47 protein-coding genes and 1 riboswitch (2 of these 48 cut by a window edge) are annotated in these 57,205 nt (G+C 67.1%); of the genes, 25 read left to right on the top strand and 22 right to left on the bottom strand.

Translation table 11 applies throughout. From position 1 onward, the window contains the following. A protein-coding gene (locus tag ACZK2G_RS16625; RefSeq protein ID WP_478473886.1) for a glycosyltransferase family 2 protein crosses the window boundary here: on the top strand, positions 1 to 958 show its 3' portion. The gene continues 62 nt to the left of window position 1, outside the view; 958 of the gene's 1,020 nt are visible here — the last part of the coding sequence; the start codon falls outside the window, past its left edge; its stop codon occupies positions 956 to 958. Next, positions 918 to 1,349 (top strand): CBS domain-containing protein, encoded by a 432-nt coding sequence (locus tag ACZK2G_RS16620; RefSeq protein WP_046985058.1) that lies wholly within the window; start codon positions 918 to 920, stop codon positions 1,347 to 1,349. Before ACZK2G_RS16625 ends, ACZK2G_RS16620 begins: the two co-directional genes overlap by 41 nt. Positions 1,350 to 1,603: 254 nt before the next feature. Here ACZK2G_RS16620 and ACZK2G_RS16615 read toward each other — a convergent pair whose 3' ends face one another. The 4 genes from ACZK2G_RS16615 to ACZK2G_RS16600 form a co-directional block, all read right to left on the bottom strand. After that, positions 1,604 to 3,577 carry an AsmA family protein gene (locus ACZK2G_RS16615; protein WP_478473884.1) on the bottom strand — a complete coding sequence of 658 codons (1,974 nt, stop codon included), beginning with the start codon at positions 3,575 to 3,577 and terminating at the stop codon, positions 1,604 to 1,606. Positions 3,578 to 3,658: 81 nt separating this feature from the next. Next, a complete protein-coding gene (gene trhA, locus ACZK2G_RS16610) occupies positions 3,659 to 4,297 on the bottom strand; it encodes a PAQR family membrane homeostasis protein TrhA (protein ID WP_032972214.1) in 639 nt (212 codons plus the stop codon). 177 nt (positions 4,298 to 4,474) lie between these two features. Further along, positions 4,475 to 6,079: a peptide chain release factor 3 gene (locus ACZK2G_RS16605; RefSeq protein WP_006384729.1), complete on the bottom strand. Its 1,605-nt coding sequence runs from the start codon at positions 6,077 to 6,079 to the stop codon at positions 4,475 to 4,477. A 66-nt stretch (positions 6,080 to 6,145) separates the two neighbouring features. Continuing rightward, positions 6,146 to 7,039, bottom strand: coding sequence for a M23 family metallopeptidase (locus tag ACZK2G_RS16600; protein ID WP_295379730.1), 894 nt, complete (start codon positions 7,037 to 7,039; stop codon positions 6,146 to 6,148). Between the two features lie 149 nt (positions 7,040 to 7,188). Continuing rightward, positions 7,189 to 7,307, top strand: a riboswitch (SAM riboswitch). Between the two features lie 77 nt (positions 7,308 to 7,384). On the opposite strand from ACZK2G_RS16600, the gene metX reads away from it, so the two are divergent. From metX to ACZK2G_RS16585, 3 genes are read left to right on the top strand one after another with little or no spacing between them, the layout of a single operon-like run. Then, positions 7,385 to 8,416 carry a homoserine O-succinyltransferase MetX gene (gene metX / locus ACZK2G_RS16595; protein ID WP_478473881.1) on the top strand — a complete coding sequence of 344 codons (1,032 nt, stop codon included), beginning with the start codon at positions 7,385 to 7,387 and terminating at the stop codon, positions 8,414 to 8,416. Beyond that, entirely contained in the window at positions 8,413 to 9,648 is a 1,236-nt protein-coding gene (locus tag ACZK2G_RS16590; protein WP_136639086.1) for an O-succinylhomoserine (thiol)-lyase, read from the top strand. The genes metX and ACZK2G_RS16590 overlap by 4 nt, the downstream gene beginning before the upstream one ends. Continuing rightward, positions 9,645 to 10,712, top strand: coding sequence for a homoserine dehydrogenase family protein (locus ACZK2G_RS16585; RefSeq protein ID WP_478473879.1), 1,068 nt, complete (start codon positions 9,645 to 9,647; stop codon positions 10,710 to 10,712). The genes ACZK2G_RS16590 and ACZK2G_RS16585 overlap by 4 nt, the downstream gene beginning before the upstream one ends. A gap of 90 nt (positions 10,713 to 10,802) precedes the next feature. On the opposite strand, the gene ACZK2G_RS16580 is transcribed toward ACZK2G_RS16585, so the two are convergent. After that, complete coding sequence (locus ACZK2G_RS16580; protein ID WP_478473878.1) at positions 10,803 to 11,798, bottom strand: alpha/beta fold hydrolase; 996 nt, start codon at positions 11,796 to 11,798, stop codon at positions 10,803 to 10,805. 217 nt (positions 11,799 to 12,015) lie between these two features. Continuing rightward, positions 12,016 to 13,398, bottom strand: coding sequence for an L-serine ammonia-lyase (locus ACZK2G_RS16575; RefSeq protein WP_046985065.1), 1,383 nt, complete (start codon positions 13,396 to 13,398; stop codon positions 12,016 to 12,018). A gap of 100 nt (positions 13,399 to 13,498) precedes the next feature. On the opposite strand from ACZK2G_RS16575, the gene ACZK2G_RS16570 reads away from it, so the two are divergent. Next, the gene (locus tag ACZK2G_RS16570) at positions 13,499 to 13,729 is read left to right on the top strand and encodes a glutaredoxin family protein (RefSeq protein WP_136639085.1); all 231 of its coding nucleotides are present in this window, start codon (positions 13,499 to 13,501) and stop codon (positions 13,727 to 13,729) included. A gap of 59 nt (positions 13,730 to 13,788) precedes the next feature. Here the strand turns inward: ACZK2G_RS16570 and ACZK2G_RS16565 are convergent, their stop codons facing one another. The 3 genes from ACZK2G_RS16565 to ACZK2G_RS16555 are packed head-to-tail and all read right to left on the bottom strand — an operon-like array spanning position 13,789 to position 15,580. After that, positions 13,789 to 14,361, bottom strand: coding sequence for a YceI family protein (locus tag ACZK2G_RS16565; protein WP_046985067.1), 573 nt, complete (start codon positions 14,359 to 14,361; stop codon positions 13,789 to 13,791). A gap of 3 nt (positions 14,362 to 14,364) precedes the next feature. Further along, a complete protein-coding gene (locus ACZK2G_RS16560) occupies positions 14,365 to 14,937 on the bottom strand; it encodes a cytochrome b (RefSeq protein ID WP_006384699.1) in 573 nt (190 codons plus the stop codon). A gap of 10 nt (positions 14,938 to 14,947) precedes the next feature. Then, positions 14,948 to 15,580: a YceI family protein gene (locus tag ACZK2G_RS16555; protein WP_478473876.1), complete on the bottom strand. Its 633-nt coding sequence runs from the start codon at positions 15,578 to 15,580 to the stop codon at positions 14,948 to 14,950. A gap of 166 nt (positions 15,581 to 15,746) precedes the next feature. On the opposite strand from ACZK2G_RS16555, the gene ACZK2G_RS16550 reads away from it, so the two are divergent. Together ACZK2G_RS16550 and ACZK2G_RS16545 are read left to right on the top strand one after the other, a co-directional pair. Continuing rightward, positions 15,747 to 19,292: a hybrid sensor histidine kinase/response regulator gene (locus ACZK2G_RS16550; protein ID WP_478473874.1), complete on the top strand. Its 3,546-nt coding sequence runs from the start codon at positions 15,747 to 15,749 to the stop codon at positions 19,290 to 19,292. 97 nt (positions 19,293 to 19,389) lie between these two features. Beyond that, the gene (locus tag ACZK2G_RS16545; protein ID WP_478473872.1) at positions 19,390 to 22,917 is read left to right on the top strand and encodes a hybrid sensor histidine kinase/response regulator; all 3,528 of its coding nucleotides are present in this window, start codon (positions 19,390 to 19,392) and stop codon (positions 22,915 to 22,917) included. Positions 22,918 to 23,320: 403 nt separating this feature from the next. On the opposite strand, the gene mdtD is transcribed toward ACZK2G_RS16545, so the two are convergent. The 5 genes from mdtD to ACZK2G_RS16520 all read right to left on the bottom strand — a co-directional run bounded on the left by mdtD (position 23,321) and on the right by ACZK2G_RS16520 (position 27,944). Next, the gene (gene mdtD, locus ACZK2G_RS16540; RefSeq protein WP_478473871.1) at positions 23,321 to 24,730 is read right to left on the bottom strand and encodes a multidrug transporter subunit MdtD; all 1,410 of its coding nucleotides are present in this window, start codon (positions 24,728 to 24,730) and stop codon (positions 23,321 to 23,323) included. Between the two features lie 92 nt (positions 24,731 to 24,822). Further along, on the bottom strand, positions 24,823 to 25,905 hold the full coding sequence (gene hemE / locus ACZK2G_RS16535; protein ID WP_478473869.1) for a uroporphyrinogen decarboxylase: 1,083 nt from the start codon (positions 25,903 to 25,905) through the stop codon (positions 24,823 to 24,825). Between the two features lie 26 nt (positions 25,906 to 25,931). Beyond that, complete coding sequence (locus tag ACZK2G_RS16530) at positions 25,932 to 26,171, bottom strand: WGR domain-containing protein (protein WP_046985073.1); 240 nt, start codon at positions 26,169 to 26,171, stop codon at positions 25,932 to 25,934. A gap of 121 nt (positions 26,172 to 26,292) precedes the next feature. Further along, positions 26,293 to 27,405 carry a 3-dehydroquinate synthase gene (gene aroB, locus ACZK2G_RS16525; protein WP_136639080.1) on the bottom strand — a complete coding sequence of 371 codons (1,113 nt, stop codon included), beginning with the start codon at positions 27,403 to 27,405 and terminating at the stop codon, positions 26,293 to 26,295. Further along, entirely contained in the window at positions 27,402 to 27,944 is a 543-nt protein-coding gene (locus ACZK2G_RS16520) for a shikimate kinase (protein WP_046985075.1), read from the bottom strand. The genes aroB and ACZK2G_RS16520 overlap by 4 nt, the downstream gene beginning before the upstream one ends. Before the next feature lie 99 nt (positions 27,945 to 28,043). Here ACZK2G_RS16520 and ACZK2G_RS16515 point away from each other — a divergent pair, with 99 nt between their 5' ends. Further along, positions 28,044 to 28,247 carry a dodecin family protein gene (locus ACZK2G_RS16515; protein WP_012511846.1) on the top strand — a complete coding sequence of 68 codons (204 nt, stop codon included), beginning with the start codon at positions 28,044 to 28,046 and terminating at the stop codon, positions 28,245 to 28,247. Positions 28,248 to 28,253: 6 nt separating this feature from the next. Here ACZK2G_RS16515 and ACZK2G_RS16510 read toward each other — a convergent pair whose 3' ends face one another. Then, positions 28,254 to 29,081 carry a kinase gene (locus tag ACZK2G_RS16510; RefSeq protein ID WP_046985076.1) on the bottom strand — a complete coding sequence of 276 codons (828 nt, stop codon included), beginning with the start codon at positions 29,079 to 29,081 and terminating at the stop codon, positions 28,254 to 28,256. Between the two features lie 40 nt (positions 29,082 to 29,121). On the opposite strand from ACZK2G_RS16510, the gene pdxH reads away from it, so the two are divergent. The 3 genes from pdxH (at position 29,122) to ACZK2G_RS16495 (ending at position 30,713) form a co-directional block, all read left to right on the top strand. Continuing rightward, entirely contained in the window at positions 29,122 to 29,721 is a 600-nt protein-coding gene (gene pdxH / locus ACZK2G_RS16505; RefSeq protein WP_046985077.1) for a pyridoxamine 5'-phosphate oxidase, read from the top strand. 9 nt (positions 29,722 to 29,730) lie between these two features. Next, positions 29,731 to 30,090 carry a YqfO family protein gene (locus tag ACZK2G_RS16500; protein WP_478473867.1) on the top strand — a complete coding sequence of 120 codons (360 nt, stop codon included), beginning with the start codon at positions 29,731 to 29,733 and terminating at the stop codon, positions 30,088 to 30,090. A gap of 161 nt (positions 30,091 to 30,251) precedes the next feature. Continuing rightward, entirely contained in the window at positions 30,252 to 30,713 is a 462-nt protein-coding gene (locus ACZK2G_RS16495; protein WP_478473865.1) for a DoxX family protein, read from the top strand. A gap of 74 nt (positions 30,714 to 30,787) precedes the next feature. Here ACZK2G_RS16495 and prpR read toward each other — a convergent pair whose 3' ends face one another. Beyond that, complete coding sequence (gene prpR, locus ACZK2G_RS16490; RefSeq protein ID WP_478473863.1) at positions 30,788 to 32,371, bottom strand: propionate catabolism operon regulatory protein PrpR; 1,584 nt, start codon at positions 32,369 to 32,371, stop codon at positions 30,788 to 30,790. A 153-nt stretch (positions 32,372 to 32,524) separates the two neighbouring features. Here prpR and prpB point away from each other — a divergent pair, with 153 nt between their 5' ends. The 7 genes from prpB to pbpC all read left to right on the top strand — a co-directional run bounded on the left by prpB (position 32,525) and on the right by pbpC (position 47,688). Next, complete coding sequence (gene prpB, locus ACZK2G_RS16485; RefSeq protein ID WP_012511842.1) at positions 32,525 to 33,418, top strand: methylisocitrate lyase; 894 nt, start codon at positions 32,525 to 32,527, stop codon at positions 33,416 to 33,418. Between the two features lie 36 nt (positions 33,419 to 33,454). Then, positions 33,455 to 34,612: a bifunctional 2-methylcitrate synthase/citrate synthase gene (gene prpC, locus ACZK2G_RS16480; protein ID WP_478473862.1), complete on the top strand. Its 1,158-nt coding sequence runs from the start codon at positions 33,455 to 33,457 to the stop codon at positions 34,610 to 34,612. Positions 34,613 to 34,709: 97 nt separating this feature from the next. Continuing rightward, complete coding sequence (acnD, locus tag ACZK2G_RS16475; protein WP_478473861.1) at positions 34,710 to 37,328, top strand: Fe/S-dependent 2-methylisocitrate dehydratase AcnD; 2,619 nt, start codon at positions 34,710 to 34,712, stop codon at positions 37,326 to 37,328. Positions 37,329 to 37,379: 51 nt separating this feature from the next. After that, positions 37,380 to 38,558, top strand: coding sequence for a 2-methylaconitate cis-trans isomerase PrpF (gene prpF, locus ACZK2G_RS16470; RefSeq protein ID WP_046985083.1), 1,179 nt, complete (start codon positions 37,380 to 37,382; stop codon positions 38,556 to 38,558). A gap of 152 nt (positions 38,559 to 38,710) precedes the next feature. Continuing rightward, positions 38,711 to 40,171, top strand: a complete 1,461-nt coding sequence (locus ACZK2G_RS16465; protein WP_046985084.1) for a bifunctional 2-methylcitrate dehydratase/aconitate hydratase — start codon at positions 38,711 to 38,713, stop codon at positions 40,169 to 40,171. Positions 40,172 to 40,349: 178 nt separating this feature from the next. Next, the gene (locus ACZK2G_RS16460; RefSeq protein ID WP_478473860.1) at positions 40,350 to 45,257 is read left to right on the top strand and encodes an alpha-2-macroglobulin family protein; all 4,908 of its coding nucleotides are present in this window, start codon (positions 40,350 to 40,352) and stop codon (positions 45,255 to 45,257) included. A gap of 49 nt (positions 45,258 to 45,306) precedes the next feature. Further along, positions 45,307 to 47,688, top strand: coding sequence for a penicillin-binding protein 1C (pbpC, locus tag ACZK2G_RS16455; protein WP_478473859.1), 2,382 nt, complete (start codon positions 45,307 to 45,309; stop codon positions 47,686 to 47,688). A 112-nt stretch (positions 47,689 to 47,800) separates the two neighbouring features. On the opposite strand, the gene ACZK2G_RS16450 is transcribed toward pbpC, so the two are convergent. Together ACZK2G_RS16450 and ACZK2G_RS16445 are read right to left on the bottom strand one after the other, a co-directional pair. Continuing rightward, positions 47,801 to 48,376, bottom strand: a complete 576-nt coding sequence (locus tag ACZK2G_RS16450; protein ID WP_046985087.1) for a ferritin-like domain-containing protein — start codon at positions 48,374 to 48,376, stop codon at positions 47,801 to 47,803. Positions 48,377 to 48,405: 29 nt separating this feature from the next. Beyond that, positions 48,406 to 48,888 (bottom strand): peroxiredoxin, encoded by a 483-nt coding sequence (locus ACZK2G_RS16445; RefSeq protein WP_046985088.1) that lies wholly within the window; start codon positions 48,886 to 48,888, stop codon positions 48,406 to 48,408. A gap of 261 nt (positions 48,889 to 49,149) precedes the next feature. Between ACZK2G_RS16445 and ACZK2G_RS16440 the strand changes: the two genes are divergently transcribed. Further along, positions 49,150 to 50,037, top strand: a complete 888-nt coding sequence (locus tag ACZK2G_RS16440; protein ID WP_046985089.1) for a DnaJ C-terminal domain-containing protein — start codon at positions 49,150 to 49,152, stop codon at positions 50,035 to 50,037. A gap of 187 nt (positions 50,038 to 50,224) precedes the next feature. Here ACZK2G_RS16440 and pilH read toward each other — a convergent pair whose 3' ends face one another. Then, a complete protein-coding gene (pilH, locus tag ACZK2G_RS16435; protein WP_005410644.1) occupies positions 50,225 to 50,596 on the bottom strand; it encodes a twitching motility response regulator PilH in 372 nt (123 codons plus the stop codon). Between the two features lie 88 nt (positions 50,597 to 50,684). Beyond that, positions 50,685 to 51,680, bottom strand: a complete 996-nt coding sequence (locus ACZK2G_RS16430; RefSeq protein WP_337303086.1) for a YhdH/YhfP family quinone oxidoreductase — start codon at positions 51,678 to 51,680, stop codon at positions 50,685 to 50,687. Between the two features lie 153 nt (positions 51,681 to 51,833). On the opposite strand from ACZK2G_RS16430, the gene hflK reads away from it, so the two are divergent. The 5 genes from hflK (at position 51,834) to ACZK2G_RS16405 (ending at position 56,497) form a co-directional block, all read left to right on the top strand. Continuing rightward, the gene (hflK, locus tag ACZK2G_RS16425; protein WP_426355438.1) at positions 51,834 to 52,967 is read left to right on the top strand and encodes an FtsH protease activity modulator HflK; all 1,134 of its coding nucleotides are present in this window, start codon (positions 51,834 to 51,836) and stop codon (positions 52,965 to 52,967) included. Beyond that, on the top strand, positions 52,964 to 53,827 hold the full coding sequence (hflC, locus tag ACZK2G_RS16420) for a protease modulator HflC (RefSeq protein WP_010482785.1): 864 nt from the start codon (positions 52,964 to 52,966) through the stop codon (positions 53,825 to 53,827). Before hflK ends, hflC begins: the two co-directional genes overlap by 4 nt. A gap of 67 nt (positions 53,828 to 53,894) precedes the next feature. Next, positions 53,895 to 54,080, top strand: a complete 186-nt coding sequence (locus tag ACZK2G_RS16415; protein WP_005410640.1) for a DUF2065 domain-containing protein — start codon at positions 53,895 to 53,897, stop codon at positions 54,078 to 54,080. Positions 54,081 to 54,404: 324 nt separating this feature from the next. Beyond that, positions 54,405 to 55,697, top strand: a complete 1,293-nt coding sequence (locus ACZK2G_RS16410; protein ID WP_025877044.1) for an adenylosuccinate synthase — start codon at positions 54,405 to 54,407, stop codon at positions 55,695 to 55,697. A 161-nt stretch (positions 55,698 to 55,858) separates the two neighbouring features. After that, positions 55,859 to 56,497 (top strand): hypothetical protein, encoded by a 639-nt coding sequence (locus ACZK2G_RS16405; protein ID WP_478473857.1) that lies wholly within the window; start codon positions 55,859 to 55,861, stop codon positions 56,495 to 56,497. Positions 56,498 to 56,527: 30 nt separating this feature from the next. Here ACZK2G_RS16405 and ACZK2G_RS16400 read toward each other — a convergent pair whose 3' ends face one another. Next, a complete protein-coding gene (locus tag ACZK2G_RS16400; RefSeq protein ID WP_478473856.1) occupies positions 56,528 to 57,184 on the bottom strand; it encodes a M23 family metallopeptidase in 657 nt (218 codons plus the stop codon). A 4-nt stretch (positions 57,185 to 57,188) separates the two neighbouring features. Further along, positions 57,189 to 57,205 carry the 3' portion of a L,D-transpeptidase family protein gene (locus tag ACZK2G_RS16395; protein WP_478473855.1) on the bottom strand. The gene runs 949 nt beyond the window's last position, so the window shows 17 of its 966 coding nt (coding positions 950-966); the start codon falls outside the window, past its right edge — the gene reads right to left on this strand; it ends in the stop codon at positions 57,189 to 57,191.

The following is a 57,205-nucleotide window of genomic DNA, read 5'->3' as shown; positions in this document are numbered from 1 at the left end:
CCTGCATCCACGCTTGTGTGCGGTGCTGGACGCAATGCCCGACATCGACGGCCACATCCTGTACGTGGACGATGGCAGCCACGATGGCACCTGGGAGGTGATCGCGGGCTTGGCACAGGCCGATGGGCGCGTGTCGGCGTTGAAGCTGTCGCGCAACTTCGGCAAGGAAGCGGCACTGACTGCGGGCCTGGACCTGGTGCGCGAAGGTGCGGCGATGATTCTCGATGCTGATGGACAGGATCCGCCGGAACTGGTGCCGCAGTTTGTTGAGCGCTGGCGCGAAGGCTACGACAACATCTATGGCACACGCTTGGTGCGTGATGGCGAGAACTGGATCAAACGCGCCACAGCTGCGATGTTCTACCGGGTGATCGGCCGCCTCTCGCGCACACCGATCCCCGCCGATACCGGTGATTTTCGCCTGCTCTCGGCGCGCGCGCTGAGTGCACTACGCGAAATGCGTGAGCGCCATCGCTTCATGAAAGGCCTTTTCAGCTGGGTCGGATTCAAGCGGATCGCCGTGCCCTATCACCGCCATGCGCGCGTGGCCGGATCCAGCAAGTTCAGCCTGTGGCGGCTGTGGAATTTCGCGCTGGAGGGCATCACCGGGTTCTCGACCGTTCCGCTGCGGGCGGCAACCTATATGGGCCTGGTGACGGCGGCGGTGGCCTTCGTGTTCGGCGTCTGGGTGATTGCCAAGGCGGCCCTGTACGGCGACCGGGTTGCCGGCTGGCCGACGATGATGGCGGTGATCCTGTTCCTGGGCGGCGTGCAGCTGATCGCACTCGGACTGATCGGGGAGTACCTGGGGCGGCTGTACGAGGAGTCCAAGCAGCGGCCGTTGTACCTGGTTGACGCCTGGCTAGCATCCGCCGTGGCAGACTCGACCCTGCAACCCACCCTCGGAGGGCAGGCGGATGACGACGGTACGGCAACTGTTGGACGGCAAGTCTCCTGAAGTACATGCGGTCACGCCCGATGCGGCGGTGATCGATGCGATCCGGTTGATGGCGGAGAAGGGCATCGGTGCGGTGCTGGTGATGGACGGGCCGCGGCTGGTCGGCATCCTGTCCGAGCGCGATTACGCGCGCAAGATCGTGCTGCGCGATCGTTCGTCGCGCGATACAGCGGTGGCTGAGATCATGACGGCCAAGGTGGTGACGGTGTCACCGGGCGAGCAGGTGGAGCACTGCCTGCAACTGGTGACCGATTACCGCATCCGCCACCTGCCGGTGGTGGAGGGTGCGCAGGTACTGGGGGTGATCTCCATCGGCGACCTGGTGAAGTCGGTGATCGATGCGCAGCGGCGGGAGCTGGATCAGCTGCAGCAGTACATCGTGGCGGGATGAGTTGTTTGCTGGCGGGCCTGCGGCCCGCCGGCCCGCTTTTTGAGGCCAAAGCCAGAGCTGAGAGCAGCGCCTTCCTGATACATCTGAAGGCGGAGGGTGCGGCTGGGCAGGACACGCCGTAAACCCATTCATGGGGGCTCGATCGGCGCATGGATGCGCCGACCGAGCCTACAGGGACGTATTTACGGCTTGTCCTGCCTGTCGCCTTGCTCCAGCTCTACGCGCGGAAAAACGAGGCGCCGCGAACAACGCTTCTACTTCGCATACTGCCCCCCGCAGTCGGCGTCCTTCCCCGGCCCCAGTTCGATGGTCGCCAGCAACGCCGCTGGCGGCGCGATGCTGCCCAGCGCCAGGGCCACCGCGCCACGAATCCCCAACGCCTTGAAGTCCGGGCGGAATGACGGGTCCTTGAACGTGCCACTGATGTGCAGCGGCGAGCGCAGCACCAGGATGCTCTTGTCCTTCGGGCGCGGCTTCAACAGCAGGTCCAGGCTCTCGTCGCGCAGGCTGACTGTGCCTTCGCCGATGAGAATGGTGTCGGTGGTGTCCACCGCCAGCGCCTGGCTGGTCATCAGTCCGTTGCGTACGCCGAAGTCGGCGAAGGCGCAGCGCAGCGGGATCTGCTTGTCGCCGGTCACCAGGAACTTCAGCGACTCGGTGATGTCCAGGCCGGCCAGTTCCATCACCAGGTTGCCGACATGGCCGCGCCCCATCGCCAGCCCGACCTTGCCGCTGCTGCTACCCAGCATTGCAGCGATCGAATTGCCGTGGCCGCTCAGGTCCACGTTACCGCCGATGCCGCCCTTGGCCTGCTCGGCCAGCTTGGCATCAGGGAACAGCTGGCCCAGCTGTACGCCGCGCACGCTGGCCTTCAGCGCGGTGGCGATCTGCGGCTGGCGTGCGTCCATGCGGATGGTGCTGCGGATATCGCCGCCGGCCACGCCAAAGTTCAGCGGGTCCAGCCGCAGCACGCCATCATCCAGCAACAGGTGCGCATCCATGTCATCCAGCGGCAGTGACGGTGCATTGATGCGGTGGGCCTTCCAGCGGACGTCGGCATCCATCGCGCGCAGCTTGCCCAGGTTGTACGGAGTATCCGGCAGCACCCGCGCGCTGGCCGCAACGCGTGCGGCCTCGGCCTTCTGCTGCGCGTTCGCGGTTTCACCGCCGCCGGTCTTCGGTGGCGCACCGACGAAACCGGCCAGGTCGTCGAAGTCCAGGCGCTTGGATTCCAGTGTGGCAGTCAGCCGCGGCCGTGCGCCGCCCACCTCGAACTGCAGGTTGCCGCCGAGGTCGCTGTCGCCGACCTTGCCGGTGAACTGCTCATAGCGCCAGACGTTGTGATCGCGCTTGAGGCGACCGTCCAGTGCATACGGTGGCGACGGTGGAATGGCGATACCCAGCAGTGGATAGAGATCAGCCAGATCCTCGCCGCTGAGCGCAAACTGCAGGTCGAATACACGCAGCTGGAAGGGATTGGTCAGCGTACCGGTGGCCACCGCATGGGTGGCGCCGGCGCGGCCATCGAGGTGGATGCGGAACGGATGATCGCTGTCGGTCAGCTGCAGTGGCGACTCGGTACCGCCACGCAGGGTGAATGGATTGCCCCGCCAGCGACCCTTGCCCTGCACCAGCAGCGGTGGTGCGGCGTCGGCCTGCTTCGGCTGGCCGCTGCGCACATCCACACGGATGTCGGTGCGGCCCAGAGCGTCGAGGAACTGCAGGCGCCCGTCATCGATGCGCAGGCGCTTGAGCTGCGGGCTGGTCCCGCCGGAGCGGTCCCCGAGGAAATCCCAGTTGCCTGGTTCATCCTTGCGCGGGGCGGTTTCCAGCAGTACATCCGGCCGGGTCAGGCGCACCTCGGGCAGTTGCACGCTGCCGCGCAGCAGGGGCCACACCTGCACATCGATCTCGATGCGGTCGGCCGTGGCCATCTCCGGCTGCTTCGACCAGCTTGCATTGGCGAAGGTGATCGCATCGGCGCGGATCGTGCTGGTGCGGCCGAGGTCGACATCCAGGTGGCCGATGTGCAGCACACGGCCGGTGCGCGCCTGCACGGCGCGCTCGACCGGGCCCTTGAACCAGTTCCAGTCCCACAGCGCGATCAGCAGCAGGATCGCGGCCAGCACGAAGACCAGCACGGCCAACCAGCGCTGGCCGCGCGGGCCTGGGCGGCGGAAACGCCAGCGGGATGCGCGTGGCGCGGCAGGGGAGGGGGCAGCATTCACGCTGCCATGGTTGCCCCCTGATCGTGGAGGGGGCGCGAAGCGTCCATGTGCGTGGTGTGCACAAGCCGCGCGCGTGTGCGCTTACAGCACCTGCATGGTGACTGCGACGAAGTGGCAGACGCTGCCGCCGATCACGAACAGGTGCCAGATCGCGTGCGAATAGGGGATCGACTCGCGGTGGTAGAAATACGTGCCCAGCGTGTACGACAGGCCGCCACCGAACAGCCAGGCCAGGGTGCCGCCATCGATGGAGGCCCACATCGGCTTGATCGCCACCACCACCAACCAGCCCATGGCGATGTAGATCACGGTCGAAAGCACCTTGAAACGGCCGGTGTAGAACAGTTTGAAAACCACGCCGCCCAGCGCCAGCGCCCAGATCGCGGTGAACAGGCCCCAGCCCCAGGGGCCGCGCAGGCCGATCAGGGTGAATGGTGTATAGGTGCCGGCGATCAGCACGTAGATCGCGCAATGGTCGAAGACCTTCAGGCGGCCCTTGGCGACCGGATGCTGGATGGCGTGGTACAGCGTGGAGGCGGTATACAGCAGCAACAGGGCGATACCGAACACGATCGCACTGGCCAGCTGCCAGCCGTCACCGTAGATCGCGGCCAGGGTGATCAACACCGCACTGGCAGCCAGGGCGAATACCGCGCCCAACCCGTGGGTCAAGGCGCTGGCGATTTCTTCACGGATCGAAGCAATGGACGTCGTGGACATGGGCATGGGCATCGGTCGCGGGGAGGGGGACCCGCGTCCCCCTATCATCGCCGCGATGGCCGGCGCGTGCACGCCCGTCACCGTATGGTCGGTGAATCCCTGTGTTGCGTGGATGAACCGCCCGCGACTGCCGGGGTCAGAGCCCTTTCCTGGCGGAAAGGGATCCGACCCCACGGCTCAGCCTACCGAAACGGTATGCGCCGCTTCACGGGTGGCCGAGAAGCGCACGTCGGGCGAGCGCTCCTGGGCCAGCTGCAGGTTGACCCGGGTTGGTGCCAGGTAGACCAGATGGCCGGCTGCATCCAGTGCCAGGTTCAACGCGTTCTTCTCGCGGAACTCTTCCAGCTTCTTTTCGTTGCTGCAGTGGACCCAGCGTGCGGTGCTGACGCTGACCTGCTCGAAGGTGGCTTCCACGCCATATTCGTCCTTCAGGCGGTAGGCGGCAACGTCGAACTGCAGCACACCCACCGCACCCAGGATCAGGTCGTTGCTGGTCAACGGGCGGAAGAACTGGGTCGCGCCTTCCTCGGACAGCTGGGCCAGGCCCTTCTGCAGCTGCTTGAGCTTGAGCGGATCACGCAGGCGGGCGCGGCGGAACAGTTCCGGGGCGAAGTTGGGGATGCCGGTGAAGGTGACCGCTTCGCCTTCGGTGAAGGTGTCGCCGATCGAGATGGTGCCGTGGTTGTGGATGCCGATCACATCGCCCGGCCACGCCTCGGCGGCGATCTCGCGGTCGCTGGCCATGAAGGTCAGCGCGTTGGCCAGCTTCATGTCCTTGCCGGTGCGCACGTGGAAGGTCTTCATGCCGGCGCTGAAACGGCCCGAGCAGATGCGCATGAACGCCACGCGGTCACGGTGCTGCGGGTCCATGTTGGCCTGGATCTTGAACACGAAGCCGGTCAGCTTGTTCTCTTCCGGGGCGATCACCCGGCCGGTGGTGGTGCGCGCCTGCGGCGGTGGTGCATGCTCGACGAAGAAGTCCAGCAGCGGCTGCACGCCGAAGTTGTTCACGCCCGAGCCGAAAAACACCGGGGTCTGCTTGCCGGCACGGTAAGCGTCGAGGTCGAACGGATGGCTGGCGCCCTGCACCAGGTCAAGCTCGTCGCGCAGCTCGGCCAGCATCTGTGCACCGATCTTCTCGGCCAGGCCGGGCGCATCGATGGACGGGAAGATGGTGGAGTCCTGGCGGGTGAAGTTGCGGCCCGGTTCGTACAGATGCACCTCGCCGGTCAGCAGGTGCACCACGCCCTTCAGGCGCTGGCCCATGCCGATCGGCCAGGTCACCGGTGCGCACTGGATGCCGAGTACGGTCTCCACTTCATCCAGCAGCTCGATCGGGTCCTTGCCCTCGCGGTCGAGCTTGTTGATGAAGGTCATGATCGGGGTGTCGCGCAGGCGGCACACTTCCATCAGCTTGATGGTGCGCTCTTCCACGCCCTTGGCCACGTCGATCACCATCAGCGCCGAGTCCACCGCAGTCAGCACGCGGTAGGTATCCTCGCCGAAGTCGGCGTGGCCGGGGGTGTCAAGCAGATTGACGATCTTGCCTTCGTACGGGAACTGCATCACCGAGGAGGTGACGGAGATGCCGCGCTCCTTTTCCAGTGCCATCCAGTCGGAGGTGGCATGGCGGGCGGCCTTGCGGCCCTTGACCGAACCGGCCATCTGGATCGCGCCTCCGAACAGCAGCAGCTTTTCGGTCAGCGTGGTCTTGCCGGCGTCAGGGTGGGAAATGATGGCGAAGGTGCGGCGACGCGACGCTTCGTTGGCGACTTCGGACATGGCAGTGGCGCCCGCCCGGGGCGCTTTTCAAAGAGATAAGCGCCCGATTATACCGGCCGGGGCCGGTCAGCGCCCGGTGCCGCCGTCGGCCTCGCCCTCGCGGGCGAACTGCAGCTGGCCCTGCTCGGCGAAGATCCGCGCCGGCACCGAGCGCAGGCCCATGCCGCGGTTGACCTGCACCACGAAGTGCAGGTGCGGGGCGCTGCTGTAGCCGCTGTTGCCCGACAGGCCGATCGGTTGCCCGGCCTGCACCGCCTGGCCGCGACGCACACGCATGCCACCGGCCTGCAGGTGGCCGTAAAGGGCCATGCTGCCGTCGCTGTGCAGCACGCGGATGAAGTTTGCGCGCGCACCATCGCGTTCGCGGTCCTGGCCGTTGCCCTGGAAGCCGTCCTGGATCTGCATCACCGTGCCCTCGCGCGCGGCCAGCACCAATGTTGCCTCGGGCAGTGCGAAGTCGACCGCGTCGCGGTTTTCCTCGTCATCGTGGCTGAAACGGCCCTGTGGTGCCTGGTCCACGCGCGGGCGGGCGTCATCGAAGGGCAGGCGATAGGCCACGTCCTCGGCCTGTGCGGCCGGGTTTCCCGGCACCGACTGCAGGCGCAGGTCCAGTATGCGGCCGTTGACCGGCGCGGGCAGGTGGCCGACCACCAGGCTGCTGTCGCCCTGGATAAGCGACTGTACCGGCAGGCCCTCGACAGGGTGTCCGGGCGCGGCGCGCAGCTCGACCTGTAGTGGCCCGGCCAGGGCGTTGTCGATCCGGGCTTGCCACTGCTGGCCGATCGGCTGCAGGCGCAGCTGGGCCATCGGCGCGCCGCTCTGGGCGGTCTCGCCACGGGGGGGCGGAGCGACCGGGGCGGGCTTGGGCACCAGTCCCCAACCCTGGCGCCAGTCGCCGGCGCTTACCGTCGCGCTCGCCAGCAGGGACAACAACAGGCAGGTCAGGGGCAGGCGCGGCATCAGCGGTTCCAGCGGGTAGGGACCGCCGGGACTGTAGCCGATCCTGAACGGGACGACCGCGACCGCCTTCGCACAGCTGGGCTGAAAACATTTATCGCTCTATCCGCATGAAGGGATTGACAGCCCCGAAAGAGGCTGGCATCGTAGCTCCACCATCGAGACCGGCAGAGGGACAGGCCCTTTGAAGCCGGGGCAGCCCGCAGGCGCGCAAGCGACTGCGTAGGTGCCAAATCCTGCGGGGACCGTGGCGTCCACCGGAAGATGGTTCGAACCATGCACCGCACGTGCATCTCGAACGCGGGCCCCGCGAAGGCTCGATGGCCGATTCCCCAACCGGATCCCGCCATGAGCTTCGCCGCCAGTACCGCCATTCGCCCCGAACCCTTTGTCCCCGTCAGCGTGCCGGTCCAAGACCGTGTGCATGCCGAGCGCGGTGAGTTCGCCGCGGTGCTGTCGATGCGTCACGCCGGCCCCAGCCCGGTGCGCCTGCGCTACGAGTGGGTCGGCCCGGCCAACGCGCCGGTGGTGGTGCTGGCAGGCGGCATTTCCGCCCATCGCCACGTGGCGTCCAATGCACAGTTCAGCGAGAAGGGCTGGGCCGAAGATCTGGTCGGCAGCGGGCGCGCGCTGGATCCGCAGCAGCTGCGTGTACTGGCCTTCGATTTCATCGGTGCCGACGGCGCGCTGGACGTGCCGATCGATACCGCCGACCAGGCTGATGCACTGGCGCTGCTGCTGGACCATCTCGGCATCCGTGCGCTGAAGGCGTTCGTCGGCTATTCCTATGGCGCGCTGGTCGGCCAGCAGTTCGCGATCCGTCATCGTGCCCGTGTGCGCCAACTGGTGCTGGCCAGCGGCGCACATCGCCCGCATCCCTATGCCGCCGCCTGGCGCGCACTGCAGCGTCGTGCGGTTGCCCTTGGCCAGCTGCAGTGCGGTGAAGACCACGGCCTGGCCCTGGCGCGGCAGTTCGCCATGCTCAGCTACCGCACGCCGGAAGAATTCGGCGAGCGCTTCGACGCAGCACCGGAAGTGATCAATGGCCGCGTGCGTGTTGCCGCCGAGGACTATCTCGATGCCGCTGGTGCGCAGTACGTCGCGCGCACGCCGGTGACCGCCTACCTGCGCCTGTCCGAATCGATCGACCTGCATCGCGTCGACCCCACCGCGATTCTGCCGCCGACCGTGGTGGTGGCCGTGGAGGGCGACCGCCTGGTGCCGCTTGCCGACCTGGTCGGCCTGGTCGAAGGACTGGGCCCACGCGGCAGCCTGCGCGTATTGCGCTCGCCCTATGGCCACGACGCCTTCCTCAAAGAAACCGATCGCATCGACGCGATCCTCGCCACCGCCTTCCGCACTTCTGGAGAGTCCGCATGAGCCTGCACGCAAACGAGCCGTCCTGTAGTCGCACCACTGCCGCCGTCCGTGCGGGCATCGATCGGGATACTGCGCATGGCGCGGTCACGCCGCCGATCGTGCTGTCATCGAATTTCAGCTTTGAAGGTTTCGGCAACAAGCGCCAGTACGACTACACGCGCAGTGGCAACCCGACCCGCGACCTGCTGGGTGAAGCGCTTGCGGAACTGGAGGGCGGCGCCGGTGGCGTCATCACTGCCACCGGCATGGGCGCGATCAACCTGGTGTTGAACGCGCTGCTGCAGCCGGGCGATACCCTGGTGGTGCCGCACGATGCGTACGGTGGCAGCTGGCGCCTGTTCAATGCGCTGGCGAAGAAGGGCCACTTCGAACTGGTCACCGCTGACCTGACCGATCCGCGCGCGCTGGCGCAGGCGTTGGCCACCCAGCCGAAGCTGGTGCTGGTGGAAACGCCGTCCAACCCGCTGCTGCGCATCACCGACCTGCGCTTCGTCATCGAGGCGGCACACAAGGCTGGTGCGCTGGTAGTGGTCGACAACACCTTCCTGTCGCCGGCGCTGCAACAACCGCTGTCGTTCGGCGCGGACCTGGTGCTGCATTCGACCACCAAGTACATCAACGGCCACAGTGACGTGGTCGGCGGTGCGGTGATCGCGCGTGATCCGGCACTGCATGAGCAGCTGGTGTGGTGGGGCAATGCGCTGGGCCTGACCGGTTCGCCGTTCGACGCCTTCCTGACCTTGCGCGGCCTGCGCACGCTGGATGCGCGCCTGCGCGTGCACCAGGAGAACACCGCCTCGATCGTGGCCCTGCTGGATCAGCATCCGGCGGTCGGCGCGGTCTACTACCCGGGCCTGGCAGATCATCCGGGCCATGCCATTGCCGCGCGCCAGCAGAGTGGTTTCGGCGCGATGCTGTCGTTCGAACTGGCAGACTGTGCCGGTGACGATCCGCATGCCGCTGTGCGCGCGTTCGTCGATGGCCTGCGTTGCTTCACCCTGGCCGAATCGCTGGGTGGCGTCGAAAGCCTGATCGCGCATCCGGCGACGATGACCCATGCAGCGATGACCGCCGAAGCGCGCGCGGCCGCCGGCATCAGCGAAGGCCTGCTGCGCCTGTCGGTCGGCATCGAGGCCGAGCGTGATCTGCTGGCGGATCTCGGCGCAGCACTGCGGCGCGCCGAAGCGGTGATTGATGCGGCTGCACGCCGCAAACAGGTGGTGGATGCATGAGCGCACTCGCCGCTGACATTCCTGCGCTGGGCGCGGGGCGCCTGGCGCTGCTCGGCACTGGCACGGTTGGTTCGGCCTTCGTGCAGCGCTACCAGGCATTGCAGGCGCGCGGGCTTGAGCTGCCCAGCGTGCAGTGGCTGGCCAATTCGCGCACCGCGCTGGCGATCGACCGTGATCTGGCGCTGCCGCTGGAACTGGCGCGGCGTGCGCCGCGTGATGGCCAGAGCTCGCCGCCATGGGCCAGTGCCGAAGGGCTGGAGCGTGGCGACGTGGTGGTCGATGCCACCGCCAGTGAAGACGTCGCCGCGCGCCACGTGCAGTGGTTGGCGCGCGGTGTGCACGTGGTGACTGCCAACAAGCTGGGCCGTGGCGCGCAGCTGGCACGCGCACAGGCCATTGCCGATAGCTGTGCCGACAGCGGTGCGCGCTACGGCGACAGCGCCACGGTGGGCGCGGGCCTGCCGTTGCTCAGCAGCCTGCGCGCGCTGGTGGCCGGTGGTGACCACATCCATGCCATCGAGGGCGTGCTGTCCGGTTCGCTGGCTTGGCTGTTCCATCGCTATGACGGCCAAGCGCCGTTCTCGGCGGCGGTGCGCGAAGCGCTGGCGGCGGGCTACACCGAACCCGACCCACGCCTGGATCTGTCCGGCGAGGATGTGCGCCGCAAGCTGCTGATCCTGGCCCGCAGCAGCGGGCTGGCGCTGGATGCTTCGCAGGTGCAGGTGGATTCGCTGGTACCCGAAACACTGGCAGCGCTGCTGCTGGAGGATGCCGTGGCTGCGCTGGAACAGCTGGATGCGCCGCTGCAGGCGCGCTGGCAGCAGGCACGCGACAACGGACGCGTGCTGCGGTTTGTCGGCCGGGTTGACGGCAATGGTGCCCAGGTGGGCCTGCGCGAGCTGCCGGCCGATCATCCGCTGGCACAGGGCGCGGGCACCGACAACCGGGTAGCGATCCACAGCGATCGCTATCAGCGCCAGCCGTTGTTGATCCAGGGACCGGGCGCGGGCGCGGAAGTCACCGCGGCCGCGCTGCTGGATGACGTGCTGCGGATCGTGGGTTGACGTCCCTGCTGCTGCGCTCGCCGGGCATGGCCCGGCGCTACCAACCCCGCTCGCAGGTAGCGCCGGGCCATGCCCGGCGGACCCGCAATCTCAACGCGACTTCAACGCATTCAACAACGCCGCATTGAACTGCTTCGGGTCCTGCACCTGCGGTGAATGCCCAAGCTCGGAGAACTCGACCAGCGTCGCGCCCGGAATCGCCTCGGCCGCCCTCTTGCCCAGCACCGGATAGTTGCCCAGCGTCGCCTTCAGTTCCGGCGGCGCCAGGTCACGGCCGATCGCCGTGCGGTCCTTCTGGCCGATGAACAGCATGGTCGGCACCTGCAGGTTCTTCAGCTCGTAGACCACCGGCTGGTTGAACACCATGTCCGAGGCCAGGGCCTGGCTCCACGCGACGGCCTGCCTGCCCGGGCCTTCGTACATGCCCGACTGCATCCTCGCCCAGGTTTCATAGGCCGGCTTCCATTGGCCGTCGTAGTACACGTCCAGCTGGTAGCGGCGGATACTGTCGTAGCTGGTTTTCAGTTCGCCTGCGTACCACGTATCCAGGCTGCGCCATGGCACGCCCAGCGCCTTCCAGTCTTCCAGTCCGATCGGGTTGACCAGTGACAGACTGCGCAGGTCCTGCGGGTACATCAGCGCATAGCGCACCGCCAGCATGCCGCCCATCGAATGGCCGACCAGATGCACCGGCATGCCCTCCAGTTGCAACTGCTGCAGCAGCGCATGGGTGTTGGCCGCCAGCTGCGCGAACGAGTACTGGTAGCGCTCGGGCTTGCTGGATTTGCAGAAGCCCACCTGGTCGGGCGCGATGACCCGGTAACCGGCGTTCAGCAGCGGCGCGATGGTCTGCTGCCAGGTGGCTGCGCAGAAATTCTTGCCGTGCAGCAGTACCACCACGCCGATGGCGCGGCGCTTGGGCAGGACATCCAGATAGGCCATCTCCACGGGCTGCCGCTGTGATTCCAGTGCGAACGTCTTGACTGGATAGCCGTAGTCGAAGCCCTCCAGCCGCGGACCATAGGTCGGTGCGGCAGCGACGGATAGCGGCAGGCAGGCAAGCAGTGCGGCGGCGGTTACGCGCATGGGGCAATCCGGGGCGAGGGAGCCCCGAGCCTAACCGGAACGCGGTGACGGTGTCGTCCGGCGGGGCAGATTCGACCGGGTATAGGCGACCGGGTATAGGCGACCGGGTATAGGCGACCGGGTAGAGTCGACTGTTAGTCGACTGCCTTCCCGACAACCAGCGAAAAGCCCGCGCTGCGCGCGATAGTCGGCCAACGGTCGACTCTACCCCGGGCGTTCAGCACTCGATGACGTTCACCGCCAGGCCACCGCGGCTGGTTTCCTTGTACTTGTCCTGCATGTCGCGGCCGGTATCGCGCATGGTCTTGATCACCTTGTCCAGCGACACCTTGTGCTTGCCGTCGCCACGCATCGCCATGCGCGAGGCATTGATCGCCTTCACCGCACCCATCGCGTTGCGCTCGATGCAGGGGATCTGCACCAGTCCACCGATCGGGTCGCAGGTCAGGCCCAGGTTGTGTTCCATGCCGATTTCCGCGGCGTTCTCGATCTGGCTGGGGTTGCCACCCAGTGCGGCAACCAGACCGCCCGCTGCCATCGAACAGGCCACGCCCACTTCGCCCTGGCAGCCCACTTCGGCGCCGGAGATCGAGGCGTTTTCCTTGTACAGGATGCCGATCGCCGCCGAGGTAAGCAGGAAGTCGAACACGCGCTGCTCGTTCGCACCCGGGCAGAAACGGTCGAAGTAATGCAGCACGGCGGGCAGCACGCCGGCCGCACCGTTGGTCGGCGCGGTCACCACGCGGCCACCGGCGGCGTTCTCTTCGTTCACCGCCAGCGCGTACAGATTGACCCAGTCCAGCGTGGTCAGCGGATCGCGCATTGCCGCTTCCGGCTTCGACGACAGCTCGCGGTACAGCGCTGGTGCACGACGGCCCACCTTCAGGCCGCCCGGCAGCACGCCTTCTTCACGGATCCCGCGGCTCACGCACGACTGCATCGCGCTCCAGATCTCGCGCAGGTTGGCGCGGATCTCGTCTTCGCTGCGCCAGCACTTCTCGTTCTCGAACATCAGCTGGGCGATGCTCAGGCCACTGCGCGCGGTCTGCGCCAGCAGCTCGTCGCCGCTCTTGAACGGGTAGGGCAGCGGGGTTTCGTCGGGCACGATGCGGTCATCGGCCGCGTCGTCCTGGTTGACCACGAAGCCACCACCGACGGAGTAGTAATCGCGGGTGGCGATCACTTCGTCCTCGGCGTTGTACGCGGTGAAGCGCATGCCGTTGGTGTGGTACGGCAGCTTCTGGCGCTTGTTCATGCCGAGGTCGCGCTTCTCGTCGAAGGCGATCTCGTGCTGGCCCATCAGCTGGATGCGCTTGCTGCTGCGGATGCGCTCCAGGGTGGCCGGAATGATGTCCGGGTCGATCAGGTTCGGCCGCTGCCCTTCCAGGCCCAGCAGGATCGCCTTGTCGGTGCCATGGCCGCGGCCGGTCAGCGCCAGCGAGCCGTAGACATCGGCACGGATGCGCGCGACCTCGTGCAGGCGGCCCGGATCGAGCAGCCAACGGTGGATGAATCGCTCGGCGGCCTTCATCGGCCCGACGGTGTGCGAGGAGCTCGGGCCAATGCCGATCTTGAAAACGTCGAACGTGCTGACAGCCATGGTTGCCGTACTGCGGGTACCGGAAGAGACCGCTATTCTAGCGGTTCACGCCGCACTTCCATGGCTGCGGCGCAGCATTTCCGCCAAGGAGACCCATCCGGTGTTGACTCTGTTCCAGCGTGACGACTGCCACCTGTGCGACATGGCACTGGCCGAGCTGGCCAAGGCCAGGGCGCCGGAGTTCGAATCGGTGTTCCTGGATGACCAGCCGGCGCTGGAAGCGCGCTACGGCGCGCGGGTGCCTGTGCTGCGCGACGAGCGCGGCGGGCGCGAGCTGGACTGGCCGTTCGATGCGGCCACGGTTCAGGCCTGGCTGGCTGTCGATCGGTAGTGCCGGCCAGCGGCCGGCACTACCGGAGATGATGGCCGGGGCGGTGCCCCGGCCGTTACTCATTTCGCGTCGAACTTCACGATCGTGCTGATCGCGGTTTCGTCCGGAATGGTCTTGGTGTCGGCCCAGTCGCCGCCGCCAACGCCGAAGTCGAGGCGCTTGACCGTGGCCTTGCCGGTCAGCACCGGCTGGGTGCCCGGCTTCCAGGTGAAGGTGAGGGTGACCGGCTTGCTGACGCCGCGCAGTTCCAGCGTGCCGTCGGCAGCGAACTGGTCGTTGCCCACCGCGCGGAAACCCTTGGCGGTGTAGCGCGCAGTGGCGAACTTGCCGACGTTGAAGAAGTCCGCGGTCTGCAGGGTCGAGTCGCGATCACTGTTGCCACTCTTGGCGCCGGCCAGCGGGATCACCACGTCCAGCGAACCGGCGGCCGGATTGGCCGGGTCGAAGCTGAGCTTGGTGGCGAAGCCCGGGAAACTGCCGGTGAACACCTCACCGTCGTACTTGGTGGCGAACACCAGGATCGAGCCGGTGCCAGGCGCCTGCGCGTAGTCGGCGGCGAGCGCCGGGGCGGTGGCCAGCATGCCGGCCAGGGCGGCGGCCACGGCGGCCGGAGTGGTCAGTTTCAGGTTCATCGATCAGTCCTTCTGAGGGGAGGCGAGCCAGCCGCGCGGCAACATGCGGGACAACGTTGCATCGCGCTGGAACAGGTGGTGGTAGAAGGCAGCACCGGCATGGGCCAGCACCACCGCGATCAACAGCCAGAAGCCGTATTCGTGGATGGCATGGGACACCGCCACGACCTGCGGGTCCGGGCCGCTGAGTTTCGGCACATCAACCAGGCCGAACCAGCGGAAGGGGCGCAGGCCACTGGCCGAGTCGTACAGCCAGCCCGACAGCGGGATGGCGAACATCAGCACGTAGAGCAGCACGTGGGTGGCGCTGGCGATGCGTTCCTGCCAGCTGGGCACGCCCGGCACCGGCTTGGGCGCACCGGCATACACGCGCCAGCCGAGGCGGAAGAGCACCAGCGCCAGCACGGTAATGCCGATCGACTTGTGCGCGGTGTAGACCCAGAAATACTTGGGGGTCTTGGGCAGTTCGCCCATCGTCAGGCCGACCACGCCCAGGGCGAGGATCAGCAATGCGATCAACCAATGCAGGATCTGGCTGACACTCCCCCAGGCGGCGGGGGTGTTCTTGGCGGTCATGAAGGGTCCTCTAGCGGGCCGTCTTGGGATCGGAGTGCGGAACGGGAGCGGGAGTTCCCGGGGCGTCGCTGCGGTCGAGGGTGGCTTCAGCCTCGATCCTCAGCTGTACTGCATCACCGATGACGCCCGGCCAGGCGGTGATGCCGAACGCACGCCGGCTCAGTGTGGCGCTGGCGGAAAAACCGGCGGTGCGTCGGAACGGGGGTAGCGGGTAGCGCTTGATGGCGTTGAGGGTCACGTCCAGCGTGACCTCCTGGCTGACCCCGCGCAGGGTCAGGGTGCCGATCACGTGGGCACGCCTGGCATCGATCGGTTCAACCCGGGTGGAGACGAAGCGCGCGCTCGGGAAGCGCTCGCCATCGAGCAGGCTGCGGGCCAGCGTGGCCTGGTTCCACTTGGCATCGCCAAGGTCCAATCGCGACACGGGGACTTCGACGTCGAGCGTAGCCTCGCGCCAGTTGTCGGGATCGAACTGCAGGCGGCCCTCACTGCCGGAGACCGTCCCCATCGCCTGCGAGTAGCCGGCATGGTCGATGGCGAACAGCACCCGCGTATGTACTGGGTCGAGGCGATAGGTGTCTGCGTCCGCCCAAGCGGGCGCTGTGGCGAGCATCATCGGCAGCAGGGCCAGGCAGGGACGCATCGATGGCGGGTTCCGGAAGGGGGGACGCTGCGATCATACGCATAGCCCCCTGCCAACGTTGCGTGCACGGCTGCAACAGTTCGTGGTGGTATTGCCTCTGGAAACAGGCTGTTGCAGCGATGGACCTGCCCCTGTGTGACAATCGGGACAGGACAGGGGGTTCAGGATGACGAGCGGCTGGCGCCTGTGGTGCCAAGGCATCGCGGGTATGGGGCTGCTGCTGATGGCGTTTGCCGTGGCAGCCGCTACCTTGGACATGGCGGAAACACCGCGCCTGCGCCGCTTTGGTGCCGCCGAAGGCTTGCCGTCGCGCATGGTGCTGGCCCTGGCCGAGGATCGCCAGGGGCATATCTGGGCGGCTACCGACGGCGGCCTGGTGCGCTACGACGGGGGCGGCCTGAGGGTCTGGGAGCACGATCCGGATCAGCCGGGCTCGCTGCCCGGCAACGAGATCGAGACCCTGCTGGTCGATCCGCTGGATCGCGTATGGGTGGGTATCAACGGCAAGGGCGTAGCACGCCTGGATGCCGATCGCGAGCGCTTCAAGACCTTCGACACGGTCAATGGTCCGTGCATGAGCCAGTTCTGGACCCTGGCCTATGCCGAGGACGCCCTCTGGATCGGCACCAGCGGCCATGGTGTCTGCCGTTTCGGCGAGGACGGCAGCCTGCGCTTCTTCCAGCATGTTCCGGCGCATCCCGGTGGACTGCCCAGCAACACCATCTTCAGCAGCCTGGTCGATGCAAAGGGCCGTCTGTGGATCGGCACCGAAGCGGGGCTGGCGCGCTGGAACGGTAGCAGCTTCGAGGCGGTGGCCCCACGCGAGCTGGGTACGCTGAGCGTGCTGCGGCTGAGCCAGGATCCTGACGGCTCGATCTGGGTCGGCAGCCAGAACGAGGGCCTGTACCGCATCGATGCGCAGGACCGGGTCAGTCGTCCGCGCTGGGCCGACAGCGCCAGCCTGCGTTCGGCACTGGTGCTGGCCGATCGCCAGGGCGGTTACTGGGCCGGTACGTCCGATGGCCTGCTGCGTGGCGATGCCAGTACGCTGCGCCGGCTCGAGGGGGACCGTGGCAGCGGCTTCCTGACTGCGCAAAGCGGTGTGCTTGATCTGCTGCAGGACCATGAAGGGGGACTGTGGGTGGCGCTGTTGACCCAGGGCCTGGCCTACCTGCCGCCGGACTGGCGTCGCTTCTCGATCTGGAACCAGCTCGATGGCAAACCGCTGGACAGCCAGTATCTGCTGAGCGCCGCCAGCGACGGCAGGAACTACTACGTCGGCTCGGCGCATGGTGTGTACCAATTGGATGCGCAGGGCACGCTGCGCCTGCTGGCCAGCGATCGCGAGATCGGCAGCGGGGCGGTGTGGTCGGTGCTGCCGCGGCCGGACGGGCGCCTGTGGCTGGGCCGTGCAGGCCGCATCAGCGTGTACGATCCGGCCAGCCGTGCGCTTCACGACTGGCGCATCGACGGCGGCGCCGACCTGCGCCAGCGCATCGATCTGATGCGGCAGGCACCGGATGGCACGGTCTGGCTGTCGGTGATGAACCTGGGCCTGCAGCAGCGCAGCGCCGATGGCCGGCTGCTGCGCAGTTTCCCGCTGGATGACATCCGCGGCACCGCCGATTCACCGATCGAGCAGATCCGTTTCGATGCCCGTGGCCAGGCCTGGGTGATGGGCGACATGGGCATCTGGCGTGAGCACGCGGGACGATTCGAAGCAGTGCCGGGTGTCTCGCGTGGGCTCATCTACGACTTGGTGTGGATTGATCCGCAACAGCTGTGGCTGGCCCGGCAGGGCGCGCTCGAGCGCTACCAGTGGGATGGCATGAGCCTGCGCCTGATCCAGCGCGTTGATGGTGGTGCCGGTGTGCCCGCGGTCAGCATGGGCGGGCTGGCGCTGGCCGATGACGGTCGCCTGTGGGCGACCACGCCGCGTGGGCTGCTGCGCTGGGATCCCAAGGCGCGGCGACTGCAGCAGTTCAACGAACGCGATGGCCTGTCCGATGCCGAGTTCACCAGCCGGCCACCGGCGGTGAATGCCGATGGTCGTGTGCTGGCGGTGAGCCAGACCGGGCTGGTCGCATTCGATGTGAACTCGGTTGACGCGGTGTTGCCGCCTTCGTCGTTGGTGATTGCCGAGGTACGCGTGCGCCGTGATGACGCCCGCGGCTGGCAGCCGCTGCCGAACACCGGCACCCTGCTGCTGGGGCCGGATGATCGTGATCTGCAGATCGACGCGCGGCTGCTGTCCTACGCCAACCCGCAGGGCAATCGCTATCGCTTCCGGGTGCGAGGGTACGACCAGAACTGGGTCGAGCAGGGCGGCGATGGCCAGCGCACGCTCTCGCGGTTGCCCACCGGCAGCTATGTCATCGAAGTGCAGGCGGCGACCGCCAGCGGCGCATGGACACCATCACAGCGACTGCAGGTGAAGGTGCTGCTGCCGTGGTGGCGCAGCGGCATGGCGATCTTCGGCTATATCCTGCTTGGTTCGTTGCTGCTGGTGACCCTGGTGTGGTCGATCCGGGCGCGCCTGCGTCGCCGCCAGCAGTGGCAGCTGACCGTGCACAAGCAGCAGCTGGCCGAGCAGGCGTCGCAGGCCAAGAGCCGTTTCCTGGCCACGCTGGGCCACGAAGTGCGCACGCCGATGACAGGCGTGCTGGGCATGAGCGAGCTGCTGCTGGCCACGCCGCTGGATCCGGTACAGCGCAGTTACGCCGGCTCGATCCAGCAGGCGGGCAGCCACCTGTTGCGGCTGGTCAACGATGCACTGGACCTGGCCCGCATCGAGGCTGGGCGGCTGGAGCTGGACCTGCGTCCGTTCGACCTGGGCGGCCTGCTCGACCAGGTGCAGGCGCTGATGCAGCCGATGGCGCGGCAGCGTCAGCTGGCCTTCCAGCGGGGCGACGATCCGCCCGGGCCGATCAGCGTCAGCGGTGATGAGATGCGCGTGCGCCAGATCCTGCTCAACCTGCTGGGCAATGCGATCAAGTTCACCGAACGTGGCCATGTTGGACTGGCCGTGCGGCTGGATGACAACGGTGCTGGCCTCTGCTTCGAGGTGCACGACAGTGGTCCGGGTATCAATGCCGAGCAGCAGGAGCGCTTGTTCCATCGCTTCGAGCAGGCAGAGGGGCCGCGCACGGCGTCGCGCTATGGTGGCAGCGGCCTGGGCCTGGCGATCTGCCAGGAACTGGCGGTGGCGATGGGCGGGCGCATCGAAGTGGACAGCCAGCCAGGCAAGGGCGCGCGCTTCCAGGTGCGCCTGCCGTTGCCGTGGACCCGGCAGGCGGCCAACGCGCAGGGCGACTCCCCGGCGCTGCCGGTACTGCCGCCCTTGCGCATCCTGCTGGTCGAAGACGATGCCACCGTGGCCGAGGTCATCGCTGGCCTGCTGCGTGGCCGTGGCCACGAGGTGGTGCATGTGCTGCACGGGCTGGGAGCCTTGTCCGAGATCGCTACCGATGGCTTCGATGTCGGCCTGCTCGACCTCGACCTGCCTGCCCTGGATGGAACCGCGATCGCCCGCCAGCTGCGCACCATGGGCTATGAACTACCGCTGGTGGCGGTAACCGCACGCTCCGACGCCTACGCCGAAAGCCAGGTGCTGGCGGCCGGTTTCGATGGTTTCCTGCGCAAGCCGGTCACCGGCGACCTGCTGGTGACCGCGATTGCCCAGGCTCGCGCAAAACGACAAGTTGCCCATTGAAAGCGTCGGTGCCAGACGTTAACGACGTGACTTTCGGTTTACCATGCCGACGCCCGCAGCGCGGGAATCCATCAGAAGCAGCGTGAGGAGGCAATCGGTGGTGTATCTGCGGGCGGCGATGCTGCTGCTGGTCCTCCTGTGCTGCCTGTCGCCAGCTGCGGCGCAGCCGGTACCGCCGAGCCCGCGCCAGGTGACGGTGTTCGATGGCCTGCCGTCCAATACGGTCAACCGCATGGCCGAGGACCGCTACGGCTACCTGTGGATCGCCACCAATGACGGCCTGGCCCGCTACGACGGCCGCAACTACCGGATCTGGCGCTCGGAAGACGGGCTGCGCGACAACCGCATCTGGACGGTGCTGGTGGACGCACGCAACCAACTCTGGATCGGTACCGAGAACGCCGGCCTGGTGCGGATGTCGGCCGACCGCCGGCAACTGCATTTCTACGACCGCAGCAGCCAGCCGCTGATGGGCACCAACACCATCTGGAGCCTGGCAACCACGCCGGACGGTTCGATCTGGTTCGGTACCCACGAAGGCGGCCTGTACCGCCTGGACAGCCAGGACCGCCTGCAGCGCTTCCTGCCGGAGGCGAACAATCCGCGCAGCCTGCCTGCTGCGTCGGTGCCGTACCTGGTCACGCTGGCCGATGGCAGCCTGTGGGTCGGCACCAAGCATGGCGTGGCGCGCTGGACCGGCACCGATTTCGAGCGCATCGGCGCCGACGTGATTCCCAGCCTGCTGATCAATGGCCTGACCAGCGAACCTGACGGCAGCCTGTGGATCAGCACGATGGCCGGCGCCACCGTGCGTCGTCCCGATGGTCGTTTCGAAACGTTGCCGTGGAAGCTGCCGCAGGGCGAGCAGGTGCTCGGCATGATGTTGCGCGACGAGCAGGGCGGGCATTGGCTGGATACCCGCAGTGGCCTGGGCCGGGCCGTGGATGGCCAGTACCAGACCGTTCCGCTGTACAGCGCGGTTGCGCGCGGCCCGGTACGACCGAACTGGACCGGCGCCTACGAGGACCGCGAAGGCGGCATCTGGCTGGCCAGCACCAATGCAGGCCTGTGGCACCTGCTGCCGCGCTGGTGGCAGTTCTCGGTGCTGTCGCGGCTCGAGGACGATGCCAGTTCGCTGCGCAATGCTTTCGTGCTCGGGACCAGTCCCTCCAGCAATGGCGGTATCTGGACGGTGGGCAGCCACGGCGCGCTGGACCGTTTCGACCCGAAGACCGGCAGGATCGAGCAGCACCGGACCTGGGTCAATGGCATGTACTGGCTGACCTCGGTGCGCGAGGACCGGCGTGGCCAGGTCTGGATCGGCTCGACCGACGCGCTGATGCGCTACGACCCCAAGCGTCGCGACCTGCGCCGGTGGGGGCGTGATGCTGGCGCCGACGCGACCATGGAAGGGGTCATCGAATCGATGATGACCTGCGATGGCGACAGCCTCTGGCTGATGCTTCCGGCCGGCCTGCAGCAGCGTGATCTGGATGGGCGCCTGCGCCGGCAGCTGGACAATGGCCAGCGTGGATTGCAGCAGGGCCAGCTCAACCTTGACGTGGAATGTGGCCCGCAGGACCACATCTGGCTGGCCAGCAGCCGTGGCCTGCTGCAGTGGTTACCGGAGAGCGAACGATTCCAGCCGGTGCCCGGTGCACCTGCCACGGCGATCCACGCACTGCACGTGGGCCGCGATGGCCAGGTCTGGCTGTCCGAAGACGGGCGCCTGTCGCGTTACCGCTGGAGCCAGGGGCGCCTGGAACGGCAGGCCGTGATCGGTGCCGAGCAGGGCTATCCGGCAATCTCTGCCTCTGGCCTGGTGGTCGACGCGCAGGGCGTGGCCTGGGCGACCAGCGCACGCGGGCTGGTGCGGGTGGGTGCCGACGGCCAGAGCGTGCGTCTGTATGGCGTGCATGACGGCCTGCCCAGCCAGGAGTTCCGCGAGCACACACTGACGACCTCGGGCGACGGGCACCTGGTGGCGGGCACGCCGGCCGGCGTGGTGGTGTTCGACCCGGAACAGGTGCGACCGTCGGTGCGGCGTGCACCGCTGGTGATCGAGCGTGTCGAGGTGCGCCGCAACGAGCAGGTGCTGGACCTGACCCATGACACGCCGTTGCAGATTGCCGATGGCGACCGTGACCTGCGCATCGTCGCGCGCCTGCTGTCGTTTGCGGATTCGGCCTCCAACACCTATCGCTACCGGCTGGCCGGCTACGACCCGGACTGGGTTGAAGTGGGGCCGGCCGGTGAGCGCCTGTTCTCGCGGCTGCCGCCGGGCAGCTATCGCCTGGAAGTGCAGGCGCGCTCGGCCGACCATGTCTGGTCGCGCGTGCAGAGCCTCGAATTCCGCGTGCAGCCGCCATGGTGGCGCAGCCTGTCCGGGTTGCTGGTGCTGGCGTCGATCGCACTGCTGCTGACCAGCTGGTTCGCCTGGCTGTATCGCCGCCGCCTGCAGCGTCGCCATGCCTACCAGCTGGCGCTGCACAAGCAGGAGCTGGCCGAACAGGCCTCCGCCGCCAAGACCCGTTTCCTGGCCAACCTCGGCCATGAGATCCGCACGCCGATGACCGGTGTGCTGGGCATGAGCGAACTGCTGCTGGCCTCGCCGCTGGATCCGCAGCAGCGCGGCTATACGCAGTCGATCCGCCATGCCGGCGAACACCTGCTGCATCTGGTCAATGACGCCTTGGACCTGGCGCGGATCGAATCGGGCAGGCTGAAACTGCAGTCCAAGCCGTTCGCGTTGAGTCGCCTGCTGCAGGACCTGGCCGCGTTGATGGGACCGCTGGCCGCGCAGAAGGGCCTGCGTTTCACCCTGGACAACCAGTTGCCGCCGGGGCTGCAGGCGACCGGTGATGCGATGCGGGTACGCCAGATCCTGCTCAACCTGCTGTCGAACGCGGTGAAGTTCACCAGCCGCGGGACCATCACCCTGCACGCGCGCAGTGATGGCGAACTGCGCGCGCTGCACTTCGAGGTGCGCGATACCGGTCCGGGCATCAGCCAGGAACAACAGCAACGCCTGTTCCGCCGCTTCGAGCAGGCAGACGGTGCGCGCACCGCCGCGCAGTACGGCGGCAGCGGCCTGGGCCTGGCGATCTGCCGCGAGCTGGCGCAGGCCATGCAGGGCCGGATCCAGGTTGAGAGTCAGCTGGGGCGGGGCACCTGTTTCGGCGTGACCTTGCCGTTGCCGCTGGTGGTCGACGCCGACGCCGAAGCCGCTGGCGAAGCGCACCGTGAGGAGGCGGCGAACATGCCACCGTTGCGGGTGCTGCTGGTGGAGGACGACGCCACCGTGGCTGACGTGGTGCGCGGACTGTTGAGCGCGCGTGGGCATGACGTGGTACATGCCGGCCACGCGCTGGCGGCGTTGCGCGAGATCAGTGCCGGTGACTTCGACGTCGGCCTGCTGGACCTTGACCTGCCGGGCCTTAGTGGCTTCGAGCTGGCCCAGCACCTGCGCAACCAGGGCTACATGCTGCCGCTGCTGGCGGTGACCGCGCGTACCGACCCGGATCTGCAGCAGCAGGTGGAAGCGTCCGGCATCGGTGGCTTCCTGCGCAAGCCGGTGACCGGCGAACTGCTGGTGGAAGCGATCGCCAGGGTCATGGGCAGGTAGGGTTTATTGCAGGGCTTGCAGCCCTGCACCTGCAGAATCAACGTCAACGTCAAAAGCCTGCATTCCGTGGGATGGCGGGGTGGGTCCGGTGGCTGCGCAACAGGCTCCGACCCCAATCTGGAATTCGATATCTGACAGATGTATCGACCAAGGTCGACACCTATCAACAACCGCGTGTTCCAACAGCCGCCGTTACCCGCAGCCGCATGAACCTGTCAGAGGTGGGGCGGTGTGGGCTTGCAGGACCGTTGGCGCCATGGATGGCGCCATCGAGCCCCCATGGATGGGTTTACGGCGTGTCCTGCAAGCCCACACCACCCCGCCAACCCACGGAATGCTCGCTGTTGCTGTTGCTGTTGCTTCGGCCTCTGCGGGTGCAGGGCCGCAGGCCCTGCCGAACCCCTCACTCCGCGACGTGCTCGACCTGCCGCGGTTCGGGCTTGGTGTCGGGCAGCTGCCAGAAGATCATCGTCGAGGTCAGGGTGATCGCACCCACGCACAGGAACGTGGCATGAAGCGCGGCGGTGGCACTGTTGCTGTCAAGGTGGTTGCCGAACGCCGCCAGCAGGCTGCCGGCGGCGGCGGCACCGAAACCGGCTGCGAGCATCATCACCATCGACAGCAGGCTGTTGCCGGAACTGGCGAACTCGCGGTCCAGATCACGCAGGGTCACGGTGTTCATCACAGTGAACTGCAGCGAATTGACCGCACCGAAGAACGCCAGCTGCAGCAGGCGCCAAGCCAGATGCTGGCCGGGCGTCATCAGGATGAAGCTGGCCATCGCCAGGCCCACCAGCACGGTGTTGACCATCAGCACGCGGCGGTAGCCGTAGCGCTCGACCAGCTTCACCGCCAGCTTCTTCGACACCATGCCGGCGGCCGCCACCGGAACCATCATCAGGCCGGCGTTCATTGGGCCCAAGCCCAGGCCGACCTGCAGCAGCAACGGGATCAGCATCGGCATGGCGCTGCTGCCGATGCGCGAGAACAGGTTGCCAAGGATGCCGATGCGGTAGCTGGGTACGTGGAACAGTGCCAGCGAGAACAACGGTGCGGTGGAGTTGGCGGCGTGCAGCCAGTAACCCACCAGCGCCGCCAGGCCGGCCACGGTCATCAGCATCACCAGCGCGTGTGGCGTACCGAGCCCGGAGATGCCATCCAGCGCCAGCGACAGCACCACCATCGCAAAGGCCAGCATGATGTAGCCGCGCAGGTCGAAACGGGTGCGATGGCTGGCGTAGTGGTCGGGCATGATCTTCATCGCGGCGATGAAGCCGATCACGCCAATCGGCAGGTTGATCAGGAACACCCAGTGCCACGATGCGATCTCGACCAGCCAGCCACCCAACGTGGGGCCGATCAACGGGCCGACCAGGGCCGGGATGGCGATGAAGCTCATCGCGCGCAGGAAATCCTCGCGTGGTACCGAACGCATCACTGCCAGGCGGCCGACCGGCAGCAGCATCGCACCGCCGATACCCTGCAGCACGCGCGCACCGACCAGTTGGTGCAGGTGCTGGGCCAGCGCGCAGGCCAGCGAGCCGAGGGTGAACAGGATGATCGCCACCAGGAAGGTGCGTCGGGTGCCGTAGCGGTCGGCGATCCATCCGGAAGCGGGAATGAAGGTGGCTACCGCCAGCGCGTAGCTGAACACCACCGACTGCATCTGCAGCGGGCTTTCGCCCAGGCTGGCCGCCATCGCCGGCAAGGCCGTGTTGACGATGGTCGAGTCCAGCATCTGCATGAAGATCGCCAGCGAAACCAGCCAGAGCAGGGGGCGCTGGCGGTTGTAGGTCGATGGCGATGTGGACATGGGGTGTGGCCGGTGCGACGTGGGGGACGCCATGATCGCGCACTGCGGGTCACGGCGCGATCAAGGTCGCGCCGTGACGGCATGCCGGATGCTCAGCGCTGGCTGTGCGCGTGCACCGCGTCGACCAGCACCTGCACGTGCGCCGGGTCCATGTCCGGCGACATGCCGTGGCCGAGGTTGAATACATGTCCCTCGCGCGAGCCGCCATTGCCGGCGGCATAGGTGTCGAGCACGCGCGCGGCGGCGGCGGCGATTGCATCCGGCGAGGCATACAGCGTGGTCGGGTCGAGGTTGCCCTGCAGGGCAACGCGGCCACCGGTGCGGCGCATCGCCTCGTCCAGGTCCAGCGTCCAGTCCAGGCCCAGCGCATCGGCACCGGTCTGCGACAGCGCCTCCAGGTGCAGGCCGGTGCCCTTGCCGAACAGGATCAGCGGCGTGCGCTCGCTGCCTTCGCCACGCTCCAGGCCCTCGGCGATGCGCTGCAGGTAGCGCAGCGAGAACTCGCGGTACATCGACGGCGACAGCACGCCACCCCAGGTGTCGAACACCTGCAGCGCCTGCGCACCGGCTGCGCGCTGCGCGCCGAGGTAGGCGATGACCGCCTCGGTGGTGACTTCCAGCAGACGGTGCAGCGCCTGCGGATGGTTCAGTGCCATCGCCTTGATGCGCGCGAAGTCCTTGCTGCCGCCGCCTTCCACCATGTAGCAGGCCAGCGTCCAGGGGCTGCCGGAGAAACCGATCAGCGGCACTTGGCCATCCAGCTCGCGGCGGATCAGGCGCACCGCGTCCATCACGTAACCCAGGTCATGTTCCATGTCCGGCACGGCCAGCTTGGCGATGGCCGCTTCATCACGCACCGGGTGGCGGAACTTCGGGCCTTCGCCTTCGACGAAGTACAGCTCCAGGCCCATCGCATCGGGAATGGTGAGGATGTCCGAGAACAGGATCGCAGCGTCCAGCGGGAAGCGGCGCAGCGGCTGCAGGGTCACTTCGCAGGCGATCTCCGGGTTCTTGGCCATGGCCAGGAAGCTGCCGGCCTTGGCCCGGGTCGCGCGGTACTCCGGCAGGTAGCGGCCGGCCTGGCGCATCAGCCAGACGGGGGTGCAGTCCACCGGTTCGCGGCGCAGGGCGCGCAGCAGGCGATCGTTGCGGAGAGGGCTGGTCACGATGAGCATTCCTTGGGCGAAAGTTGGCAGCGGCGTCAGTCGCCGTGCGGAAGAATCTGGAAGCCGCGATGCAGTTCGGCATCGCGGGCCTTCTCGAAGGCATGGCGGGCTTCGTCGGCCTGCAGGAACAGCTCACGCCGCAGCTGCGAGCGACCACCGACGCGACCGCTCTCGCGCAGCAGCTCCCAGCCGCCGAACAGGTCCGTCTGCAGGCTCAGGCGCAGGAAGCGTGGTGCCTGGGCACCGGCGTCGGGATGTTGCAGGTAAACGTGCATGGCACCGATTGTAGCGGGGCCCGGGTGACCCCGGCCGCAACGCGGTAGTGCCGGCCGCTGGCCGGCAACTTCATGAGCGCAGCAGCCGGCCAGCGGCCAGCACTACCGGACCAGGGGATGGTCAGGCCGCGCCCAGCACCTTCAGCACCGCCGCCTCATCCACGTCCGGCACCACTTCGGCGCGGCCCATGCCACGCCACAGCACCAGGCGCAGGCGGCCGGCCACGTTCTTCTTGTCCAGCCGCATGCGGCCGAGCAGGGCCTGCGGGTCCAGTCCGGCCGGGATCGCCACCGGCAGGCCGAGGCGTTCCAGCAGCGCCTGCAGGCGCGCACGGTCGGCATCGTCGGCCAGACCCAGGTCGGTGGACAGCTTTGCCGCCAGCACCATGCCCACCGCCACCGCTTCGCCGTGGTTCAACGCATCGCGGCCCGGGGCCGAATAGCCCTGTTCGGTCTCGATGGCATGGCCGAAGGTATGGCCCAGGTTGAGCAGGGCACGCTCGCCCTTCTCGAACGGATCGCGTTCGACGATGGCGGCCTTGTGCCGGCAGCTGCGCGCGATGGCTTCGGCCAGCACTGCGTCTTCGCTGGCCAGCAGCGCATCGGCATGCTGCTGCAGCCATTCGAAGAACACCGCGTCGCCCAGTGCACCGTACTTCACCACTTCGGCCAGGCCAGCGCGCAGTTCGCGCGGCGGCAGGGTGGCCAGCACGCGGGTATCAGCGATCACCGCGCGCGGCGGATGGAACGCGCCGACCAGGTTCTTGCCGGCCGGGATGTCGACCGCGGTCTTGCCGCCCACCGACGAATCGACCATCGCCAGCAGGGTGGTCGGCAATTGCACGCAGTCCACGCCGCGCATCCAGCAGGCGGCGGCGAAACCGGCGAGGTCACCGACCACGCCGCCGCCGAGGGCGAACACGCAGGCATCGCGGGTGGCGCCGAGTGCGGCCAGCGCTTCGATCGCGCGGCCGAATTCGGCCAGGGTCTTGGAGGCTTCGCCGGCGGCCAGCACGTGCTCGCCGACGATCAGGTCGGGGCGTGCGGCCAGCAGCGCCTGCTTCACGGCGGCCAGGTAGCGCGGGGCCACTTCGCTGTCGCTGAGCAGCAGCACGTGGCGGCCGCGAACGTGCGAGGCCAGCGCAGCGCCGTCGGCCTGGGCACCGGCGCCGATGGTGATGGAGTAAGGGCGGTCGCCGCCAACGGCGACCTGCAGCAGGGCGGGGGAAGTCATGCGGTCAGGTCCTGGCGCTGCCATTGCGTAGCCAGCTTGACCACCAGGTGGGCGGTCGCGTCGGCAGCGGTATACGGGTCGGTATCGAGGGTGAGGTCGGCCAGCTCGCGGTACAGCGGGTCGCGGTGTGCGGCCAGATCGTGCAGCACCTGCTCGCGGTCAGGGCGCTGCAGCAGCGGCCGGCCCTTGTCGCGGGCCAGGCGCTCCAGCTGTTCGGCCACGCTGACCCGCAGATAGACCACGAAGCCGCGCTGGGCGATCAGCGCACGGTTGCCCGGATCCAGTACGGCGCCGCCACCGGTGGAGACCAGCTGGCCACGGCCTTCCAGTACGCGCGCAAGCGCCTCGCGCTCATGGCTGCGGAAGCCGGTTTCGCCCGAGTGCTCGAAAATGGTCGGGATGCTGGCGCCGGCGGCATCGACGATGGCCTGGTCGACATCGACGAAGTCCAGCGTGAAGCGCTCGGCCAGGCGGCGGCCGATGCAGGTTTTACCGGCGCCCATCGGGCCGATCAGGATCAGGTTCGGAGCAGGGTTCATGCCCCTCTGATCCTAACACCTCCGTGCCTTGGCCTTTACGTTCTTCACGTCACGGTGGGGGTCCCTGCGGGGTTTCCCGCGCCTGACGGAGTAGCAGCCATGACGGTCGCCAAGGTCATCGAAATCAATGCGTCCTCGCCCAAGAGCGTGGAGGATGCCGTGCGCAGTGGCTTGAAGAAGGTGTCCGGGACGGTCAAGGGCATCCAGGGCGCCTGGATCAACGAAACCAAGGTGGTGACCGATGGCAACGGCGAAATCACCGAATGGCGGGTCAATCTGCGGGTGACGTTCCTGGTGGAATAGGCGCCCTCAGCGCACCGCCTGCACCTGGCGCTGGCCGTCCAGCACCACCACGTGGTCGGCCAGGCCGGGCAGGGCATGCAGTGCCTGCCGGCTGACCCGCTCGTAATACTGTACGAAGCGCTCCAGCTGCGGCCGGCTCATGCCATGCCGGCCCGGCTGCGCCGCCTGCAGGTTCTGCTCCTGCTGCCAGCGCCAGCGCGGCACCACCGAAAAATCCGGCGGCTGCAGGAACCACAGGCGGTTGCAGCGCTGCCACAACGCCGGGTAGTCGCGGGCCAGTGCCTGATTGCACCAGCGGCGCCAACGGCCATCGGCGTCGGCCTCGCGTTCCAGCGCGTTCAACGGGCTGTCCAGTGCGTTGTCATCCTGCGCTGGTGTGCCGAGGAACCAGCCTTCGAACACCAGCAGGTCCAATGGCTGCTGCAGCTGCGGCCACTGAGCCTCAGGCAGGCGCTCGTCGGCCAGCTTGTCGAATCGTGGCATCGCAAAGGGCTGGCGTGCGGCCACCGCGTCCAGCACGGCGTGGGCCAGCGGCAGGTCGTGGGTGCCGGGCGGCCCGCGGGTGATCAGCAGCGGATGCACCTGGCGGGCCAGCCGCTGGCGCTGCGCGCGGGTCAGGTAGACATCATCGATCGACAGCGTGGCCGCGTTCAGGCCACGTGCTTGCGCGCGCGCCACCACCTGCGCCGCCAGCGTCGATTTGCCGCTCCCCTGCAGGCCGCTGATCGCCAATACTGGAACTGCTGCACCGCTGGCCAGCGCATCGTCCAGCGCCTGTTCGGCCAATGTTTCGGGGAATCCTTTCACCTGGGGCATATACGCAGCAGCGACCATGCAGCCACAATAGCCCAATCCGTGTGAGAAGAACGCAATCATGAGCGACCTGTACGCCGAAGCCCTGTCCACGTTTGCCGGCCTGTTCGAAGAGGCCAAACAGAGTCGCGAGGTCGAGCCGAATGCGATGACCGTGGCCACTGCTGATACGCAGGGCCGTCCCTCGGCGCGCACCGTGCTGCTGAAGGCCTTCGACGAGCGTGGCTTTGTCTTCTACACCCATCTGGACAGCCACAAGGGCCAGGAACTTCAGGCCAATCCGCAGGCCGCACTGCTGTTCCTGTGGCGCAGCCTGCGCGAGGCTGGCATCCAGGTGCGCATCGAAGGCCGTGTCGAACAGGTGGCAGACGCCGAGGCCGATGCCTATTTCGCCAGCCGCCCGCGCATGAGCCAGATCGGCGCGTGGGCCTCGCAGCAGTCGAAGACGCTGGCAACGCGCGAAGAGTTCGACGCGCGCGTGGCCGAGATCGAAGCCCGCTTCGAAGGCAAGGACGTGCCGCGCCCGGAGGGTTGGAGCGGCCTGCGTGTGGTACCCGACCGCATGGAGTTCTGGTACGGCGCGCAGTTCCGCCTGCATGAACGCTGGTGCTATGAAGCCGGTGCCGAAGGGCGCTGGAGCAAGCGCCTGCTGTACCCGTAAGGCAACCTGATGCAGCGCCTGCCGCTGTACCGTGTGGTGGTGTTCGTGCCGTCGGCAGCACTGGATGCGGTGAAGCAGGGCATCCTCGCGGTGGACGCGCTGGCGGCCGGCGACTACGAGCACGGGATGTGGTGGTCGGCGCCGGGGTTTGAACAGTTCCGTCCGCGCGTGGGTGCGTCGCCCGTGCAGGGTGAGGCGGGTCGCACCGAGGTGGTCGACAGCGTGCGTCTGGAATTCTGCCTGCCGCGTGATCCGCAGCGGCTTCAGCGCATCTTTGAACAGGGCATTGCGCCGCATCACCCGTGGCAGGTGCCGGTGGTGCAGGTGGAGGAAATCGAGCTGCTGCTTGCTGATGCAAGCTCCTTGTAGAGCCGAGCCATGCTCGGCTGCTGTTGCTCTGGCGCGTAAGGCAGTCGAGCATGGCTCGACTCTACAAGAGCTCGTTGTCGCGAACGGACTGGTCAGCTTCATCTGCGAGCAGGTCAGCAACCGGCACACTCCGAAGAATTCCCTCGATTTCCGGAGTCGCCATGCCTTCCTGGCGCTGCCTGTTCGCCATACCTCCCACCCGCCGCGGCTTGGAAGCGTACCTGCTGCTGCTCGCCCGTATCGTCGCCGGTGTGATGTTCTGCGTGTCCGGCTGGAACAAGGTGTTCACCGACGCGGGGCGCGAGCGCATGGTGCATACGTTGGTTGATGCGGGCATTCCGTTCCCGGTGTTCAGTGCGCCGGTGCTCGGGGCGATCGAATGGATCGCCGGCGGCCTGCTGGTGCTGGGTCTGTTGAGTCGCCCCTCGGCCCTGCTGCTGGCGGCGATCTGCGCGGTTGCTGCGCTGACCGATGGCATCGCGCGCATTCCTGCCGGGCTTAGTGTGCCGGATTGGCTGAGCTGGTTCTTCTATCTGAGCGAGGTGCCGCTGGGCGTGCTGCTGTTATGGGTTGCGGCAGTGGGCAGCGGCCGGTTTGCGATAGAGGCGCGCTGGGCACGCTGACGGCACGCACCCTGTAGAGCCGAGCCCATGCTCGGCTGCTTCTGCGGGAAGATCAGCCGAGCATGGGCTTGGCTCTACAGGCCTTCAGCGCGCAGCCAGCGCCACAGCGTGGTGCGCGATACACCCAGCGCCTGCGCCATGCCCTCGCGATCATTGCGATGTTCCTGCAGCAGCGCTTCCAGCTGCGCACGCGGTGGGCGCTTGCCGTTGCTTTCCACCGGCAATGCTGCAACGCCCTCATTCAAAAGTTCGGGCGCAAGCTGCAGCAGTCGCGCGGCATCAATCAGCCCTTCACCGGGCTGCCAGTGGATGCGCAGGCGATCCACCAGATTGCGAAGTTCGCGCACGTTGCCGGGCCACTCGGCGGTGGTCAGAACCGCCAGTGCGTCCTCATCCAGTGGCGCGTCGATGCCGCGCAGCTGGCGGAAGAAGTGCTGCGCCAACAGCAGGATGTCACCGCGCCGCGCACGCAGCGAGGGCAGGGCAATGCGCAGCGCTGCCAAGCGGTAATACAGGTCGCGGCGGAAGCTTCCGGTGGCCGCGCGCTGCTCCAGCGACTGCAGGGTGGCGGCCACCACGCGCAGGTCCACCGGGGTCGGTTCGGTGGCGCCGACACGCAGCACTTCACGTTCTTCCAGCACCCGCAGCAGGCGGGTCTGCAGTGGCAGCGGCAGTTCGCCAATTTCGTCCAGGAACAGAGTGCCGCCATCTGCCGCCTCGACCAGGCCGACGCGGCCGCCACGACGTGCGCCGGTGAAGGCGCCATCGCTGTAGCCGAACAGTTCCGCCTCCAGCAGCGATTCACTGATCGCCCCGCAGTTCAGTGCCACGAAGCGTCCACGACGACCGCTGGCAGCGTGCAGCTGGCGCGCGACCAGTTCCTTGCCGGTGCCAGTCTCGCCGCTGACCAGCACGGTGCTGTCATGTGGGGCGTAGAGCGCGATCTGCGCGCGCACCTGCGCCATCGCGTCGCTGTCGCCGAGCAGTTCATGCGCATCGGCACGCGCTGCCGGGCGCCGGCGCGGGGCAGGGCGGTTGCTGCCGGAACGTGCCAGGGTCTGGGTCAGTTCCAGTGCATGTTCGAACGCCTGCCGCACCGAGTCGGCCGAATACAGCAGCACCCCGGGCAGGCCGGCCTGCTCGGCATGGTCGATGGCCATGCCGGTGCCGACGATCACCTCGATGCCGTTGGCGCGCAGGTCGGCGATGCAGTCGCGCGCGTCCTCGCGGGTGACGAAGCGGCGATGCTCGATATCCAGGCCGAAACTCTGCTGGAAGTTGCTGAACACCGGTACATCGCTGGCGTGGGTGACCAGGCCGATGCGCGGAGCGATGCGTCGCGCGCGCGCCAGTGCTTCCATCAGGTCGAAGCCGTTGGCCTGGATCGGCACCAGTGGCAGCTCCAGCCGACCACGCAGCCACGCCGCGTTGGAGCCGCCGGCAATCACCACATCGCAGTGCTCGCGACGCAGGCGCTGGCCGATCACCTCTACCGCCTCCTCGAAGCCGAGGTTGATCTGCTCGATGCGTGCGCGGCGGTCGAATTCGGGAATGACGTCGCCGAGCAGGCCGGTCAGCCGCGAGACGCTGACGGTCCAGATCACCGGGCGGCCGGGGTCGATATCGGCGTGGCGCAGGGGTGATCGGGGCAGGTACATGGCGGCGGGTTCGGGCGGGGTGTTTCATGATACATCTGTTTCAATGTTTCATTTGTTTCGCCGTTGCGTGCCGGTCATCCCCGTGAAATCAACCGCTTGCAGCTTGGCATGGTGCTTGCGCCTACCTTCCCGTTCTTCAACCTGGATTGCCGCATGACCGCTTCCGCCCCATTCTCCGCCGGTGCCCGCTTCCGTGAGGCGCTGGCTGCCGAATCGCCGCTGCAGGTGATCGGCGCGATCAACGCCAACCATGCGCTGCTGGCCAAGCGCGCTGGCTTCCGTGCCATCTATCTGTCCGGTGGTGGCGTCGCCGCTGGTTCGCTGGGTCTGCCGGACCTGGGTATCAACACCCTGGAAGACGTGCTGATCGACGTGCGGCGCATCACCGATGTCTGCGACCTGCCGCTGATGGTCGACATCGACACCGGTTTCGGCCCGAGCGCGTTCAACATCGCGCGCACCGTGAAGTCGCTGATCAAGGCCGGCGCGGCTGCCTGCCACATCGAAGACCAGGTTGGCGCCAAGCGCTGCGGCCACCGTCCGGGCAAGGAGATCGTCTCGCAGGGTGAAATGGTCGACCGCGTGAAGGCTGCCGCCGATGCCAAGACTGATCCGGACTTCTTCCTGATCGCACGCACCGATGCCATCCAGGTGGACGGCGTGGACAAGGCCATCGAGCGCGCCATCGCCTGTGTCGAGGCAGGTGCCGACGGCATCTTCGCCGAGGCTGCCTATGATCTGGACACCTACCGCCGCTTCGTCGATGCGGTGAAGGTGCCGGTGCTGGCCAACATCACCGAATTCGGTGCCACCCCGCTGTTCAGCCGCGATGAACTGGCCTCGGCCGGCGTTGCCATCCAGCTGTTCCCGCTGTCGGCGTTCCGCGCCGCCAACAAGGCCGCCGAAAATGTCTACCAGGCGGTGCGCCGCGATGGCCATCAGCGCAATGTGGTGGAGAGCATGCAGACGCGCGAAGAGCTGTATGACCGCATCGGCTACCACGCCTTCGAGCAGCAGCTCGATGCACTGTTCGCCGCCAAGAAATAAGCAGTACCCTGCACCATCAGTTTTCGGAGGGAAAACATGAACGATACAACCGCAACCCCGACCTTCAAGCCGAAGAAGTCCGTCGCCCTGTCCGGCACTGCTGCCGGCAACACCGCGCTGTGCAGCGTGGGCCGCAGCGGCAACGATCTGCACTACCGTGGCTACGACATCCTGGACCTGGCCAACACCAGCGAGTTCGAGGAAATCGCCTACCTGCTGGTGCACGGCAAGCTCCCGACCCGCGCCGAGCTGGTTTCGTACAAGGCCAAGCTGAAGTCGCTGCGTGGCATTCCGGCGGCGGTGAAGGCCGCTCTGGAAGAACTGCCGCCGTCCGCACACCCGATGGACGTGATGCGCACCGGCGTGTCCGTGCTCGGCTGCGTGTCGCCGGAAAAGGACGACCACAACCATCCGGGCGCGCGCGACATCGCCGACAAGCTGATGGCCTGCCTCGGTTCGATGCTGCTGTACTGGTACCACTGGAGCCACAACGGCCGCGCCATCGATGTGGAGACCGACGACGACTCCATCGGTGGTCACTTCCTGCATCTGCTGCACGGCGAGAAGCCGCAGGATTCGTGGGTGAAGGCGATGCACACCTCGCTGATCCTGTACGCCGAGCACGAGTTCAACGCTTCGACCTTCGCCTGCCGCGTCATCGCCGGCACCGGCAGCGACATGTACAGCGCGATCTGCGGTGGCATCGGCGCGCTGCGCGGCCCCAAGCACGGCGGCGCCAACGAAGTGGCGTTCGAAGTGCAGAAGCGCTATGACAATCCGGACGAAGCCGAGGAAGACATCAAGGCCCGCGTGGAGCGCAAGGAAGTGGTGATCGGTTTCGGCCACCCGGTCTACACCGTGTCCGATCCGCGCAACAAGGTGATCAAGGACGTCGCCCGCGAACTGTGCGAAGAGCAGTCGAGCATGAAGATGTACGACATCGCCGAGCGCCTGGAAACGGTGATGTGGGACATCAAGAAGATGTTCCCGAACCTGGACTGGTTCAGCGCCGTCAGCTACCACATGATGGGCGTGCCGACCGCGATGTTCACCCCCCTGTTCGTGATCGCCCGCACCGCCGGCTGGAGCGCGCACATCGTCGAGCAGCGTATCGACGGCAAGATCATCCGCCCGAGCGCCAATTACATCGGCCCGGAAGACCGCGACTTCGTCGCCATCGACAAGCGCGTCTGATCCACCTGCTGTATCCATCCGGCCGGCCCTGTGCCGGCCGGATGCTTTCGCCGCCGCACTGCCGGCACCCGGCCCGCCCAAAGCATCCCGCCAGCCCATGAATACCGATTACCGCAAGAACCTCCCCGGCAGCTCGCTGGACTATTTCGACGCGCGCGCCGCTGTCGATGCGATCCAGCCCGGCGCCTACGCCACGCTGCCGTACGTATCGCGCGTGCTGGCCGAGAACCTGGTGCGCCGCTGCGATCCGGCGACGCTGACCGATTCGCTGAAGCAGCTGATCGAGCGCCGTCGCGACCTGGATTTCCCGTGGTTCCCTGCGCGCGTGGTGTGCCATGACATCCTCGGGCAGACCGCACTGGTCGATCTGGCCGGCCTGCGTGATGCGATTGCCGACAAGGGCGGCGACCCGGCCAAGGTCAACCCGGTGGTGCCGGTGCAGCTGATCGTCGATCACTCGCTGGCGGTGGAATGCGGTGGTTACGATCCGCAGGCGTTCGAGAAGAATCGCGCCATCGAAGACCGTCGCAATGAAGACCGTTTCCACTTCATTGACTGGACCAAGCTGGCCTTCGAAAACGTGGACGTGATTCCGCCGGGCAACGGCATCATGCACCAGATCAACCTGGAGAAGATGTCGCCGGTAGTCTACGTGCAGGACGGCGTGGCCTTCCCGGATACCTGCGTGGGCACCGACAGCCACACCCCGCATGTGGATGCACTGGGCGTGATCGCCATCGGTGTTGGCGGCCTGGAAGCAGAAAACGTGATGCTGGGCCGTGCCTCGTGGATGCGCCTGCCGGACATCATCGGTGTCGAGCTGACCGGCAAGCCGCAGCCCGGCATCACCGCCACCGACGTGGTGCTGGCATTGACCGAGTTCCTGCGCAAGGAACGCGTGGTGGGCGCCTGGCTTGAATTCTTCGGCGAGGGTGCCGCGGCACTGACCATCGGTGACCGCGCCACCATCTCCAATATGTGCCCGGAGTACGGCGCCACTGCGGCGATGTTCTACATCGATGCGCAGACCACCGAGTACCTGCGCCTGACCGGCCGCGAGGAATCGCAGGTGGCGCTGGTGGAAAACTATGCACGCACCACCGGCCTGTGGGCCGATGACCTGGCCACCGCACAGTACGAGCGCGTGCTGCGCTTCGATCTGTCGACCGTGGTGCGCAACATGGCCGGCCCGTCCAACCCGCACAAGCGCGTGGCCACCGCCGAGCTGGCCGAGCGCGGCATCGCCGACGAAGCCAAGCTGGAAGCAGGCAAGGCCGAGCAGGCACAGGGCCTGATGCCGGATGGCGCGGTGATCATCGCTGCCATCACCAGCTGCACCAATACCTCCAACCCGCGCAACGTGATCGCCGCCGGCCTGCTGGCACGCAAGGCCAACGAGCGCGGCCTGCTGCGCAAGCCTTGGGTGAAGTCGTCGCTGGCACCCGGTTCCAAGGCAGTGCAGTTGTACCTGGAAGAAGCGGGCCTGCTGCCGGACCTGGAGAAGCTGGGCTTCGGCATCGTCGCCTTCGCCTGCACCACCTGCAATGGCATGAGCGGCGCGCTGGATCCGAAGATCCAGCAGGAAATCATCGACCGTGACCTGTACGCCACGGCGGTACTGTCGGGTAACCGCAACTTCGACGGCCGCATCCATCCGTATGCGAAGCAGGCGTTCCTGGCCTCGCCGCCGCTGGTGATCGCCTATGCCATCGCCGGCACCGTCCGCTTCGATATCGAGAAGGACGTGCTGGGCGTGGACGCTGACGGCAACGACGTGCGCCTGAAGGACATCTGGCCGAGCGATGCCGAGATTGACGCGGTGGTGAAGGCCTCGGTGAAGCCCGAGCAGTTCCGCAAGGTCTACAACCCGATGTTCAACGTGCGCGTGGAGCACGGCGCAGCGGTGAGCCCGCTGTACGACTGGCGCCCGCAGAGCACCTACATCCGTCGTCCGCCGTACTGGGAAGGTGCACTGGCCGGTGAGCGCTCGCTGGCCGGCATGCGTGCGCTGGCGGTGTTGCCCGACAACATCACCACCGACCACCTGTCGCCGTCCAACGCGATCATGGCCTCCAGCGCCGCCGGCGAATACCTGGCGAAGATGGGCCTGCCCGAAGAAGACTTCAATTCCTACGCCACCCATCGCGGCGACCACCTGACCGCGCAGCGTGCCACGTTCGCCAACCCGAAGCTGTTCAACGAGATGGTACGCAACGACGATGGCAGCGTGAAGCAGGGCTCTCTGGCGCGCGTGGAGCCGGAAGGCAAGGTCATGCGCATGTGGGAAGCGATCGAGACCTACATGGACCGCAAGCAGCCGCTGATCATCATCGCCGGTGCCGACTACGGCCAGGGCAGCTCGCGTGACTGGGCCGCCAAGGGCGTGCGCCTGGCCGGCGTGGAAGCGATCGTGGCCGAGGGCTTTGAACGCATCCACCGCACCAACCTGATCGGCATGGGCGTGCTGCCGTTGGAGTTCAAGCCGGGCACCACCCGGCTGACCCTGGGCATTGACGGCACTGAGACCTTTGATGTGATCGGCGAGCGCACCCCGCGTGCCGAGCTGACCATGGTCATCCACCGTCGCGACGGCCAGGACGTGATCGTGCCGGTCACCTGCCGCCTGGACAGCGACGAGGAAGTGGCGATCTACGAAGCCGGTGGCGTGCTGCAGCGTTTCGCCCAGGACTTCCTGGAAGGCGCCAAGGTGGCGTAAGGCATCCGACGGCCCGGTAACGGGCCGTCTTTCATTGCAAGGAACCGTTCCATGGCATTTCTCCCGCAACTCTGTATTCCCGCCACCTACATGCGCGGCGGCACCAGCAAGGGCGTGTTCTTCCGCCTGCAGGACCTGCCCGAGGCCGCGCAGGTGCCGGGCGCTGCGCGCGATGCGCTGCTGATGCGCGTGATCGGTTCGCCCGATCCGTATGGCAAGCAGACCGACGGCATGGGGGGCGCCACCTCCAGCACCAGCAAGTGCGTGATCATCTCCACCGCCTCTGTGCCGGATCACGATGTCGACTATCTGTACGGCCAGGTCTCGATCGACACCGCCTTCGTCGATTGGAGCGGCAACTGCGGCAATCTCAGCACTGCGGTGGGTCCGTTCGCCATCGCCAACGGCCTGATCGATCCTGCCCGCGTGCCGCGCGATGGCCTGTGCACCGTGCGCATCTGGCAGGCCAACATCGGCAAGACCATCATTGCCCATGTGCCGATGCGCGATGGCGAAGTGCAGGAAACCGGCGATTTCGAGCTGGATGGCGTGACCTTCCCGGCCGCCGAGATCCAGCTTGAATTCATTGATCCGTCCGACGACGGCGATGCGGGCGCGATGTTCCCCACCGGGAATCTGGTCGATACGCTGGAAGTGCCGAGCGTGGGCAGCTTCGAGGTGACGATGATCACCGCCGGCATTCCGACGATCTTCCTCAACGCCGCCGACCTGGGTTACACCGGTACCGAGCTGCAGCCGGTGATCAACGAGGATAAAGGAGCGCTGGAGCGCTTCGAGAAGATCCGCGCCTACGGTGCAGTGCGCATGGGCCTGATCTCGAAGCTGGAAGACGCGGCCACCCGTCAGCACACGCCGAAGGTGGCCTTCGTGGCGCCGGCACAGGACTATGTCTCGTCCAGTGGCAAAGCTATCCCGGCGTCGGCGATCGACCTGCACGCGCGCGCGTTGTCGATGGGAAAACTGCACCACGCGATGATGGGTACCGCCGCCGTGGCGATCGGCACTGCAGCGGCAATTCCCGGAACACTGGTCAACCGTGCTGCAGGCGGCGGCGAGCGCGAAGCGGTGACCTTCGGTCATCCCTCCGGCACATTGCGCGTGGGTGCGCAGGCGGCACTCGTTGACGGGCAGTGGACAGTAAGCAAGGCCATCATGAGCCGCAGTGCCCGCGTGCTGATGGAAGGCAAGGTGCGGGTGCCGGCCGAGTAACCAGCAGGTCGGCGCTGGCATCACACGCTTCGGTAGATGCCAACCTTGGTTGGCATGGCATTGGCACCGCCCGGGCAATCTCCAGCGCCAACCAAGGTTGGCGACTACCGGGATGCGCGGCCTGACCTGCTTTTCTGAAGAGGAGATCGACGATGTCCGGCAACCACACCCCATCCAACGAGCGTGCAGCGTGGGATGCGCTGCTGGTGGACATCGTCGACTACGTGCGCGACGCGCGCATCGACTCACCACTGGCGTTCCAGACCGCGCATCACTGCCTGCTTGATACGCTGGGCTGCGGCCTGGAAGCGCTGTCCTTCCCGGCCTGCAGCAAGCTGCTCGGTCCCGTGGTGCCGGGCATCAGCGTGGTCAATGGCGCGCGCGTGCCGGGTACGCACTACGTGCTGGATCCGGTGCAGGCCGCCTTCAACCTTGGCGCGATGGTGCGCTGGCTCGATTTCAACGACACCTGGCTGGCTGCCGAATGGGGCCACCCGTCGGACAACCTGGGCGGCATCCTCGCCGTCTGCGATTGGCTGGGACGCAACGCGCAGGCCCTGCGTCGACCACCGCCGACCGTGCACGACGTGCTGCTGGCGATGATCAAGGCGCATGAGATCCAGGGCGTGCTGGCGCTGAAGAATTCCTTCAACCGGGTCGGGCTGGACCATGTTGTGCTGGTCAAGGTGGCGACCACCGCCGTGGTCGCGCAGTTGCTCGGGCTTGATCGCGAACGCATGCTCAATGCAGTGTCGCTGGCCTGGGTCGATGGCCAGGCGCTGCGCACCTACCGGCACGCGCCCAACACCGGTTCGCGCAAGAGCTGGGCCGCCGGCGACGCCACCAGTCGTGGCGTGCGCCTGGCGCTGATCGCGGCAACGGGCGAAATGGGCTATCCGAGCGTGCTCAGTGCACCGACCTGGGGCTTCGAGGCAGTGTCGATGCATGGCCAGGCACTGACGCTGGAGAGACCGTTGGGCAGCTATGTGATGGAAAACGTGCTGTTCAAGATCAGCTATCCGGCCGAGTTCCACGGCCAGACCGCGGTGGAGGCGGCGATCACGCTGCACCAGCAGCTGCGCGTGGCCGGCAGGCGCGTCGAGGACATCGAACACATCGCGATCCGGACCCAGCAAGCCTGCATCCGCATCATCGACAAACAGGGTCCACTGCATAACCCGGCCGACCGCGACCACTGCGTGCAGTACATGATCGCCATCGCGCTGCTGCATGGGCGGCTGGTGGCCGAGGACTATGAGGACGACGTCGCCGCCGATCCGCGCATCGATGCATTGCGCGCGAAGATGGCCTGCCACGAGGATCCGCAGCTCAGCGCCGACTACCTGGACCCGGGCAAGCGCAGCATCGCCAACGGCCTCAGCGTGCGCTTCAACGATGGCAGTGAACTGCCGGAGGTGCTGGTGGAGTACCCGCTGGGCCACGCCCGCCGCCGCGGGGAGGGCATTCCGCTGCTGATGGACAAGTTCCGCCGGCACCTGGCCCACCGCTTCCCGACCGCCCAGCAGCAGCGCATCCTGGCCGCCTCGCTGGACCCGGTGGCGCTGGCGGCGACGCCGGTGACCGATTACGTGGACCTGTACCTGCCGGGGTAGGGTGGCGTTGGTGGGTGCCAACCTTGGTTGGCACGGGCCCAACGGCAACCAAGGTTGGCGACTACCAACCCCGCCGGGCATGGCCCGGCGCTACCGTTCCGATGCATTCCTGCCGAATTCGCGTCAACACCTTGACGCGGCCTGCCTATAATGGCCGCCTCGATCAAGGAGTGACGACATGAGCGGTCCGGCACGGCGGAAGCGGTGGGGATGGGCGGCGGCGGTACTGGCAGGAGGCCTGTTGCTGGGCCTGGCCGGCTGCCGCAACGACAGCGGGCAGCTGCCCAAGACCAGCGGTGAAGCCATCACCACCAAGGCCGAGCAGGTGAAGGAATTCACACTGCTGCGCGCCTACCCGGACCAGAAGAATGACGGCCTGTCGCTGGCGCTGGAGTTCTCGCGTCCGCTGGTCGGCACCCAGGATTTCGACAAGCTGGTGCGCTTCGAGGAGAAGGTCGGCACCGACGACAGCAGCTGGACGCTGTCCGATGACGGCCTGACCCTGCGCTATCCGTTCGTCGAGGCCGGCAAGGAGTTCAGCCTGGTGGTCTCGCCCGACCTGCTGGCCGCCGATGGCAGCCGGCTGGGCAAGGAACTGAAGCAGAAGGTGTTCAGCGGCGAGCTGAAGCCGGTGGTTGGCTTCGCCTCGCAGGGCAGCGTGCTGCCGGCCAAGGACAGCCGCGGCCTGCCGGTGGTCTCGGTGAACGTGCCGGAGGTTGACGTCGAGTTCCTGCGCGTGCGCGAGAAGGACCTGCCGACCTTCTTCAGCCAGTACCAGCGCGGCGGCCGCCGTGGCAGCTGGGAGCTGAGCAGCGACTACGAGCGCAGCCCGATCAACAAGCTGGCCGAGCCGGTCTACGTCAACCGCTTCATCCTCGGCGGCAAGAAGAACGAGCGGGTACTGACCTACCTGCCGACCCAGGACATCAAGGAGCTGCAGGAGCCGGGCCTGTACTTCGCCCTGCTCAAGCGCACCGGCGACTACGAAGGCGAGTTCGATACCGCGTTCTTCTCGGTCAGCGACATCGGCCTGCATACCCGTGCCTACAAGGACAAGCTGTTCGTGCACACCGCCGGCCTCAAGGACGGTGCGCCGCTGAAGAGCATCGACCTGCGTGTGCTCGACGCCAAGGGCGAGGTGGTGCTGAAGGGCAGCACCGACGGCAACGGCAATGCGCTGCTGAACTACACCCTGGATGCCACCCACGTGCTGGTCGCCAGCACGGGCAAGGACACCAGCTTCCTGCCGTTCAACCAGCCTGCGCTGGACCTGAGCGAATTTGCCGTGGCCGGTCGTGACAATGCCTGGTTCGACGTTTACGCCTGGTCCGGCCGTGACCTGTATCGCCCGGGCGAGACCGTGCGTCTGTCCGCCCTGCTGCGTGACAACGACGGCAAGCCGGTCAAGGCACAGCCGGTGTTCCTGCGCCTGAAGCAGCCCGACGGCAAGACCTTCCGCGAAACCCGCCTGCAGCCGGGCGAGCAGGGATACATCAACTTCGAGCAGGTCATTCCCACCGAGGCGCCGACCGGGCGCTGGCAGGTGGAGTTCCGCACCGATCCGGCCAGCAAGGAGGCGATCCAGGGCATGACCCTGCGTATCGAGGAGTTCCTGCCCGAGCGCATGAAGCTGGACCTGGACAGCGCGCAGAAGACGCTGAAGCCGGGCGAGGACCTGCGCCTGCAGGCCAATGGTGCCTACCTGTACGGTGCGCCGGCGGACGGCAACCGTTTCACCGCGCGCATGGCGGTGGCCGCCGAGCAGCAGCCGGTCGAGGGCCTGCCGGGCTACTTCTTCGGTGACCCGACCCTGCAGCTGCCGCGCGAAGCCAAGGACGTGATCGACACCACGCTGCCGGGCAACGGCCAGCTGCGTGAGGATGTGGCGTTGCCGGAAGAGGCGGCCAAGGCCAAGGCGCCGATCGCCGTGGTGCTGTCCGGCAGCCTGTATGAAACCGGTGGCCGTACCGTCACCCGCACCCTGAAGCGGGTGATGTGGCCGGCCAACGCGCTGGTCGGCGTGCGCCCGCTGTTCAACCCCGAGGATGGTGCTGACTCCAACGGCAACGCACGCTTCGAGCTGATGCGCGTGGATGCTGCCGGCACACCGCAGCCGGCCAAGGGCCTGAAGATCACCCTGGTGCGCGAGCTGCGCGACTATCACTGGACCTTCAACGACAACCGCTGGGACTACGATTTCACCCGCCGCTTCGAGAACAAGGAAACCCGCACCGTCGATGCCGGCAGCAGCGCGGTCGCCTTCGATTTCCCGGTGGAGTGGGGCGAATACCGGGTGGACGTGTTCGATCCGTCCACCGGCCTGACGAGTCGCTACCCGTTCCGTGCCGGCTGGAGCTGGGGCGATGACAACCGTGGCCTGGATGCACGCCCGGACAAGGTCAAGCTGGGCCTGGACAAGACCGGCTACAAGGCTGGTGACACCCTGGAAGTGACGGTGACCCCGCCGCATGCCGGCAAGGGCATCCTGATGGTCGAGACCGACCGCATGCTGTACGTGCAGGACATCGAGGCCAAGCCGGGTTCGACCTTCAAGATTCCGGTCACCGCCGATTGGGAGCGCCACGACGTCTACATCACCGCACTGGTGTTCCGCGGCGGCAGCGCGCCGAGCAAGATCACTCCGGCCCGTGCCGTGGGCGTGGTGCATGTGCCGATGGATCGCAAGGGGCGCACCGTAGCCGTCGGCCTGGCCGCGCCCAAGCAGATGCGGCCGGAGCAGGACCTGCCGGTGACGGTCAGCGCGCCGCAGCTGGCCGGCAAGATGGCGCACGTCACCGTCTCGGCGGTGGACGTGGGCATCCTCAACATCACCCGCTTCCCGGTGCCCGATGCCGGTGCGCACTTCTTCGCCCAGCGTCGCCTTGGCATTGATGCCTACGACATCTACAGCCGGGTGATCGAGAGCTTCGACGGCGGTGCCGGCAAGCTGAAGTTCGGTGGCGACATGGCGCTGCAGGCATTGCCGCAGGCCAAGCGCCCGACCGCGCGCGTGCAGACCGTGGACCTGTTCTCCGGCCCGGTGCAGCTTGATGCAAAGGGCATCGCCCGCATACGCCTGAAGGTGCCAGACTTCAACGGCACACTGCGGGTGTCTGCGCTGGTCTACAGCGATGACCAGTACGGCAAGCGTGACGTGGAAACCGTGGTGCGCGCGCCGATCCTGGCCGAAGCCAGCATGCCGCGCGTGCTGGCCCCGGGCGACCGCAGTACGGTGACCCTGGACGTGCAGAATTTCACCGGCAAGCCGGGCCAGTTCAACGTGAAGGTGGAAAGCGAAGGCCCGCTGAACCTGGGCGAGGGCAGCCGCAGCGTGCAGTTGAATGCAGATGCCAAGACCACGCTGAGCTTCCCGCTGTCTGCACGCGAAGGCCACAGCGTGGCCAAGGTGCGGGTGCGGGTGGATGGCAACGGCTTCAAGGCCGACCGCCGCTACGAGCTGCCGGTGCGTGCGGCGTGGCCGCAGGTGCTGCGTTCGCAGGTGCGCACGCTGGATCCGTTGGCGGCGGTCAGCCTCGACAACAGCCTGACCGATGGCTTGATGTCCGAGTCGGTCAATGCCCGCCTGCTGGTCAGCCCGCTGCCGCCGATCCCGTTCGCCAGTGCGCTGCAGGGCGCGTTGAACTACCCGTACGGCTGTGCCGAGCAGACCACCAGCAAGGGCTATGCGGCGCTGATCCTGGACCAGGCGACATCGTCGATGCTCGGTGCCGACGGCCTGGATGCCAAGACCCGCCGCGAGCGCATGGAAGGCGCGTTCGGCCGCCTGGCGTCGATGCAGGTGGCCAACGGCAACTTCTCGATGTGGGGTGACGACGGCTATGTGAACCCGTGGCTGACCCCGTACATCACCGAGTTCCTGCTCGACGCCAGGGACGCCGGCTTCGCGGTGCCCGACAACGTGCTGCAGAAGGCACTGAACCGGCTCAGCGAGGACCTGCTGTCCGGTGGCAACCAGTTCTACGGCCAGGAGGATCGCGAGAAGCTGAAGTTCGCCAATCAGGCGTACTCGGGTTACGTGCTGGCCCGGGTCAACCGTGCGCCGCTGGGTACGCTGCGCACGCTGTACGACAACGAGCGCAGCAAGGCGGTGGGTGGCCTGTCGCTGGTCCACCTGGGCGTGGCGCTGTCGCTGCAGGGCGATGCCAAGCGTGGCCAGGCGGCACTGGCCGCGGCCTTCGCCAAGTCCAGCAGCGAACGCCCGTCGTACTTCGGCGACTACGGCAGCGCCATCCGTGATGACGCGCTGATGATCGCGCTGACCCACGAAAACAAGCTGGCCAAGCCGGCCTGGGATGCACGCGCGGTTGATCTGGGCCGTGGCCTGGATGCGCGCCGTAATGCGGGCTGGATGTGGCTGAGTACGCAGGAGCAGGTGGCCATCGCCCGTCTTGGCAAGGCCCTGGCCGCCAACCAGAAGGCACTGGTGGCCGGTGAGCTGGTGATCGGTGGCAACACCGAAGCCATCGGTGAGCGCAAGCTGTTCGGCCGCAACTTCAGTGCCAGCGAACTGGCCAGTGGCGTGCGCTTCACCCCGCAGGGCCGGCCGCCGATGTTCGCCAGCATCGACGTGGCAGGCATCCCGCGCAGTGCGCCCGCACCGGACAACCGCGTGCTGGGTATCGAGCGCAGCTACTTCGGCACCGATGGCAAGCCGTGGTCGCCGCGTCCGCTGAAGGAGGGCGAAGCCCTGATCGTGCGCGTCACCGTTACCGCCGACACCACGATGCCCGATGCATTGCTGACCGACCTATTGCCGGCCGGCCTGGAGATCGAGAACTTCAATCTGGGCGATGCCAAGCAGTGGGCCGATGTGGTGGTTGATGGCATCACCATCAGCGACCGCGGCGAAGCTGCCGACACCAAGCACGAAGAGTTCCGCGACGACCGCTATGTGGCCGCGCTGAAGCTCTCGCGTGGCAGCAAGGCCAACGTGTTCTATCTGGTGCGCGCGGTGACCCCGGGTACTTACTCGGTGCCGCCGCCGCTGGTGGAGGACATGTACCGGCCACAGCTGCGCGGCGTTGGCCGCAGCAACCCGACCACGATCACGGTGGTACAGCCGTGACCACGCGGACGGGCCGCGACGGCGCGGCCCGTCCCGCTGGCAACCTGCAATGAAAGACGCAATGAAGACCCGGCTGGCGGCCCTGCGCCGCCGGCTGCGGCCGCTGTGGCCGTGGTTGCGCTGGGGCACGGCCGCCACGCTGGCGCTGCTGCTGGTGCTGGATTTCGCTTTTCCGCCGCCGCTGCCGAAGCAGCGCGATACCAGCACCCTGGTGGTTGCCGCTGATGGCACGCCGCTGCGCGCGTTCGCCGATGCCGAGGGCGTGTGGCGCTATCCGGCATCGATCGACAGCGTCTCGCCGCTGTACCTGCAGGCGCTGCTGACCTACGAAGACCGCTGGTTCTGGCGCCATCCGGGCATCAATCCGCTGGCGATCCTGCGTGCCAGCGGCCAGCTGCTGCGCGGTGGCCGCATCGTGTCCGGTGGCTCGACCCTGACCATGCAGGTCGCACGCATCCTCGACCCGCATACGCGTACGCCCTGGGGCAAGCTCAAGCAGATGCTGCGCGCAGTGCAGCTTGAGGCGCACCTGAGCAAGCAGCAGATCCTGGCCCTGTATCTGGAACGGGCGCCGTATGGCGGCACCATCGAGGGGGTGGAAGCGGCCAGCTGGGCCTACCTGGGCAAGCCGGCGGCGCAGCTGTCGCATGCCGAGGCCGCGCTGCTGGCAGTGCTGCCACAGGCGCCGAGCCGGCTGCGTCCGGACCGTCATCCGGAAGCAGCGCAGAAAGCGCGGGACAAGGTGCTGTCACGCATGGCCGAACTGGGGGCGTGGACGCCGGAAGAGGTGGAAGACGCGCGTATCGAGAACGTGGTGGCGCGCTCGCTGCGGCCGCCGCTGCACGCCGCATTGCTTGCGCAGCGCCTGCATTCGGCGCATCCAGGACAGGCACGCATCCAGAGCAGCATCGACATCGGCCTGCAGCGCACGCTGGAAGAACGCGTGGCCAGCTATTTCTCGACGCTGCCCGAGCGCACCTCTGCCGCGTTGCTGGTGGTCGACAACCAGACCCTGCAGGCGCGTGCCTATGTCGGCACGTTGTCCTTCGGAGACCGTCAGCGCCTCGGCCACGTGGACATGGTGCAGGCCTGGCGCTCGCCGGGCTCCACGCTGAAGCCGTTCCTGTATGCGATGGCACTGGATGACGGCCTGATCCATTCGGAAAGCCTGCTGGTTGATGCGCCACAGAGTTTCGGCAGCTACCGACCTGGCAATTTCGACATGGCCTTCAATGGGCCGATCGGCGCGTCCAGCGCATTGCGCCTGTCGCTCAACGTGCCCTCGGTGGACCTGCTGCAGCGGGTCGGGGCTGCGCGCTTTGCTGCGCGGCTTTCACACTCCGGCATCCAGCTGCGCTTCCCGCCGGGCAGCACGCCCAACCTGTCTTTGATTCTGGGCGGTACCGGTGCGCGGCTGGAAGATCTGGTCGGCGCGTTCGCCGCGCTCAACCGCAACGGCATTGCTGGACGTGTGCGCTACACCGATGACGAACCGATGATCGAGCGGCGCCTGGCCTCGCCGGGCGCAAGCTGGATCGTGCGCGAAATGCTGGAATCGAACCCGCGCCCAGGCTACAGCGCTGGCACCTTCGATGTTGGCGGTCGCCCGCGCGTAGCCTGGAAGACCGGCACCAGCTATGGCTATCGCGATGCGTGGGCGATCGGTAGCACGCGCCACTACACCGTGGGCGTGTGGGTGGGACGGCCGGACGGCACACCGTTACCCGGCCAGTACGGCGCGGTCACCGCGTTGCCGTTGATGTTCGAAGTGGTCGACAGCCTGCCGCGCCAGCGTGGCGACTCGGCGGCCGTACCGATGCCGTCCAGCGTCAGTGAGGAAGAGATCTGCTGGCCGACCGGCGAACGCGCCGAAGGCCTGCCTCCAGCGTTGTGCCAGCGGCGGATGCCGGCCTACCTGCTGGATGGTGCCGCACCGCCAACCTTCCCCGAGCGCGAAGCACGACGTTGGCAGCCGGGCCGGCAGCGTTACCTCGCTGACGCGCACACCGGCCTGCGTGTGTCGGCGGACTGCCGCGTGCCACATGAGGAAGTGCCACGCGAGATCGCGCGCTGGCCGGCGCTGCTGTCGCCATGGTTACCCAGGGCCACGCGCGAGGCCTCTCAGTTGCCAGTGCTGTCACCGGACTGCCGCGATGACGGGCGCGATGCCAGCGTGGCGCTGCACATCGACGGTCTCAACAACGGTGCCACCCTGGCTCGTGCCCCCAATGCCGAACACGGCGTGCGCCTGCAACTGCGCGCGCTGGGCAGCGAGCAGACGGTGGACTGGCTGCTGGATGGCCGCTGGATCGCGCAGACCCGCGGCGCACAGTTGATGCAGCGCGAGTTCGCCGAGCCGGGCACGCATACGCTGACCGCGCTGGCGGCGGATGGCGCGTGGACGCAGGTGCGGTTCAACGTCCTGCGGTAGGTGCCGACCTCGTTGGCGCTCGGTCCAGCGCCAATGACACCTTCGTGCTCTGGTAGGTGCCAACCTTGGTTGGCACGTGGCGAAGCGCCCACCAAGGTGGGCATCTGCCGGATCATTCCCCGATCCACCCATCCAGCAGGTCGGCAAACTCGTCGGCGTGCTCCTCTTCCTGCGCCAGGATCTCTTCAAGGATGCGCTTGGTGGTGGTGTCGCGGTCGCCGATGAAGTTGATCATCTCGCGGTAGCTGTCGATGGCGATGCGCTCGGCCACCAGGTTTTCGCGGACCATGTCGCGCAGGTCACTGCCTTCCTTGTACTCGGCATGCGAGCGCGCGGTCAGCGTATCGGGGTTGAAGTCCGGCTCGCCGCCAAGCTGGACGATGCGCTCGGCCAACTTGCCGGCATGCGCCTGTTCCTGCTGTGCATGTTCCAGGAACTCGGCCTTGATCGCGTCGGCCAGCATGCCCTTGGCCATGAAGTAGTGCCGGTAGTAGCGCAGCACGCACACGTACTCGGTGGCCAGTGCATCGTTGAGCAGCTTGATCACCGCCTTGCGATCGGCGCTGTAGCTGTCGGTGATCGCCCCATCTTCGATGTTGCGCCGGGCGCGCTCGCGCAGGGTCTTGCGATCGCTGATGCCGGGTACCTTGGCGGCAGGCTTGGGAGCTTTGGCTGGCTTGGTGGACATGGCTGGCCGTTTCCTCTTGCGGTGGAAGATCAGGTGGGCAGGTGCTCCAGCACGTAATCGGCTGATGACACCTCGAACTGGCCGGGCTGCTCGATCCACGCTGCGCGGACCACGCCGTCGACCACGTACAGGGCAAAGCGGCGCGAACGGATGCCCATGCCCGAGGCGCTGGCATCGAGTTCCAGGCCGAGCGCGCGGGTCAGTTCGGCGTTGCCGTCGGACAGCATCAGCAGGCCGTCGGGCACGCTCTGGTCGGCGGCCCAGGCCTTCATCACGAACGGATCGTTGACCGCCATGCAGTAGACGTCGATGCCGCGCTTGCGGAATGCATCGAATTTCTCGACGAAGCCGGGCAGATGGCGTGCCGAGCAGGTCGGGGTGAACGCGCCGGGCACGGCGAACAACACCACCTTGCGCGCATCGAACAGCGAATGCGTATCGAGTGTTTCGATGCCCTCGCGGATACGCTTGAGGGTCACTTCCGGAATGCGGTCGCCGACATGGATGGTCATGGGGAACTCCTTGCAGGGGCAGGCTAGTGGGCCGGATGGGACAGACGCGTCAAGACATTGGAAACCCGGTGTGCAGGCCCCATCTTCAGGCTTTGTGGCAGGGGCTTCCAGCCACAGCGTGGGGCATGGGGATGGCAGCCGCATTGCGCAGGATCAGTCGGCCTCACCGGGGCCGCACGAGGGGCGGCGTAGCATCGCCGGCGCGTAGAATGAACCCGGGGCGGCGCCACCGGCGCGGCCGAAGCAGATCGAGGTAGCTGGATGGAATTCAAGGATTACTACGCCACCCTGGGGGTGGAACCGAGCGCGGGCGAGGCGGAAATCAAGACCGCCTACCGCCGGCTGGCACGCAAGTACCACCCGGACGTCAGCAAGGAGGCCGGGGCCGAGGACAAGTTCAAGGCGGTCAACGAGGCCTACGAGGCGCTGCGTGACCCGGAGAAGCGCGCGGCCTACGACCAGCTGCGCGCACAGGGCTATCGCCCGGGCGAGGAATTCAACGTACCGCCGAACTACGGCGGTGCCGGTGGCTTCAACTTCGAGGAAGTGTTCGGCGGCGGTGGCCCCAATGGCGGCTTCAGCGACTTCTTCGAGAGCCTGTTCGCGCGCCAGCGTGGCGGTGCAGGTCCGGGCCCGGGCTTCAGCAGCCAGGGCCACGCGCCGAACCGCGACACCCGCGCCAAGCTGTCGGTGCCGCTGGAAGCGGCCTACAACGGCGACAGCCTGCGCATCACCGTCAACGGCAAGCAGCTGGATGTACGCGTGCCCAAGGGTATCCGCCCGGGCCAGGTGATCCGCCTGGCGGGGCAGGGCAACCACGGCGGTAACCTGCTGCTGGAAGTGGAATACGCTGCCCACCCGCAGTTCGAGGTCGATGGCCGCAACATCCTCTACACGCTGCCGGTCACGCCGTGGCAGGCCGCGCTGGGCACCAGCATCAGCGTGCCGACCCTGGGTGGAGCGGTGGAATTGAAGATTCCGGCCGATTCCGATGCCGGCCGCAAGCTGCGCCTGCGCGGCCGCGGGCTGCCAGGCAGCCCGGATGGCGACCAGATTGTTGAAATCGAGATCGTGGCCCCGGCCGCGACCGACGAGGCGCAGAAGAAGGCGTACCGGAACCTGGCAAAGGCCTTCGGCGAGACGATCTGAGTGATAGGGCGGGGGCGGTTCCTGGCCCCCACGCCTTCCGGTAGTGCCGGCCGCTGGCCGGCAATTTCATTGGCCTGGATGGTGATGCGTGGTTGCCGGCCAGCGGCCGGCACTACAAAAGCGTGCCAACCAAGGTTGGCACCTGCCAGAGCGGTGGGCCAAGCACGGTTGGCGCCGCCAGGAAGCCTCAGCCCTGCCCGGCGAACACCCGCTCCAGCACCTCGGACAGTTCGTCTTCCGAGAACGGCTTGGTGATGTAGGCCTTGGCACCCTGGCGCATGCCCCACATGCGGTCGGTGTCCTGGTCCTTGGTGGTCACCAGGATCACCGGGATGTGCCGGGTCGCCTCGTCGCGCGCAAGCGTGCGGGTGGCCTGGAAGCCATTGAGGTTGGGCATCACCACGTCCATCAGGACCAGGTCAGGCAGCTCGGCCTTGGCGGTTTCCACGCCGGCCGCGCCATCGGTGGCGGTCAGGATCTGGTGCCCGAGCTTCTCGACGATGCGCTGTATCCCCAACAGCTGCGACGGTGAGTCGTCGACGATCAGAATGCGTGCCATGTTGTTCCCCATGTAATGCCCGCAGTGTAGTGCGGGCTCATTACCGGTGGGAGGGGCCCATCTGCCGTCCGTCGCCTGCCTGCAACGTTCAGTCGATCCGCACTACGGTGCGGCCCAGCGAACCGCCGGCCAGCATCCGCTCGAACACCGCCGGCAGGCCGTCCAGGCCGACTTCGGCGGTACAGATGCGGTCCAGGTGCTGCGGCTTCCACTCGTTGCCCAGTCGCGCCCACACCGCTTCGCGCAGCCCGCGCGGTGCATTGGCCGAGGACACGCCCAGCAGTGACACGCCGCGCAGGATGAACGGCATCACCGTCATGTCCAGTTTCGGGCTTGCCGCGAGGCCGGCGCTCACCACGCTGCCATAGGGCACGGTCTGCGCCAGCAGGCTGGCCAGCATGTCGCCTCCGGCATTGTCGAGGCCCCCGCCGAAGCGGGCGGACTGCAGTGGGCCGGTATCGGCCAACGCCTCACGTGGCAGCACTTCGGCGGCGCCGATGCCGCGCAGGAAGTCCGACTGCTCTGGCTTGCCGCTGACCGCGTGCACCGTGTAGCCGGCGCGGCTGAAGATGGACAGCGCCAGCGCGCCCACACCGCCGCTGGCACCGGTGACCGCCAGCGGGCCGAGCTCCGGGGTCTGCCGGTTGTCCTGCAGGCGCAGCAGGGCAAACGCCGCCGTGAAGCCGGCGGTGCCCAGCACCATTGCCTCGCGGGCACTCAGCCCGGCCGGCAGCGCGATCACCGCGCTCGATTCCAGCCGCACATACTGGCTGTAGCCGCCGTCGCGGGTTTCGCTGAGGCCGCAGCCGGTGGCCAGTACCGCATCGCCTTCACGCCAGGCCGGGTCGGTGGATGCCACCACGGTGCCGGCCACATCGATCCCGCCGACCAGCGGGAAGCGGCGCAGGATCCTACCCTTGCCGGTGCCCGCCAGCGCGTCCTTGTAGTTGACCGAAGACCACTGCGCGCGGATCAGCACCTGGCCGGGGTTGAGGTCGTCGACAGTGAGCTGGGCGAGGCCGGCGCGGTAACCGGCATCGTCATTTTCGATGCGGAAGGCGGTAAACGGGGTGGTGGGGGCCATCGGCGCTGCCTGACTTCGAGGAAAACGCCACCTTACCCCGTCGAGCCCCTTTCAATCCTGCCGGTCCGCCCCATCTTGTATGATCGGTAATGGTTTCACGGCTGGCGTTGCGGGAAGGGCCCGCGCCGCAGCCCACATCTTGATGGAGCGTGCATGGCCTGGAATACACCCGGCGGCAACAAGGGCGGACAAGGCCCCGAGAACAATCGACGCGGGCCGTTCGGGTCGCGCGGTGGTGGCAATGGTGGTGGCTGGGGCGGACTGCCCGGGCCGCTGAAGGACCTGTTCGACGGCGGCATCCTGCGTTGGGTCGCGGCGGCCGTGGTGCTGCTGGTGCTGTTCTCCAGCTTCCAGCTGATCGGCGAACAGCAGCGTGGCGTGGTGCTGCGCTTCGGCCAGTTCTCGCGGATCCTGCAGCCCGGCCCGAACTTCAAGCTGCCGTGGCCGATCGAATCGGTCACCAAGGTCAACGCCACCGAGATCAAGACCTTCTCGATCCAGGTACCGGTGCTGACCCGCGACGAGAACATCGTCAACGTCTCGCTGAACGTCCAGTACCGCATCGACGACCCGCAGCAGTACCTGTTCGGCACGGTTGATGCCAACCAGGTGCTGGAGCAGTCGGCGCAGAGTGCGGTCCGTGAGGAAGTCGGCCGCGCCGACCTCAACGCGGTGCTGAACAACCGTGGCCCGCTGGCCGTGGCCGCCGAGGAGCGCCTGCAGGCGCTGCTGAAGGCGTTCAAGACCGGCCTGACCGTGACCGGCCTGACCCTGCAGGACGCCCGTCCGCCGGAGGAAGTCAAGCCGGCCTTCGACGAGGTCAACGGTGCCCAGCAGGTCAAGGAACGCTTGATCAACGAAGCGCAGGCCTACGCCGCCAAGGTCGTGCCGGAAGCCCGAGGCCAGGCCTCGCGTGCCCGTACCACCGCAGAAGGCTACAAGCAGGCCGTGGTGTCCAAGGCCGAGGGTGACGCGCAGCGCTTCAGTCTGTTGCAGGCCCAGTACAAGGACGCCCCGGAAGTGACCCGCAAGCGCCTGTGGCTGGAGACCGTGCAGCAGGTGCTGAGCGAGAACCGCAAGGTGATCGGTGGCGATGGTCGCCAGCTGATCTATGTGCCGATGACCGGCGATACCCGTCCCAGCACGTCGGCTCCGGCCGCAGTAGCGAACCCGGACGTGGTGATGCCGTCGCTGCCGGGTGCAGCGGCGGAAGCTTCCCGTGATCCGGGCCGGCCGGTGGGCCGCCCGACCGGGCGACCGAGCGGCCGTGAGGAGGGCAGCCGATGAAGAGTCCTATCTGGATCGCCGTGATCGTGGCGGTGGTGCTGGGCCTGCTCGGCTCGGTGTACGTGGTCCGTGAGGACCAGACTGCCATGGTCCTGAACCTGGGCAAGGTGGTGCGTTCGGACATCAAGCCGGGCCTGCACTTCAAGGTGCCGGTGGTGGAAACGGTGAAGGTCTTCGACCGCCGCTTCCAGGTGCTCGACACCGCTCCGGCGCGCTACTTCACTGCCGAGCAGAAGGACGTCAGCGTCGACTTCTTCGCCATCGGCTACATCTCCAACGTGGGTGACTACTTCCGTGCCACCGGCGGCGATCCGCGTATCGCCAACGCCCGCCTGGCACCGATCATCACCGACTCGCTGCGCAACCAGATCAACTCGCGCACCCTGCAGCAGCTGGTCTCCGGCGACCGCAGCGAGCTGATCGCCGAGCAGCTGAAGGGGATCAACGAGGCCGTGGCCGGGCTGGGCATGCAGATGATCGACCTGCGCATCAAGCAGGTGGACCTGCCCACCGACAGCCAGGTGATCAACGACGTGTACGAGCGCATGCGCGCCCAGCGCAAGCAGGAGGCCGCCAAGCTGCGCGCCGAAGGCGAGGAGCAGTCGCTGACCATCCGCGCCCAGGCCGACCGTGACAGCACCGTGCTGATCGCCGAAGCCGAGCGTGATGCGCAGCGCCTGCGCGGTGAAGGCGATGCCGATGCGGCCCGCATCTACGGCAAGGCCGGCTCGGCCGATCCGTCGTTCTATGCGTTCTACCGCAGCCTGGAGGCCTACCGTGGCTCCATGACCGACGGCAACGGCGTGATCGTGCTCGACAAGAACGACCCGTTCCTGCAGTACCTGAAGAACGACCGCTGAGGTCGCAGGGCAGTACCCCACGGGGCCCGGCCAGATGCCGGGCCCCGTGCTTTTTCCGGAGTCCCCCATGAAAGATCTGTTCGCCGCCGTCTGCCTGGTGGCGGTGCTGGAAGGCCTGTTCCTGTTCGTCGCCCCGTTCGCCTGGAAGCGCATGGCCGAGCGCCTGCTTGACCTGCCCAGCCCGGCCCTGCGCAGCTTCGGCGGGCTGGTGCTGCTGGCTGGCCTGAGCCTGCTGTGGTGGGCGCGGCACTAAACGCGCCGGGGCCGGCGGCGTCTACGTGGGTGGCCCGGCTCTGATAGATGCCACCTTGGTTGGCATTGCCGACCAGCGGCCGGCACGACCGGATGAGGCGCCTGACCGGGCGGTGAAGCCGCCCGTCGGAAAGGTGGCACCGGACCCCGGAAACCCGGATAATGCACAAAAGCCGGACGGGCCTCCCCGTTCGGCTTTTTCTGTGTCTGGGCCTTCCATCGCCGGCTGCTCCCCGTTTGGAGCCGCCATCCAGGTGCTGGGCAGCCCCGCCACGGTTTACCCGTCCGCGGCCCCGATGGCCGCTACAAAATCGAGGAGCCCGTCATGGGTCAGTCTGTCGTAGTGTTGGGTGCCCAGTGGGGCGATGAAGGCAAGGGCAAGATCGTCGATCTGCTCACTGAGGAAATCGGCGCTGTCGTGCGCTTCCAGGGCGGCCACAATGCCGGCCATACCCTGGTCATCAACGGCAAGAAGACCGTCCTGCATCTGATCCCGTCCGGCATCCTGCGTGATGACGCGCTGTGCCTGATCGGCAACGGCGTGGTGATCTCGCCGGCCGCGTTGCAGAAGGAAATCGCCGAGCTGGAAACCTCCGGCGTGGAAGTGCGTTCGCGCCTGAAGATCTCCCCGGCCGCGCCGCTGATCATGCCGTACCACATCGCCCTGGACCAGGCGCGCGAACGCGCTGCCGGCGGCAAGGCGATCGGCACCACCGGTCGTGGCATCGGCCCGGCCTACGAAGACAAGGTGGCGCGTCGCGGCATCCGCATCGCCGACCTGCATTATCCGAAGCAGCTGGAAGAACTCCTGCGCACCGCGCTGGATTACCACAACTTCGTGCTGACCAAGTACCTGAACACCGACGCGGTCGATTTCCAGAAGACCTTCGACGAGGCGCTGGCCTTCGGCGAGTACGTGCAGCCGATGAAGTCCGACGTGGCCGGCATCCTGCACGATCTGCGCAAGCAGGGTAAGCGCGTGCTGTTCGAAGGTGCGCAGGGCGCCCTGCTGGACATCGACCACGGTACCTACCCGTACGTCACCAGCTCCAACACCACCGTCGGTGGTGCGCTGGCCGGTGCCGGCGTCGGTGCTGACGCGATCGACTACGTGCTGGGCATCGCCAAGGCCTACGCGACCCGCGTTGGCGGCGGCCCGTTCCCGACCGAGCTGGACGATGAAATCGGCCAGGGCATCCGCGACCGCGGCGCCGAATACGGTGCCTCGACCGGCCGCCCGCGTCGCTGTGGCTGGATGGACATCGTCGCGCTGAAGCGCGCCGTGGCCATCAATGGCATCAGCGGCCTGTGCATCACCAAGCTGGACGTGCTGGACGGCATGGAAAAGCTGAAGGTCTGCATCGCCTACGAATACAACGGCAAGCGTACCGAGTACGCGCCGCTGGACGCGCAGGGCTGGGAAGAGTGCACCCCGGTGTACCTGGAGTTCCCGGGCTGGACCGAAAACACCCACGGCATCACCAACTGGGACGACCTGCCGCCGGCCGCACGCGCCTACCTGCGTTCGCTGGAAGAGCTGGCCGGCTGCCCGATCAGCATCGTCTCCACTGGCCCGGACCGCGACCACACCATGGTCCTGCAGGATCCGTTCGCCTGAGTGATGCGGCGATGCCGGGTTCTGCCCGGCAACGTTGCCGCACTGGTAGTGCCGGGCCATGCCTGGCACCGCTGGAAGAAAAAGCCCCGCGAAAGCGGGGCTTTTTCGTTACTGTGTCGCCAAGGCCAGCGGGGAAGCGACGCGATGACCAGGATGTCAGCGTGAAGGGCGAAACAGTAGTGCGAATCACCCTGTGGGTGCTGTGGAGCCTGTGGGCGCTTGCCTGCGTGGTGCTGGTGCTGGGCGCGATCGCCAATCACATGGCCTCACGCACGCAGGTCCTGCCTCTGGTACTGAACCCGGGTACGACGGCCGAGATCACGGTCTACCGTTTCATTGATGACCAACTTCGGCTGCGCCTGCGTTATGCGGATGACGGTACTGCCACGGTGATCGATCCTGAGGTACGCCTGCGCGCGGAAACCCCGACAGATCAGACTGACTTCCGCGCCGACACGCGTTCGGGCGCGCCGTGCTCCGACATCACCCGCGCGCTGGAATCGGTTGAACCTGGTGGATTTGCCGCCTCGTATTTCGGTTATGGCCGAGGGGATGCGCTGCCGCGCGGTCGTTCCTGGCTGCGGCTGACTGTGCTGGACGTCGACCCGGCGCTGGCCGGTCGCGCGGCCTCGGTGGAACTGCTGCCGCCGATGGACGTGCTGAAGCTGACCAACCTGGACTATGTGTGGTTGTGGCCGTTCTTTTTCTGGAAGGTGGCGGCGTTGTTGCTGCTGGTTCCAGGCATCGCACTGGTGATCTTCACCATCGCGCTGCGCAGGCAGCGTCCACGCGCTGCCTAGGCGCCACGACCAGACCGTGCGGGTTGCGACTTAATCCCCTCCGTCCCCTTTTGTCAGCAATGGATAGGGATTGATCGACTCGCCCTTCCACCACTGCTTCTCCGGGCCCAGCACGTGCACTTCGAAATGCAGGTGCGGGGCTTCGGGGTTGGCGTTGCCGGTGCTGCCGACGTAACCGATCACCTCACCGCGCTTGATGGTCTGCTTCTCGGCCAGGCCGTCGGCGTAGCGCTGCAGGTGCGCGTAGTAGTAGCACCAGCGGCCGCTGGGTTCGAACTGGTAGACGGTCAGGCCGCCGCGTTCGCTGTCGAACAGCTTCTCGACATGGCCATCGGCCACCGCCAGCACCGGTGTGCCGGCAGTAGCCATGATGTCGATCGCATCGTGCACGCGGCCTTCGCTGCGTGCGTCGGTGAAGGTGTCCTGCAGTTGCGAGGGCGTGATGCCCTGTACCGGCAGCAGCAGGCCGGAGGGTGTGTCGCCCGTTGCTGCTGGGGCGGGCGCAGCGATTGCCGTTGTCGCCTGCTCCACGGGTACGGCACGGGCGCTGTCGGCCGCAGCGGAGGTCTGCGCCACTGCAAGGGGGCGGGCACCCGTGTCATCAGACGGCTCGCCATCACGCTGCAGCCACCATCCGGCTGCCACGCCCATCACCAGCCCCAGTACGATCAGTTGCGCTAGTCGCATCGGCTCACTCCTGCATGACGA

Source organism: Stenotrophomonas sp. 107298_Sma (assembly GCF_056480345.1).
This window is presented reverse-complemented; position numbering and strand designations above follow the sequence as displayed.

Bases quoted from the DNA above. Each gene is read 5' to 3' on its own strand.
- ACZK2G_RS16620 (WP_046985058.1), top strand. From the start codon at position 918: ATGACGACGGTACGGCAACTGTTGGACGGCAAGTCTCCTGAAGTACAT.
- trhA (WP_032972214.1), bottom strand. From the start codon at position 4,297: ATGTCCACGACGTCCATTGCTTCGATCCGTGAAGAAATCGCCAGCGCC.
- ACZK2G_RS16605 (WP_006384729.1), bottom strand. From the start codon at position 6,079: ATGTCCGAAGTCGCCAACGAAGCGTCGCGTCGCCGCACCTTCGCCATC.
- ACZK2G_RS16600 (WP_295379730.1), bottom strand. From the start codon at position 7,039: ATGCCGCGCCTGCCCCTGACCTGCCTGTTGTTGTCCCTGCTGGCGAGC.
- metX (WP_478473881.1), top strand. From the start codon at position 7,385: ATGAGCTTCGCCGCCAGTACCGCCATTCGCCCCGAACCCTTTGTCCCC.
- ACZK2G_RS16590 (WP_136639086.1), top strand. From the start codon at position 8,413: ATGAGCCTGCACGCAAACGAGCCGTCCTGTAGTCGCACCACTGCCGCC.
- ACZK2G_RS16585 (WP_478473879.1), top strand. From the start codon at position 9,645: ATGAGCGCACTCGCCGCTGACATTCCTGCGCTGGGCGCGGGGCGCCTG.
- ACZK2G_RS16580 (WP_478473878.1), bottom strand. From the start codon at position 11,798: ATGCGCGTAACCGCCGCCGCACTGCTTGCCTGCCTGCCGCTATCCGTC.
- ACZK2G_RS16575 (WP_046985065.1), bottom strand. From the start codon at position 13,398: ATGGCTGTCAGCACGTTCGACGTTTTCAAGATCGGCATTGGCCCGAGC.
- ACZK2G_RS16565 (WP_046985067.1), bottom strand. From the start codon at position 14,361: ATGAACCTGAAACTGACCACTCCGGCCGCCGTGGCCGCCGCCCTGGCC.
- ACZK2G_RS16560 (WP_006384699.1), bottom strand. From the start codon at position 14,937: ATGACCGCCAAGAACACCCCCGCCGCCTGGGGGAGTGTCAGCCAGATC.
- ACZK2G_RS16555 (WP_478473876.1), bottom strand. From the start codon at position 15,580: ATGCGTCCCTGCCTGGCCCTGCTGCCGATGATGCTCGCCACAGCGCCC.
- ACZK2G_RS16550 (WP_478473874.1), top strand. From the start codon at position 15,747: ATGACGAGCGGCTGGCGCCTGTGGTGCCAAGGCATCGCGGGTATGGGG.
- mdtD (WP_478473871.1), bottom strand. From the start codon at position 24,730: ATGTCCACATCGCCATCGACCTACAACCGCCAGCGCCCCCTGCTCTGG.
- hemE (WP_478473869.1), bottom strand. From the start codon at position 25,905: ATGCTCATCGTGACCAGCCCTCTCCGCAACGATCGCCTGCTGCGCGCC.
- ACZK2G_RS16530 (WP_046985073.1), bottom strand. From the start codon at position 26,171: ATGCACGTTTACCTGCAACATCCCGACGCCGGTGCCCAGGCACCACGC.
- aroB (WP_136639080.1), bottom strand. From the start codon at position 27,405: ATGACTTCCCCCGCCCTGCTGCAGGTCGCCGTTGGCGGCGACCGCCCT.
- ACZK2G_RS16520 (WP_046985075.1), bottom strand. From the start codon at position 27,944: ATGAACCCTGCTCCGAACCTGATCCTGATCGGCCCGATGGGCGCCGGT.
- ACZK2G_RS16515 (WP_012511846.1), top strand. From the start codon at position 28,044: ATGACGGTCGCCAAGGTCATCGAAATCAATGCGTCCTCGCCCAAGAGC.
- ACZK2G_RS16510 (WP_046985076.1), bottom strand. From the start codon at position 29,081: ATGGTCGCTGCTGCGTATATGCCCCAGGTGAAAGGATTCCCCGAAACA.
- pdxH (WP_046985077.1), top strand. From the start codon at position 29,122: ATGAGCGACCTGTACGCCGAAGCCCTGTCCACGTTTGCCGGCCTGTTC.
- ACZK2G_RS16500 (WP_478473867.1), top strand. From the start codon at position 29,731: ATGCAGCGCCTGCCGCTGTACCGTGTGGTGGTGTTCGTGCCGTCGGCA.
- ACZK2G_RS16495 (WP_478473865.1), top strand. From the start codon at position 30,252: ATGCCTTCCTGGCGCTGCCTGTTCGCCATACCTCCCACCCGCCGCGGC.
- prpR (WP_478473863.1), bottom strand. From the start codon at position 32,371: ATGTACCTGCCCCGATCACCCCTGCGCCACGCCGATATCGACCCCGGC.
- prpB (WP_012511842.1), top strand. From the start codon at position 32,525: ATGACCGCTTCCGCCCCATTCTCCGCCGGTGCCCGCTTCCGTGAGGCG.
- prpC (WP_478473862.1), top strand. From the start codon at position 33,455: ATGAACGATACAACCGCAACCCCGACCTTCAAGCCGAAGAAGTCCGTC.
- acnD (WP_478473861.1), top strand. From the start codon at position 34,710: ATGAATACCGATTACCGCAAGAACCTCCCCGGCAGCTCGCTGGACTAT.
- prpF (WP_046985083.1), top strand. From the start codon at position 37,380: ATGGCATTTCTCCCGCAACTCTGTATTCCCGCCACCTACATGCGCGGC.
- ACZK2G_RS16465 (WP_046985084.1), top strand. From the start codon at position 38,711: ATGTCCGGCAACCACACCCCATCCAACGAGCGTGCAGCGTGGGATGCG.
- ACZK2G_RS16460 (WP_478473860.1), top strand. From the start codon at position 40,350: ATGAGCGGTCCGGCACGGCGGAAGCGGTGGGGATGGGCGGCGGCGGTA.
- pbpC (WP_478473859.1), top strand. From the start codon at position 45,307: ATGAAAGACGCAATGAAGACCCGGCTGGCGGCCCTGCGCCGCCGGCTG.
- ACZK2G_RS16450 (WP_046985087.1), bottom strand. From the start codon at position 48,376: ATGTCCACCAAGCCAGCCAAAGCTCCCAAGCCTGCCGCCAAGGTACCC.
- ACZK2G_RS16445 (WP_046985088.1), bottom strand. From the start codon at position 48,888: ATGACCATCCATGTCGGCGACCGCATTCCGGAAGTGACCCTCAAGCGT.
- ACZK2G_RS16440 (WP_046985089.1), top strand. From the start codon at position 49,150: ATGGAATTCAAGGATTACTACGCCACCCTGGGGGTGGAACCGAGCGCG.
- pilH (WP_005410644.1), bottom strand. From the start codon at position 50,596: ATGGCACGCATTCTGATCGTCGACGACTCACCGTCGCAGCTGTTGGGG.
- ACZK2G_RS16430 (WP_337303086.1), bottom strand. From the start codon at position 51,680: ATGGCCCCCACCACCCCGTTTACCGCCTTCCGCATCGAAAATGACGAT.
- hflK (WP_426355438.1), top strand. From the start codon at position 51,834: ATGGCCTGGAATACACCCGGCGGCAACAAGGGCGGACAAGGCCCCGAG.
- hflC (WP_010482785.1), top strand. From the start codon at position 52,964: ATGAAGAGTCCTATCTGGATCGCCGTGATCGTGGCGGTGGTGCTGGGC.
- ACZK2G_RS16415 (WP_005410640.1), top strand. From the start codon at position 53,895: ATGAAAGATCTGTTCGCCGCCGTCTGCCTGGTGGCGGTGCTGGAAGGC.
- ACZK2G_RS16410 (WP_025877044.1), top strand. From the start codon at position 54,405: ATGGGTCAGTCTGTCGTAGTGTTGGGTGCCCAGTGGGGCGATGAAGGC.
- ACZK2G_RS16400 (WP_478473856.1), bottom strand. From the start codon at position 57,184: ATGCGACTAGCGCAACTGATCGTACTGGGGCTGGTGATGGGCGTGGCA.